Annotated in this window: 45 protein-coding genes; 11 read left to right on the top strand and 34 right to left on the bottom strand. The window is 41.3% G+C overall.

The window, feature by feature from the left end:
- Positions 1-809: 809 nt before the first annotated feature.
- From rplQ to H5162_RS18900, 18 genes are all read right to left on the bottom strand, one after another.
- Positions 810-1,211 carry a 50S ribosomal protein L17 gene (rplQ, locus tag H5162_RS18985; RefSeq protein WP_016710207.1) on the bottom strand — a complete coding sequence of 134 codons (402 nt, stop codon included), beginning with the start codon at positions 1,209-1,211 and terminating at the stop codon, positions 810-812.
- 39 nt (positions 1,212-1,250) lie between these two features.
- Positions 1,251-2,237, bottom strand: coding sequence for a DNA-directed RNA polymerase subunit alpha (locus tag H5162_RS18980; RefSeq protein WP_145241913.1), 987 nt, complete (start codon positions 2,235-2,237; stop codon positions 1,251-1,253).
- A 24-nt stretch (positions 2,238-2,261) separates the two neighbouring features.
- Positions 2,262-2,882 carry a 30S ribosomal protein S4 gene (rpsD, locus tag H5162_RS18975; RefSeq protein WP_016710205.1) on the bottom strand — a complete coding sequence of 207 codons (621 nt, stop codon included), beginning with the start codon at positions 2,880-2,882 and terminating at the stop codon, positions 2,262-2,264.
- A 21-nt stretch (positions 2,883-2,903) separates the two neighbouring features.
- A complete protein-coding gene (gene rpsK, locus H5162_RS18970) occupies positions 2,904-3,290 on the bottom strand; it encodes a 30S ribosomal protein S11 (RefSeq protein WP_002959471.1) in 387 nt (128 codons plus the stop codon).
- Between the two features lie 12 nt (positions 3,291-3,302).
- Positions 3,303-3,659 (bottom strand): 30S ribosomal protein S13, encoded by a 357-nt coding sequence (rpsM, locus tag H5162_RS18965; protein WP_145241916.1) that lies wholly within the window; start codon positions 3,657-3,659, stop codon positions 3,303-3,305.
- A 125-nt stretch (positions 3,660-3,784) separates the two neighbouring features.
- Positions 3,785-3,898, bottom strand: coding sequence for a 50S ribosomal protein L36 (rpmJ, locus tag H5162_RS18960; protein WP_002959476.1), 114 nt, complete (start codon positions 3,896-3,898; stop codon positions 3,785-3,787).
- A 22-nt stretch (positions 3,899-3,920) separates the two neighbouring features.
- Entirely contained in the window at positions 3,921-5,249 is a 1,329-nt protein-coding gene (gene secY / locus H5162_RS18955) for a preprotein translocase subunit SecY (RefSeq protein ID WP_145241918.1), read from the bottom strand.
- 10 nt (positions 5,250-5,259) lie between these two features.
- Positions 5,260-5,694 (bottom strand): 50S ribosomal protein L15, encoded by a 435-nt coding sequence (gene rplO, locus H5162_RS18950; RefSeq protein WP_064668467.1) that lies wholly within the window; start codon positions 5,692-5,694, stop codon positions 5,260-5,262.
- 5 nt (positions 5,695-5,699) lie between these two features.
- On the bottom strand, positions 5,700-5,882 hold the full coding sequence (gene rpmD / locus H5162_RS18945; RefSeq protein ID WP_016710201.1) for a 50S ribosomal protein L30: 183 nt from the start codon (positions 5,880-5,882) through the stop codon (positions 5,700-5,702).
- Between the two features lie 3 nt (positions 5,883-5,885).
- Entirely contained in the window at positions 5,886-6,392 is a 507-nt protein-coding gene (rpsE, locus tag H5162_RS18940) for a 30S ribosomal protein S5 (protein ID WP_002959485.1), read from the bottom strand.
- 9 nt (positions 6,393-6,401) lie between these two features.
- Positions 6,402-6,752 (bottom strand): 50S ribosomal protein L18, encoded by a 351-nt coding sequence (gene rplR, locus H5162_RS18935; RefSeq protein ID WP_008115388.1) that lies wholly within the window; start codon positions 6,750-6,752, stop codon positions 6,402-6,404.
- Between the two features lie 9 nt (positions 6,753-6,761).
- The gene (gene rplF, locus H5162_RS18930) at positions 6,762-7,295 is read right to left on the bottom strand and encodes a 50S ribosomal protein L6 (protein ID WP_145241920.1); all 534 of its coding nucleotides are present in this window, start codon (positions 7,293-7,295) and stop codon (positions 6,762-6,764) included.
- A gap of 13 nt (positions 7,296-7,308) precedes the next feature.
- Positions 7,309-7,701: a 30S ribosomal protein S8 gene (rpsH, locus tag H5162_RS18925; RefSeq protein ID WP_145241923.1), complete on the bottom strand. Its 393-nt coding sequence runs from the start codon at positions 7,699-7,701 to the stop codon at positions 7,309-7,311.
- Between the two features lie 21 nt (positions 7,702-7,722).
- Positions 7,723-8,028 carry a 30S ribosomal protein S14 gene (gene rpsN / locus H5162_RS18920; protein ID WP_058562128.1) on the bottom strand — a complete coding sequence of 102 codons (306 nt, stop codon included), beginning with the start codon at positions 8,026-8,028 and terminating at the stop codon, positions 7,723-7,725.
- 10 nt (positions 8,029-8,038) lie between these two features.
- Positions 8,039-8,578: a 50S ribosomal protein L5 gene (gene rplE / locus H5162_RS18915; protein ID WP_016710195.1), complete on the bottom strand. Its 540-nt coding sequence runs from the start codon at positions 8,576-8,578 to the stop codon at positions 8,039-8,041.
- A gap of 16 nt (positions 8,579-8,594) precedes the next feature.
- Positions 8,595-8,909, bottom strand: a complete 315-nt coding sequence (rplX, locus tag H5162_RS18910) for a 50S ribosomal protein L24 (protein ID WP_016710194.1) — start codon at positions 8,907-8,909, stop codon at positions 8,595-8,597.
- A 10-nt stretch (positions 8,910-8,919) separates the two neighbouring features.
- Positions 8,920-9,288 (bottom strand): 50S ribosomal protein L14, encoded by a 369-nt coding sequence (gene rplN / locus H5162_RS18905; protein ID WP_011329449.1) that lies wholly within the window; start codon positions 9,286-9,288, stop codon positions 8,920-8,922.
- A 277-nt stretch (positions 9,289-9,565) separates the two neighbouring features.
- Entirely contained in the window at positions 9,566-11,506 is a 1,941-nt protein-coding gene (locus H5162_RS18900) for an AsmA family protein (RefSeq protein WP_182758461.1), read from the bottom strand.
- Positions 11,507-11,744: 238 nt separating this feature from the next.
- On the opposite strand from H5162_RS18900, the gene H5162_RS18895 reads away from it, so the two are divergent.
- The 4 genes from H5162_RS18895 (at position 11,745) to H5162_RS18880 (ending at position 14,652) form a co-directional block, all read left to right on the top strand.
- Positions 11,745-12,164: a hypothetical protein gene (locus H5162_RS18895; protein WP_145241927.1), complete on the top strand. Its 420-nt coding sequence runs from the start codon at positions 11,745-11,747 to the stop codon at positions 12,162-12,164.
- An 8-nt stretch (positions 12,165-12,172) separates the two neighbouring features.
- Positions 12,173-12,373 (top strand): helix-turn-helix transcriptional regulator, encoded by a 201-nt coding sequence (locus tag H5162_RS18890; protein ID WP_145241929.1) that lies wholly within the window; start codon positions 12,173-12,175, stop codon positions 12,371-12,373.
- Positions 12,374-12,521: 148 nt separating this feature from the next.
- Positions 12,522-13,685 (top strand): hypothetical protein, encoded by a 1,164-nt coding sequence (locus H5162_RS18885; RefSeq protein WP_145241931.1) that lies wholly within the window; start codon positions 12,522-12,524, stop codon positions 13,683-13,685.
- 289 nt (positions 13,686-13,974) lie between these two features.
- The gene (locus H5162_RS18880; RefSeq protein ID WP_145241933.1) at positions 13,975-14,652 is read left to right on the top strand and encodes a TorF family putative porin; all 678 of its coding nucleotides are present in this window, start codon (positions 13,975-13,977) and stop codon (positions 14,650-14,652) included.
- A 133-nt stretch (positions 14,653-14,785) separates the two neighbouring features.
- On the opposite strand, the gene H5162_RS18875 is transcribed toward H5162_RS18880, so the two are convergent.
- From H5162_RS18875 to H5162_RS18865, 3 genes are all read right to left on the bottom strand, one after another.
- On the bottom strand, positions 14,786-15,679 hold the full coding sequence (locus H5162_RS18875) for an aldo/keto reductase family oxidoreductase (protein ID WP_182760409.1): 894 nt from the start codon (positions 15,677-15,679) through the stop codon (positions 14,786-14,788).
- Positions 15,680-15,908: 229 nt separating this feature from the next.
- On the bottom strand, positions 15,909-16,238 hold the full coding sequence (locus H5162_RS18870) for a Bor/Iss family lipoprotein (RefSeq protein ID WP_145241937.1): 330 nt from the start codon (positions 16,236-16,238) through the stop codon (positions 15,909-15,911).
- On the bottom strand, positions 16,235-16,549 hold the full coding sequence (locus H5162_RS18865) for a Bor family protein (RefSeq protein ID WP_145241939.1): 315 nt from the start codon (positions 16,547-16,549) through the stop codon (positions 16,235-16,237). Before H5162_RS18865 ends, H5162_RS18870 begins: the two co-directional genes overlap by 4 nt.
- A gap of 192 nt (positions 16,550-16,741) precedes the next feature.
- Here H5162_RS18865 and H5162_RS18860 point away from each other — a divergent pair, with 192 nt between their 5' ends.
- Positions 16,742-16,930 carry a hypothetical protein gene (locus H5162_RS18860; protein WP_182760410.1) on the top strand — a complete coding sequence of 63 codons (189 nt, stop codon included), beginning with the start codon at positions 16,742-16,744 and terminating at the stop codon, positions 16,928-16,930.
- A 212-nt stretch (positions 16,931-17,142) separates the two neighbouring features.
- Entirely contained in the window at positions 17,143-17,517 is a 375-nt protein-coding gene (locus H5162_RS18855; RefSeq protein WP_145241943.1) for a DUF5329 domain-containing protein, read from the top strand.
- A 55-nt stretch (positions 17,518-17,572) separates the two neighbouring features.
- Here H5162_RS18855 and H5162_RS18850 read toward each other — a convergent pair whose 3' ends face one another.
- Together H5162_RS18850 and H5162_RS18845 are read right to left on the bottom strand one after the other, a co-directional pair.
- Positions 17,573-21,151 carry a M1 family aminopeptidase gene (locus H5162_RS18850; protein ID WP_182760411.1) on the bottom strand — a complete coding sequence of 1,193 codons (3,579 nt, stop codon included), beginning with the start codon at positions 21,149-21,151 and terminating at the stop codon, positions 17,573-17,575.
- A gap of 10 nt (positions 21,152-21,161) precedes the next feature.
- Positions 21,162-22,043 (bottom strand): ABC transporter ATP-binding protein, encoded by an 882-nt coding sequence (locus H5162_RS18845; RefSeq protein ID WP_145241947.1) that lies wholly within the window; start codon positions 22,041-22,043, stop codon positions 21,162-21,164.
- Positions 22,044-22,600: 557 nt separating this feature from the next.
- Between H5162_RS18845 and H5162_RS18840 the strand changes: the two genes are divergently transcribed.
- Entirely contained in the window at positions 22,601-23,278 is a 678-nt protein-coding gene (locus tag H5162_RS18840; RefSeq protein ID WP_145241949.1) for a nitroreductase family protein, read from the top strand.
- Here H5162_RS18840 and H5162_RS18835 read toward each other — a convergent pair.
- The 3 genes from H5162_RS18835 to H5162_RS18825 are packed head-to-tail and all read right to left on the bottom strand — an operon-like array spanning position 23,271 to position 27,916.
- A complete protein-coding gene (locus tag H5162_RS18835) occupies positions 23,271-24,332 on the bottom strand; it encodes an efflux RND transporter periplasmic adaptor subunit (protein WP_182779300.1) in 1,062 nt (353 codons plus the stop codon). The two genes, H5162_RS18840 and H5162_RS18835, sit on opposite strands and share 8 nt — an antisense overlap.
- Positions 24,322-27,609, bottom strand: a complete 3,288-nt coding sequence (locus H5162_RS18830; RefSeq protein ID WP_182779299.1) for an efflux RND transporter permease subunit — start codon at positions 27,607-27,609, stop codon at positions 24,322-24,324. Before H5162_RS18830 ends, H5162_RS18835 begins: the two co-directional genes overlap by 11 nt.
- Before the next feature lie 4 nt (positions 27,610-27,613).
- Positions 27,614-27,916: a metalloregulator ArsR/SmtB family transcription factor gene (locus tag H5162_RS18825; protein ID WP_149983086.1), complete on the bottom strand. Its 303-nt coding sequence runs from the start codon at positions 27,914-27,916 to the stop codon at positions 27,614-27,616.
- A gap of 130 nt (positions 27,917-28,046) precedes the next feature.
- On the opposite strand from H5162_RS18825, the gene H5162_RS18820 reads away from it, so the two are divergent.
- The 3 genes from H5162_RS18820 to H5162_RS18810 all read left to right on the top strand — a co-directional run bounded on the left by H5162_RS18820 (position 28,047) and on the right by H5162_RS18810 (position 30,442).
- A complete protein-coding gene (locus H5162_RS18820; RefSeq protein ID WP_149983085.1) occupies positions 28,047-28,235 on the top strand; it encodes a DUF2892 domain-containing protein in 189 nt (62 codons plus the stop codon).
- A gap of 1 nt (position 28,236) precedes the next feature.
- Complete coding sequence (locus H5162_RS18815; protein ID WP_182732369.1) at positions 28,237-28,581, top strand: rhodanese-like domain-containing protein; 345 nt, start codon at positions 28,237-28,239, stop codon at positions 28,579-28,581.
- A 79-nt stretch (positions 28,582-28,660) separates the two neighbouring features.
- Positions 28,661-30,442, top strand: a complete 1,782-nt coding sequence (locus H5162_RS18810) for an alkaline phosphatase (protein ID WP_182779298.1) — start codon at positions 28,661-28,663, stop codon at positions 30,440-30,442.
- 87 nt (positions 30,443-30,529) lie between these two features.
- Here the strand turns inward: H5162_RS18810 and H5162_RS18805 are convergent, their stop codons facing one another.
- From H5162_RS18805 to H5162_RS18770, 8 genes are all read right to left on the bottom strand, one after another.
- Entirely contained in the window at positions 30,530-31,444 is a 915-nt protein-coding gene (locus H5162_RS18805) for a DMT family transporter (protein ID WP_182735712.1), read from the bottom strand.
- Positions 31,445-31,739: 295 nt separating this feature from the next.
- A complete protein-coding gene (locus tag H5162_RS18800) occupies positions 31,740-32,009 on the bottom strand; it encodes a hypothetical protein (RefSeq protein WP_182760413.1) in 270 nt (89 codons plus the stop codon).
- Between the two features lie 330 nt (positions 32,010-32,339).
- A complete protein-coding gene (locus tag H5162_RS18795; RefSeq protein ID WP_064668490.1) occupies positions 32,340-32,882 on the bottom strand; it encodes a PH domain-containing protein in 543 nt (180 codons plus the stop codon).
- A gap of 125 nt (positions 32,883-33,007) precedes the next feature.
- The gene (locus H5162_RS18790) at positions 33,008-37,318 is read right to left on the bottom strand and encodes an alpha-1,6-glucosidase domain-containing protein (RefSeq protein WP_182779297.1); all 4,311 of its coding nucleotides are present in this window, start codon (positions 37,316-37,318) and stop codon (positions 33,008-33,010) included.
- A 21-nt stretch (positions 37,319-37,339) separates the two neighbouring features.
- Positions 37,340-40,222 (bottom strand): TonB-dependent receptor, encoded by a 2,883-nt coding sequence (locus H5162_RS18785; RefSeq protein ID WP_182779296.1) that lies wholly within the window; start codon positions 40,220-40,222, stop codon positions 37,340-37,342.
- Between the two features lie 303 nt (positions 40,223-40,525).
- Positions 40,526-41,143, bottom strand: a complete 618-nt coding sequence (locus H5162_RS18780) for a LysE family translocator (RefSeq protein WP_145241971.1) — start codon at positions 41,141-41,143, stop codon at positions 40,526-40,528.
- A 9-nt stretch (positions 41,144-41,152) separates the two neighbouring features.
- Positions 41,153-41,341 carry a hypothetical protein gene (locus H5162_RS18775; protein ID WP_145241973.1) on the bottom strand — a complete coding sequence of 63 codons (189 nt, stop codon included), beginning with the start codon at positions 41,339-41,341 and terminating at the stop codon, positions 41,153-41,155.
- Positions 41,342-41,352: 11 nt separating this feature from the next.
- On the bottom strand, positions 41,353-41,751 hold the full coding sequence (locus H5162_RS18770; RefSeq protein ID WP_145241975.1) for a DUF3224 domain-containing protein: 399 nt from the start codon (positions 41,749-41,751) through the stop codon (positions 41,353-41,355).
- Between the two features lie 78 nt (positions 41,752-41,829).
- On the opposite strand from H5162_RS18770, the gene H5162_RS18765 reads away from it, so the two are divergent.
- Positions 41,830-43,611 carry an ABC transporter transmembrane domain-containing protein gene (locus H5162_RS18765; protein WP_182779295.1) on the top strand — a complete coding sequence of 594 codons (1,782 nt, stop codon included), beginning with the start codon at positions 41,830-41,832 and terminating at the stop codon, positions 43,609-43,611.
- Positions 43,612-43,651 lie beyond the last annotated feature (40 nt).

Below are 43,651 nucleotides of genomic sequence, written 5' to 3'. Positions count from 1 at the left end.
CCACACAGATGATTGCTTTATATTGTTAAAGAACGTTGCGGTTAAAGTTAAACTTTATCTCGCTAGGGCTGCGCATATTACGCTTTCCTATTTTTTTGTCAACACTTAATTTTAAACTTTCTTAAAAATCCAAACTCAAGTTTTACTCGACTAACTGATTAACTCTTGCCTCGCTAAGCGTTGCTGTCTGCCGTCTCAGTGGGGTCGCATTATAGGGAGATCCAAAAACAGATCAACCTTTTTTTGAAGAAAACTTAAAATAAAACACTGTTCGCTGAGTATTTAAGCTAAACGCTCAAAAACAACACTAAACTAGACTGTTTTTAACTATATAAGTGTAAGTTAAATGAAGAAACCCAGATTCAATCTTTAATCGAAAAAACGATCCACTACTGAAATGATCAATATTTTGATCAAATGACCTAAGTTTATAATCTTTACCTATGTATATTGTTAATAACTTATGAGGGTCAAACACTGACAGTCGCAGTTATCACGCATTTAAATCATAGATAAAAGTAGACTCTATAGATTTATACAGCTACATATTCAGTAGCAAGATAACTTTCAAAGCTATAAATGTTATTACCGACCATGAAATTTAAATTAACAAGCTAGTTGAATAACAAATGGTTATTAAGGGAAGTAGATTCTAGTGACGCTTAGTGGCTTACAAAGATGTTGGTTTGATAATGGTATAGTTGAGATCTTGCACTATATACAGGGATACTGATAGCGATATTATTTTTTGCCAAATTTTAGATATTAAAAAGCCGAGCTTATGCTCGGCTTTTTGGTGTCTTTAAGACTTACTCAGCAGACTGCGCGTCTTCTTGAACTTCTTCGTTCGCAGATGTGCGACCTACTAGTTCAATATAAGCCATTGGTGCATTGTCACCAGCACGGAAGCCACACTTAATAATACGAGTGTAACCACCTGGACGGTCTGTATTGCGAGGACCGATTTCACTGAACAACTTACCAACTACTTCTTTATCACGCGTGCGAGCAAACGCTAAACGGCGATTTGCTACACTGTCAGTCTTAGCCAGTGTGATTAAAGGTTCAATTACACGACGTAACTCTTTCGCTTTTGGCAAAGTAGTTTTGATGATTTCATGTTTCACCAAAGAACCTGCCATATTGCTGAACATCGCTTTACGATGGCTGCTGTTACGGTTTAATTGACGACCACTCTTACGATGGCGCATGACCCTATCCTTCTAACTAAACTAATATAGTGATTTAGATTATTCAGCTAGGCTTGCAGGTGGCCAATTTTCTAGGCGCATACCTAGAGATAGACCACGTGAAGCTAGCACGTCTTTAATTTCAGTCAGAGACTTCTTGCCTAAGTTAGGCGTTTTAAGAAGCTCGACTTCTGTGCGCTGAACTAAATCACCGATATATTGAATTTGCTCGGCTTTCAAACAGTTTGCTGAACGCACTGTTAGTTCAAGATCATCAACTGGACGAAGTAGAATAGGATCGAATTCTGGCTTCTCTTCTTTCTCTTCTGGCTCAGTAACATCACGTAAGTCTACGAATGCTTCTAGCTGCTCAGCTAAGATAGTCGACGCACGGCGGATCGCTTCTTCTGGATCTATAGTGCCGTTTGTTTCCATATCAATGATTAACTTGTCTAAGTCTGTACGTTGTTCAACACGTGCTGATTCAACCGAGTACGCAATACGTTCAACTGGGCTAAATGATGCATCAAGCAACAATCTACCAATTGGACGCTCATCGTCATCAGAGGATAAACGGCTAGATGCCGGCACATACCCACGACCACGTTCAACACGAATTCGCATGCTGATCGCACTATTATCTGCCGTTAAATGACAAATAATATGATCTGGGTTGGCAATGGTTACATCGCCGTCGTGCTGAATATCAGCCGCAGTCACAGGGCCTACACCAGACTTAGTCAGGGTAAGAAAAACTTCATCTTTACCTTCCAAAGTAACTGCTAGACCTTTAAGATTTAACAGAATTTCAATGATGTCTTCTTGTACGCCTTCTTTCGCGCTGTATTCGTGCAACACACCGTCGATTTCAACTTCGGTTACTGCACATCCTGGCATTGACGAAAGAAGTATACGGCGTAAGGCATTCCCAAGAGTATGACCGAAGCCACGCTCTAATGGCTCTAAAACTACTTTAGAACGAGTTGGGTTAATAGCGTCGATATCGACTAACCTTGGTTTTAGAAATTCTGTAACAGAACCCTGCATTTTATCCTCTCTTAACTCTTAACTTTACTTAGAGTAAAGTTCGACGATTAGTTGTTCATTGATGTCCGCAGACAGGTCTGAACGCTCTGGTAGGCGTTTGAAATTACCTTCCATTTTCTTACCGTCAACTTCAACCCAAGTCGGTTTTTCACGTTGCTCGGCTAGTTCTAGAGCAGCGATGATACGAGCTTGTGTCTTAGACTTTTCACGGATAACTACTACATCTTCTGGAGTAATTACGAATGAAGGAATGTTCACTACACGACCATTAACTAAAACCGCTTTGTGGCTTACTAACTGACGTGCTTCAGCACGTGTGCTTGCAAAACCCATGCGGTATACAACATTGTCTAAACGTTGCTCTAAAAGCTGTAACAAGTTTTCACCTGTGTTGCCCTTAAGGCGAGCAGCTTCTTTGTAGTAGTTACGGAATTGCTTTTCTAATACACCGTAGATACGACGTACTTTTTGCTTTTCACGTAATTGTAAACCGTAATCAGATAAGCGACCTTTACGAGCGCCGTGCTGACCAGGTGCAGTCTCAAGTTTACACTTAGAGTCGATAGCTCTTACGCCGCTCTTAAGGAACAGGTCAGTACCTTCACGACGACTCAGCTTGAGCTTAGGGCCCAAATATCTTGCCATGTTATTTCTCCTAACCTATTGTTAAACGCGACGTTTCTTCGGTGGACGACAACCATTGTGTGGTATTGGCGTCACGTCAGTAATGTTGGTGATACGGTAACCAGCAGCATTCAAAGCACGTACAGCAGATTCACGACCTGGACCTGGACCTTTGATGAAAACTTCTAGATTTTTTAAACCGTATTCTTGAGCAGCAGTACCTGCACGCTCTGCAGCAACCTGAGCAGCGAATGGTGTAGATTTACGTGAACCACGGAAACCTGAACCACCGGCAGTAGCCCATGATAGTGCATTACCTTGACGGTCGGTAATTGTAACAATAGTGTTGTTGAAAGAAGCATGAACATGAGCCATACCATCAGCAACTTGCTTTTTAACCTTTTTACGACGAATTGGTGTCTTAGCCATAATACTATCCCCTTATCGCTTAATAGGCTTACGAGGACCCTTACGGGTACGCGCGTTAGTCTTTGTTCTTTGACCACGTAGTGGTAAAGAGCGACGGTGACGTAGGCCACGGTAACAACCAAGGTCCATAAGGCGCTTGATATTCAAAGTAACTTCACGACGAAGATCACCTTCTACAGTGTACTTGCCAACTGCTTCACGCAATACGTCAAGTGTTTCGTCTGAAAGTTCACCGATTTTTGTGGTTTCGGCGATACCAGTCGCTACTAAGATAGCCTTAGAGCGAGTCTTACCTATGCCATAAATAGCTGTTAAACCAATAACTGCATGTTTATGATCAGGGACGTTAATGCCAGCGATACGGGCCACTAACACATCTCCTATATTTGAATTCGGTTATCATCTGTTTGAAGAGCCCGTAAGGATACTCAAACGAAGACCAAATCACAACTGAAAACACAGGCCGAGAAACCTCAGCCTGCACGACTTATAAATTAACCTTGCCTTTGCTTATGCTTAGGCTCACTGCAAATTACACGTACAACACCGGCACGTTTAATAACTTTACAGTTACGGCATATTTTCTTAACGGAAGCACGTACTTTCATTGCTCAACTCCGTAAACTGACCTTATCGACCGTAGCCTTTAAGGTTCGCTTTTTTCAGCACAGAATCATATTGATGAGACATCATATGAGTCTGTACTTGTGCCATAAAGTCCATGATCACAACAACGATAATCAAAATTGATGTACCGCCGAAGTAGAATGGCGTTTGCCATGCCATGGTCATGAATTCGGGCACCAGACAGATAAAGGTTATATACAAAGCACCTGCCAATGTCAGGCGTGTCATCACTTTATCAATGTATTTCGATGTCTGCTCGCCTGGACGAATACCTGGGATAAATGCGCCAGATTTTTTCAGGTTATCTGCTGTTTCACGTGGGTTAAAAACCAACGCTGTGTAGAAAAAGCAGAAGAAGATAATAGCCGCAGCTAAAACTATTGCATACAAAGGCTGACCTGGAGTCAACGTTGTAGCAATCGCTTGTAGCACATCAGCGACAGGACCTTCACCCTGGCCGAACCAGCTGGCAATAGTACCAGGGAACAGAATTATACTGCTAGCAAAGATTGGTGGAATAACACCCGCCATGTTTACTTTTAGTGGTAAATGCGTGCTTTGGGCAGCAAATACTTGACGACCTTGTTGGCGCTTTGCGTAGTTAACGACGATACGACGTTGTCCACGTTCAAAGAACACTACAAGATAAGTAACAGCGAATACGATTACCGCAATCAATAACAGTGCTAAAACATGTAAATCACCTTGGCGCGCCATTTCGGCTGTCGAACCAATAGCAGACGGCAGGTTAGCTACAATACCAACAAATATTAGAACTGAGATACCGTTACCGATACCACGTTCAGTTATTTGCTCGCCCAACCACATCAGGAACATAGTACCAGTTACTAAACTCACCACTGCGGTGAAGTAGAAACCGAGACCTGGGTTAACAACTAACCCGTCCATCATACCCGGTAAGCTTGTGGCAATACCGATCGATTGGATAGTAGCAAGCAAGAGCGTGCCGTAGCGTGTGTACTGGCTAATTTTCTTACGACCTTGTTCACCTTCTTTCTTAAGCTCTATAAACGGAGGATACATATGCGTTAATAGTTGCGTAATAATTGAAGCTGTGATGTAAGGCATTATACCCAGTGCTAACACCGAAGCGCGCTCAAGCGCACCACCGCTGAACATGTTGAACATTTCAACAATGGTGCCCTTTTGTTGCTCGAAGAAATCGGCAAGTACAGCGGCGTCAATCCCAGGGATTGGCACAAATGAACCTAGACGGTAAATAATGATAGCGCCCAATACGAATAGTAATCGACGTTTCAATTCCGAAAGCCCACTTTGTGCACTTTGTGTATCTTGACCTGGTTTAGCCATTAGTACTTCCTTAGTCTTCTACCTTGCCTCCGGCGGCTTCGATAGCTTCGCGAGCACCTTTAGAGGCTTTAAGGCCTTTAACGGTAACAGCGCGTGAAACTTCGCCAGATTTAACAACTTTAACGAACAGAACGTTCTTTTTAACTAGACCAGCTGCCTGTAGCGTACCTAGGTCTACCACATCGCCTTCAACTTTAGCGATCTCGTATAGGTTTATTTCTGCAGATACTAAAGATTTGCGAGAAGTGAAACCAAACTTAGGTAGACGACGTTGCATAGGCATTTGACCGCCTTCAAAACCAACGCGTACTTTACCGCCAGAACGTGACTTTTGACCTTTGTGACCACGGCCACCAGTCTTACCTAGACCAGAACCGATACCACGACCAACACGTTTACCAGCAGATTTAGAACCTGCAGCAGGAGAAAGTGTATTCAAATGCATTCGAATTACCCCTCAACCTTAACCATGTATGAAACTTGGTTGATCATACCACGTACACATGCTGTGTCTTCTAACTCAACAGTGTGATTGATACGACGTAAACCAAGACCGCGTAATGTAGCTTTATGTTTCGGTAAACGACCGATAGAGCTCTTTACTTGTGTTACTTTTACAGTTTTATTAGCCATGGTTTACCCCAGAATCTCGTCTACTCGAAGACCACGTTTTGCAGCGATCGACTGAGGAGAATTCATATTCTCAAGAGCTGAGATCGTTGCACGTACAACGTTGATCGGGTTAGTAGAACCGTAACATTTAGAAAGTACGTTCTGCACACCAGTAACTTCTAGTACTGCACGCATAGCACCACCTGCGATGATACCAGTACCTTCAGATGCTGGTTTCATAAACACAAGAGAGCCAGCATGACGTCCTTTAACAGGATGCTGTAATGTGTTGCCATTTAGGTCTACGTTGATCATGTTACGACGTGCTTTTTCCATTGCTTTTTGAATAGCAGCTGGAACTTCACGTGCTTTACCATAACCGAAACCTACTTTACCTGCGCCGTCACCAACTACAGTTAGTGCAGTGAAGCTAAAGATACGACCACCTTTAACTACTTTAGACACACGGTTCACCGCGATTAGCTTTTCAGCTAGATCAGGCTGTTGTTGCTTTGCTTCTACGTTAGCCATTGTCTACTCCTAGAATTGCAAACCGGCTTCACGCGCAGCATCTGCTAGCGCCTTCACACGGCCGTGATATTTAAAGCCACTGCGATCAAAAGCAATCTTTTCGATGCCTTTGTCAGCCGCACGTTCAGCAACCGCTTTACCAACTGCTTGCGCAGCTGCAACGTTGCCTGTGCCTTTAACTGTTTCGCTAATAGCTTTCTCAACAGTAGAAGCAGCAGCCAGTACATTACCCTCAGCGTTTACAACTTGAGCGTAAATGTGACGTGGCGTGCGGTGGATAACAAGACGCGTTGTGCCTTGTTCAATATAATTTCTACGAGTGCGTTTAGCACGACGTAGACGAGCTGTTTTTTTATCCATCGTCTTACCTTACTTCTTCTTAGCCTCTTTACGGCGTACATTCTCATCTGAATAACGAACACCTTTACCTTTATAAGGCTCAGGTTTACGGTATGCACGAATGTTAGCAGCTGTTTGACCAACTAACTGCTTATCTACGCCCTTAACTAGAACTTCTGTTTGGCTTGGAGTTTCAATCGTAATTCCTTCAGGAACTGCGAAATTAACTGGGTGTGAGAAACCAAGAGTTAAATCTAATGTTTTACCCTTAGCTGCAGCACGGTAACCAACGCCTACTAACTGAAGTTTCTTCTCGTAACCTTCATGCGTACCAACAATCATATTGTTGATTAGAGCGCGAGCAGTACCTGCTTGTGCCCATGCATTGGCTACGCCTTCACGAGGTAAAGTTGTAATAACGTTGTCGTTAAGTTGTACTTCAACTGCAGAGTTGATAGTACGCGTTAATTCGCCGTTTTTGCCTTTAACTGTGATGTCCTGGCCTTTTAATGTAACTTCTACACCGGCAGGAACATTAATTGGTGCCTTTGCTATGCGAGACATAGTTCCCCTCCGATTAAGCTACAAAACCAATGATTTCACCACCAACACCAGCACTACGTGCGGCGCGGTCTGTCATTAGGCCTTTAGAAGTTGATACGATAGCGATACCTAGACCACCCATTACCTTTGGTAATTCGTCACGTCTCTTATAGATACGTAAACCAGGGCGGCTAACACGCTGGATATTTTCAATAACAGCTTTGCCTTCGAAGTATTTCAACTCGATAGAAAGCTCAGGTTTAACATCACCGCTGATTGTGAAATCAACGATATAACCTTCATCTTTTAATACTTTAGCTAATGCTACTTTCAGCTTTGAATTAGGCATCGTTACAGATACTTTTTTCGCTGACTGACCGTTACGAATTCGTGTAAACAAATCCGCGATAGGATCTTGCAAGCTCATAGTCTTACTCCCGTGATTCTATTACCAGCTAGCCTTTTTAAGGCCAGGAATTTCACCGCGCATAGCTGCTTCGCGAACTTTAATACGGCTCATGCCGAATTTGCGAAGGTAACCATGTGGGCGGCCCGTAATGTTACAACGATTACGTTGACGTGCAGGGCTAGAATCACGTGGTAAAGCTTGTAGCTTAAGTACCGCGTCCCAACGATCATCGTCAGATGTTTTCACATCACTGATGATAGCTTTTAGTGCTGCGCGCTTTTCAGCGAACTGAGCAACTAATTTCGTGCGCTTTGCTTCGCGCGCTTTCATAGAATTCTTTGCCATAACCCTACCCTTATTTCTTGAATGGGAAGTTAAACGCTTCTAACAACGCACGGCCTTCCTCATCTGTTTTCGCAGATGTAGTGATTGTGATATCCATACCGCGTACGCGGTCTACTTTATCATAATCAATTTCTGGGAAGATGATTTGTTCACGTACGCCCATGCTGTAGTTACCACGTCCATCAAAAGACTTAGCACTTACACCACGGAAGTCACGGATACGTGGGATAGCGATTGAAACCAAACGCTCAAAAAAGTCCCACATACGCTCGCCGCGTAGGGTTACTTTACAACCAATTGGGTAGCCTTCACGTACTTTAAAGCCAGCAACAGATTTGCGTGCTTTAGTAATGAGTGGCTTCTGACCAGCGATTGCTTCTAGATCCGCAACAGCGTTGTCTAGAATTTTCTTGTCAGCTAGGGCTTCGCCCACGCCCATATTCAATGTGATCTTTTCGATCTGAGGGACTTGCATGACAGAGCTGAAACCAAACTTCTCTTGAAGTTCAGCAACTACTTTGTCTTTATATACTTCATGCAGTTTCGCCATCATTCTACTCCAACTATTAGATAGTTTTACCAGTAGATTTAAAGATACGTAATTTCTTACCATCTTCAATCTTGAAACCTACACGATCTGCTTTACTCGTTTCCGAGTTGAAGATCGCAACGTTTGATACGTCAATAGACGCTTCTTTCTCAACAATACCACCTGGCTGGTTCAATTGTGGAACCGGCTTTTGGTGCTTCTTGATTAAGTTAATGCCTTCGACAAATACTCGACCAGACTCGGTAACAACTGAAAGCACTTTGCCGCGCTTACCTTTGTCTTTACCTGCTAGAACGATTACTTCGTCATCACGACGGATTTTTGCTGCCATGATTGACTCCTTACAGTACTTCTGGGGCTAGTGAAACGATTTTCATGAACTTATCATTACGAAGTTCGCGAGTCACAGGGCCGAAAATACGTGTACCAATTGGCTGCAAGTTATCATTTAAGATAACAGCCGCATTGCTGTCAAAACGGATCAAAGAACCATCTGGACGACGAACGCCTTTCTTAGTACGCACAACTACCGCGTTTTTAACATCACCTTTCTTCACTTTACCGCGAGGAATCGCTTCTTTAACAGAAACTTTAATGATGTCACCAATCGCTGCATAACGACGGTGCGAACCGCCTAAGACTTTAATACACTGCACTTTGCGAGCGCCGCTGTTATCAGCAACTTCCAGCTGAGTTTGCATTTGGATCATGTTAATGACCTCCGGTGTAGTTATTACAACTGTCTTAAATTTGTTTAAAATCAAGACATTTAGGTTAAAAACCACTCAAAAAACAATCTAGTTGTCTCCCAAGGGCGGGCAATTGTATCAGCATTGCGGGGGTAGTGGTAGGTTATTTTTTAATTAATTTAGAATAACGAGGATGGTTGTTTTGTCGATGAAACATATTTTGCTATTTTAGCATTGATTATAAAACAATCAGGGCAATTTTATGCCCTGATTGTTTTATCACCGAATAAAATCGGCATTATTTGCCAAACAAACCTTTTAACTTATCTTTAATTTTATCTTTCGCTTTTTCTTTTACTTCATCTTCTGCCGCTTTGCTTACATCTAAGCTGATGCCAACATCATGAAATGGTCCTTTGATTCGCACTGGAATTTTAAAGCCGGTACTGTCATCTTGGGTACCCTGTCCTTCGAGAGAATCGACTATGCCTGTCACTAAGCGGTAGTTAACTGTCGTTGCTGGTAGATTAACATCCCCTTCACCACTAATACGTACTAATGGACTTAACAAACTCAGATCTGTGTTTTTACCTACGCCATTGGTAAAGTTAAAGCTACCCGTTAGCGCAGAGAAGTCGGTTTGCTGGGAATTATCAAAGCCAGTATCTAGTCCTTGTGATATTGCACCAAAGTTACCCTTAATTAGCTCTTTGCCTTTGCGAACCATTTCAGCAATGTTGGCGCCTTTTACTGCACCATCGGCAAATTCAAATGCTAGTTTACCCTGTAGGGCACTCATAAAGTCTTTTTGGCTCTGACCTGATGTTGCTAAGTCCCAATTGAGTGAGCCTTTGCCCATTAGCTTATCGAAGCCAGCGGCATCTGTTAGCAATGGTTGTGCATCTATTTTATCTAACGAGAAGTTGGTGCTGATTTTGTAAGGAGCTTGTTTCGCATTAACCGTTACTGTGCCTTTACCATTACCTTCGTAGGCGGCAAACTTATCTAGGCTGATCTTTGCTACGCCTTTGTTAAGGTTTACAGTGAATTGATTAGCACCAAGTTTGATTTCATTTGCTTTTAAGCCACTTGAACGGATCACCACATTCGCATCTAAGGCATTTAAGCCACTTAAATCCATTTTTGTGTCATCCCATACAATTGGTTTGGCTGGCTCGTCACTTTTAGGTTCTGGTTTATCTGCTGGCGCTACCACCTCAGGTAAGTAAGGATTTAAGTCCAGCATACCTAAATCGATGTCAGCATTAACGGCTAAACGCTTACCTAAATTAAGCTCGCTTTTTCCTTTGATCTCTAATGCATCAAGAGTGGCGACTAATTCAGCTAGGTTGAACTTATCACCTTGCATACGCATTTTGCCGCTAACACTAAATGCATTAAAGGCGCTTTCTTTAGCGTTCAGCTCGACTCCCTGCCATTTAGCAATGTCTTTTACTGAATCACCACTGAGCGCTAATTGACCTTGAATATCTTTACCTTGACCGGCTATTAAGCCTTTAAACTCAACATCAACCAACTTTGAAGTGACATCAGTTGTCACATTAAATGTATCACCTTCTATTGCTTTAGCTGGGTTATCAACTGTTACATCAAGCTCAAAGCGCTCTTGCATATAAGTGATCCCACCTTTGACTTCGAGTGATTTATGCAGTGAAGGCAGTAAAATAGCTAATTCTAAATCGCTAATTTGCTGTTTAGCTCCCGTTTGACCATCTAAATAAGTAAACGACCCACCATATATAGCTACTTCACCTAATTGAATATCAAAGTTTTCAGGTAGTTTGACTGCCTCACCTGCTTGAGTTTGCTGCTCAGGTTTCGTAGCTACTGCATCAAATAACTGCCAGTTAGCTTTACCATTTTTATCTGTTTCAAGCAGAATGTTTGGTTCATTGATCACAAACTTTTCTAGTTTAAGTTCACCACCAAATAGCGAAAACCAAGGAATATGAACTGCAAGTTGCTGCATGCTTGCCATATCTGCACGTGAGCCAGTTTTCATATTGGCAAAATGCACATCTTCAAGTTCAAGCTTCAAAGAAGGAAAAACGGATAATGTTTTATCGCCTTTAATAGTTAAAGTACGCCCTGTGGTTTGCTCAACCTGCTCAGAGACTTTATTAAAAATGGCATCGGTTGGAATTAAAAACGGTGCAGCAATAATTAAAGCAACAAGCAATAATAATATGACACCAATAACTTTAAATAAGGTCTTCATGATGGTCCTTTCAAATGTGCAAATAATGTTCTTATCATAGCGGGAGTTAGCATTAAAATCATTGTGCAACGAATAAAAATGCTATTCCCTGCATTCTACATTGAATATATGAATTGTGACTGAAATATTTTGATACCTTTAGGTTACAAAAAACAACTTGACCAAATGATACCCCAAGGTTACATTGATACCTGTAGGTTACAAAAATATAAATTAACACTTTCACAGGATGGACTTTATGAAACAACAAGATATTAAAACCGAAGAAAAATTTATGAACCAAAACGCATGGTTTTCGATCTTCATGGGTATAACCTTACTAATTATTAGCGTTTACCCCATGCTTAATCACACATCAGCACCGCTGCTGTTTTTAGGAAGTGCTGCTTTTCTTGGTTCATTTTTTATGTTTGTGATCAGAGGTGGCTTTACATGGAAATTAAGTTACCGCCTGACTTATAAAGATGAGTATTTAAATACTATAGACACGATAGCCTATAAACATGTTGTACTCGCTCTGCTGTTTAGCATGGGGGCGATATATTTAGCTTCAGATAACCTTGCTGTTGATGTAACACACAGTACCATGGCCACCTTTTACTTAGCTGTTATGAGTTTGGTATATGGCTTTTCAATTTTTTGGCAAAGCCGTGATTAGGAGATAATGTGCAAAACCATATAGCTGAATTTCGCAAAGCCGCTGGGCTTTCACAGCAAGAGCTAGCCGATGCTATCGCCGTTTCACGCAAAACAATCAGCACGGTCGAAACATCACGCTTTACACCTTCAGTGATCATTGCATTGAAGATAGCTCGGCAGTTTGAAACTACTGTGGAGCAGTTATTTTCACTTGAAGAAGCAGATTAACCCCTTTAAATGCAATCTTGTGCAGATTTAACTTATCAAGATTGCATCCCCTGTATTCTCCGGTATGATGCACAGCCCTGTTGTTTTAAGACGTTTTGCGCTAAAATTAAACAACTGAAAAATGTATTTAACCGGAGTACCATCAGGCATGAAAAAATTGCTCATTTCACCTTCACAAATGGCATTAGGCGAACAAGAAGGCCATATTTATCAAAATATTCTAAAGCAGGCTTCTGAAATCAGCTTAAACCTGATGGCGGTGAAAATAGAAAATCATCCTGAAGACTTCTTAGGTTGGTGCTATGAACTACTTAATGCTAGCCGTGACCGTATTAATCATGACTTACTCGAAACCAATCAATTACCAATTTTAAAAAAGCTTAATGACTTATTAGTTTCAGCAATTAGCTTCTTACAATTGAAAACATTACGCGTAGCGCCTTGGCCTGTAGTTAGTGTATTTATAGAGCAACATAAAGATGTGTTAGCCCTTGATGAACAGTTACGCCTTGCCAACTATATAGCTGGTATTCGCGAGCAATCACTGAAAGAGATGATCCCTGAAGATTTATTAGCATTTAGTGGCAAACATACTTCTGCACTGGATCCAAGTAGTTATAATTTTGATGTTGAATGGTTTAGCTCTACTAAAAGCGCCAAAGCTTTTCATCAAATGCTTGCCGACCTGCCTGCATTATTTGATGAAGCATTAGCACATATACCTTTAGAAGGTGAAGTAACTGAAGCTGATTACCAAGAATTTGTGGTCAAATATTTAAAAGCCTTTACTGATAGCAATGAAAAGCCAACGCTTGCACCGGCAACTCGTCTATTAGCAATGCGCCGCCCAGATGTTTTTACACCAATTAATAACACCCGTTTAGATGCACTTTGTTCAGCATTGGCTATTACTAAATTAAATAATCGTGACTTTGCGCGTTATTGGCAGGATATTGTCCAAGCAGTTCATGGTATGTCTTGGTTTAAAATGGCAAGTGGTGACAGCGAGCTGGATCAACAACTTGTTGCAATCAAAGCGTTAATTCCGTGCTTTTTCTATCACGCAGACAAAAACACGCCTGAAAACTCTAACTACATCAAGTTATTGAGTAAACCAAAGCGTACAACAACCACTGGCACTAGAAAAGTGCGTCGTGGTAAAGAGTCTGCTGAAATACTTGTTGATCGCGCACTTGCTGCTGACGATATGCCTGAGCATATTCGCGCAAAGCGTGATTCAATTATCAGCGAAGTACAAAAAGGCCGTGGCGTGAACGAAACAATCAGCCTAATGCGTACTATTTTTGGTTAAACCACAGTAAAAAATACAAAAACCCGCTGCAACTGAGTTGTGCATGCGGGTTTTTTTACGCACCAATAAAGTGCGCAAGCTTCGTAAAAAACAATCTCATCCTTTCACTATAAATATTTATACCTTTGTTTATAAAGTAATTTAAATATAAATTATTGCTTTTCATTTAACTTGGCACAAGCAGTGCAATTATCCTAGTAGACAACTAAAAATAGGATCCGCAATTATAGACTGCAATCTAATTAATAATTGCGAGCCAAAAAATCAGCATAACAACAGGATACCAAACATGTTAAAACTAAAATCAGCAATTGCGATCAGCACACTTGTACTCATGGGTGCAACATCTACAGCAGCATATGCAGAAGTAACAGCCAATGCCGCAGCAACTTCAAACTACTTATGGCGTGGTCAAGAACAAACCGGTGGTGATGCTGCAATTTCAGGTGGTATTGATTATGCCAACGAATCAGGTTTTTATGCTGGTACTTGGGCTTCAAATGCAAGCTGGGCCGATGAAATGACCTACGAGCTTGATCTCTATGCTGGTTTTGGTGGCGATATTAATGAAAATATGAGCTACGACGTTGGCTACATCTATTACGCTTACCCTGATGCAGCTTCTGGCGCAGACGCTGATTTTTCTGAAATTTACGGTAGCATCAGTATGGGTGGCTTTAGCTTTGGCGCATCAGTTCTTGCAACTTCAGCCGCAAGCGGTGATGGCACAGACTTTGGTGATTCGTTATACCTGACTGCAGATTACGGTTTCGCAGTTGGTACTAATGGCACTGAAATGGCTTTACACTTAGGTCACTACTCTGGTGATTTTATTGGTGATGACGATATCATCGACTACGGCGTATCTATCTCTAAAGATGGCTTCACTTTTGGTCTATCTGATACCGATATGGATGACAGTGATATTAAGGCTTACGTTGCTTTTTCAATGGACTTTAGCCTATAAAAAAGAATGTGTTACTTGCTGCAACACTAAGGGCCGTAAGGCCCTTTCTCGATCTTGGTAAGCGGTAAGCGGCTAAGTTCAGATTTTATGTCAAGACTTACCCTCAACTCAGACTGCTTAAAACTTACAACTCCTATGGCACACTGTGCCCTGTTGAACCCTGCCAAATACGATACCATTGTTCACGACTGAGTTTTAACTGCTTAGCGGCAACAGCCGATTTAACACGCTCAATGTTGCCAGTACCCAGTACCACTGATGGGAAACTTGGGTGCATTAATAACCACGCGTAAACCACTTGATCAATAGAACTTGCACCAATTTCGCTACCGACTTGCTCAAGTACTTGACGCAGGCGAATCGCTTTTTCATCATTTTCTGCAAAAATGCGACCGCCAGCCAAAGGTGACCAACACATAGGTTTAATATCAAGTAACTGACATTGGTCTAAACTACCATCATCAAGTGCTTGCATTTCATACGGTGAAAATTCAATTTGATTGGTCACCAATTCAAAATCAAGACGCGACTGCAATAAACTTAGTTGTGATGGCGTAAAGTTTGATACACCAAAATCGAGTACATCACCATTTTGCTTAAGAGTAGTGAATGCCTCAGCTACTTCGTCTGCATTCATCAAATAATCAGGGCGATGAATAAGTAATGCATCTAATCTATCGGTATTAAAATGCTTTAACGATTGCTGTGCTGAGCTAATAATATGTGCGGCACTCGAATCGTAATGATTAGCTTGGCCTGCTAATCCTAAGCTTGCAAAAGCAGGTTTAATACCACACTTGGTAATAATTCTAATCTCATCTCGAATACTTGGCTTTAAAGCCAAGGTTTTACCAAACTCTGCTTCACAGCCATATCCACCGTAAATGTCAGCGTGATCGGTGTGCCTTACGCCAGCTTCAATTGCTTGCTCGAGAAAAGCTAAACACTGTTGTGGAGTAATTTGCCAATCTAATAATCGCCAAAACCCTAGTACTAGTTCGTCAATTTTACGCTCTGCGTTGTTCATTATTATCTCTCAACTATTTGGTGCACGATGCTAAAAAATGCCAGCCTCTATACGAATGGACTATATTCTACTAACTTAATATACTTTTAATAGAGAGAAGAAGATAATATATCCAGTATAGAAAAAGCACCCATTAAAAAGTGAGTGCGATGCTAACTATATGATTGAGTTAAATAAGGTTAAGGTACTTAACTAGTACAACTTTAACATGATCTTTGATTATTAAAAATTACTGCACTTTATACGGTACCTGTGCACAACTCACCTCAACTGTTTTTGGGTACCAAATAGGCCCAACTTCGTTAACAACCAGTTCTGCTAAGCCATTAGTAAATGATTTATAAGTGTGCACACTTTGCCATTGCGGATCAGGGCAAATCTCAGATAAATCAACCGCATTCGAGCCCTCATAAAGAGCGGCGGCAAAGTTGTGATGCCATTGCTCACTTTTATGGTTTTCAGCTAAGTCATCATATTCACCGTTATCAAAATGAATATTAGTACACCCCGCTAACACGACAATAAATACAATAGTGAACAACCCTGTTAACTTTTTCATATTCCAACTCCTTCGCTACCTTGCTCCTGACACCAGACTTTAATTGTGTGTGGTGCATAAATACCTAACGTGACTAACCCTAGCGCACCATCGGTAAATGTTTGTTGTGATTGCATTTGCACCACAGTTTGATCGCCACATACCTTTTTTACATCAACACGCTGCTCACCAACCAGTCCCCACATAAAAAATGGACGGCTATCTTGATAAGTTGGTTTTGAGCTAAGTTTAGCCATTTTTTGTGGTTGGATTGTTACAGCTGAACACCCTCCAAGCACAATAAATAACAAACTTATTAAAAAAATTCGCATAACTTAATCCTGATTAATTTAGTGGTGCAGAGTGTAAAATGAATGCCTACTAAAAAAAGTAAGAAACTGTATTGAAAATGTAGAAACAAACTGTATTCATTAGCTTGGCAAGCTTTTTTAGGAACTTTATCTTATTTAGAGCACCTAAAATGCAGTAACATTCTTTTTAGTCAAATTACTTTAAGGTCATTGATGCAGATAAAATCATTTTCTTTTATTGCTATTGTAGCAATTGCCATTGCTTTGCTAAGCATCACAGCATTGGCCACAGCACCATTATCAGACGAATATAAAGGCTTTACTGAAACAGCTCATACACTCACGCAAGATGTAACAACATCAAGGACCGATTATTTTTGCAGGGGAACTCAATGCATGTAGTGATGCAAGGCAAAAGGTAGCTATTACCGCACTTTATAAGCTTGGTTTCTCAAAAACGCTTTATATTGATGATAAACGGACAAATGCTTTTGGTCTTGCGCTTTAACAAATATAGCCCCGCGGTGTGACCGTTAATACAACCCGTGTGCCACAACAACAAAGCTCAGATCACAATCCTATAATGGTAAATTTACACCTAAATGAGGCTATAGATGAAACACTTACCCCATAATATATACGTTTTTATAGCGTGCCTTTTACTGTGCGTTAGTCGGCTAAGTGTTGCAGCAAGCGCAGATCAGGAAGTCAGTCACTTAATTAGTTTTATTAAGCAAAGTAAAGCAACGTTTATTCGAAATGGCGATGAACATAACAGTGAAGAAGCGGCTGAGCATTTAGCCATGAAATACCGAAAAGCCAAACGCTATGCAAAAACCGCTGATGATTTTATTGACAACCTTGCCAGCAAAAGTTCATGGAGTGGTAAAGCCTATACGGTTATTTTACCTGATAGTAGCACATTAACCGCTAGCAAATGGTTAACTGATGAATTAGCCCGTTTTAGAGCAATAGAAAAGCCGCAATAAATGCGGCTTTTCACCTTGTGAAAGTGGATATAAACCAAGTCTCAGCTAACGAACTCTAAAACTTAGCCAAGTTATCAACACTATCTTTATCAATTAACTTAACAAAAGGATCAACCCCTGCGAAAAGCGGCTTTTCTTTCACTTTTAGTTCAATGGTGTTAGTGCCGGTTACTAACCGGTGCTTTTGTGAATAAATCACAAAATCTTCAGCTAGTAGGTTTTCAGGATCATCGTTAAATAATGCAATATCAATCATTTCATCAAGTGGTTGCTCTGCTTCTTCACCTTGACCATCGGCACGCTTTTTAGCGGCCTCGACAGTTAGAGTGACCGTGTACAAGCCATCACTATCAGCCTCATCAGATACTTTCGCTTCTTTCATTGTCAGCTCATATAAAGTGATATACATAAACTGATCATCAATGAACGCTTGCTCTGCGGGAGTCGCGTCACGTTTCAAATAACTAAGTAAATCTAACGTGGTCGGGTAAGGATTACTTTGATATTTAAAGTCACTAACAAACTCTTTTAAAATGCTGTTTAAACGCTCCTCACCAAACAAATCATGCATGGCCATCATCACCACTGAACCTTTTTGGTAATAAATATGCGCTTGGCTTTCTACTTTATACAGCGGCATTTCTTGATACGCTTCAACCGAGCGACCTTGCAAATACTTATCAAGTTCATACTTTAAGAATTTACGTAGCTTTTGCTCACCGTATTTTTTCTTAAGTACCATAATTGCGCTGTATTGCGATAAACTTTCTGACAATACTGCAGCACCTTGCACATTAGCTCCGGTAACCTGATGCCCCCACCACTGGTGAGCCACCTCATGAGCAGTAACATAGTAAGGCACATCAATCTTAGTACTGTCTCGGTTATCTGTAATAAAGCCTATTTGCTCTGAATAAGGTACAGTATTAGCAAAGCTTTGTGCAAATGACTCATAACCAGGGAACTCAATAATACGCATTTGCTTATGTTGATAAGGACCAAACTCCGCAGAAAAATAATCAATTGAATCAGTAACCGACTCAATCATACGATCCACGTTCCACGTATGGTCTTGATGGTAATAGACTTCAACATTTACTCCATTATGCGTTATTTTTTTAGACTCTAAACGAGCGGATAAAATGGCATAAAAGTTTATTATTGGTGAATCCATTTCATAACGGAACGTGCGTCGTCCGTCAGTCACTGTTTCACTTTTTAAATAACCTGGTGCAATTGCAAATTGCGACTCATCAGTAGTAATGGTTGCAGCAAAGTTGATAAAACCACCATTCGCGCCAAACATGCTTTGTTTGTAATACTGAGTGTCTTCAAGTTTATTAGCACGCTGTAGCTCAGGTAAGCCACGTTTACGACGCTCATGTTTATCCGTTAATTGATAACTGTCGTTATAACCAAAGCGCGGGAATAAGCGCCAATTATCAATAAAGGTGCCATTAGCAACAAGCTTAGTATCGGTGTTGCTATCGGCAAAACCTTGGTGGCTGCGCTCGACTGAAATCTCACCTTTGCGCACTTCACCAGGCATTAATGGCTGAGTAAATTCAAACCACGCTGAGTTATAGTCAGGCAATTGTTCAGTGATGTCCCCTCCGGCAATTTTAACACTCCACTGAGGGCTGTTATCCGGTTTACTCACCAAAAATCGCTTAATTGCTTGCTCACTAGTATTGGTAATAAGCACATTGGCAGTGGCGAGTATTTTGCGCTGCTGTGGATATATCGCAACATTAAGATCAACGTCAGTGATTATCGGCAGTGGGTCATCTTTATACTGCACAAACTGTTGCTCGTATTCAACTTGCAAGTTTTCAAGTTGATCTTTAGTATAAAAATCATTCAGCACTCTTGTATTATAATAAATTTGTGCGCCCGCAGCGATAAATACCACTAACCCAAGTACTGCCGCCGCTTGCCCTTTTCGACCTAAGTTATATTTTAACTGCGCAAAACGATTGCGTAAGCTTTGTGACGGGCCACGGTGCCACAATGCAAGCCCAATAACGGCTAGCACCACACTTAACCCTCCCCAATAAAGTGTGTACCATGCCACTCCAGTTAAGTAATGACCATAACCGTTAATATCTGAATAAGCAGCAGGACTTGATTGGGCAAAATGAAACATATTATGACTAAACCCATAATTACTTAGCACTATTGACACTAAATAATACAGTCCAAATAATCCCATGCCGATGTATTTATTAGCACTGATTATCTGCAGAAAAAAGGCCAGAATAGCGAGCATTACAAAAGGTAAAAAAGCAAAATAACCTAACCTAAATAGGTATTGTCCAAGCTCTAAATTAAACTGTCCTTTAATTAGCTGTACAGTAATTGTCAGTACCATACTAAAAATATAAAGCAGACCAATAACACTCACTAAAGCCAATAGCTTAGACACCCAAAACACACTATTATGCACCGGAAAGCTATCGACAATATCACCCATGCCGCTATTGCGTTCACGCCATACTAGCTCAGCGCTGTAGTACACAATAACAATAGTAATTAATAGTCTTATTGCATTTTGAATGATACCAACCATGTTTTGAGTAACAGGCCAATTAACTGTGCCATACCAACCAACTGGAGCTAGTAATGGCACCATAAGTACAGCTAAAGTAATAATACCTAAAATCAAAAATGGCGCACTGATAACAACTTGTTTAAACTCAAAAGCACAGCGCAATAATAGCTGTTGTTTGAAAGAACTTGCGCTCGCTTTGTGATTTACCGAAGAAGCAATGAGAGCCGCCTCTTTTTGTTTAGTTAAATTAGAGGCAGCGAGTTTCTTCTTTTCGCGCTTGATAACAATGCGAGATGACAGCTTGCCTGAGGCAAAAAATATAACAGCTGCCAATATAACCCATAATATACGATTAAATAGTAAAACCCCTGTTAGCTCTAACGTTTGAGTATTTTTATCACTCGCAGTCCAATAACGAGTAATATCAAGTAATGAGCCACTTGCAAAAGGATCGGCATAACCCACTATCCATCGAAACGCTAAATCATCAAAGTAAACAGATACGGTAGAGTAGGCGATTAAAAATGCAACCGCGGTAAGATATACTGCCATCATTGAGCGAAAATACGTTGCCACACCATTAAATATAGCCGCTAAAACAAACAAGCTAGGCACTGCCATATAAAAATAGGCCGTTAAGTAATAGCCTAACTTGTTATCTCCTACCAACTCAGGATCAAGCCAACCAACTAGCAAACCAAAACCAGATCCTAAATATATTCCCAGCGGTACAAACGCAAAAATAAGCGCAACAACACAGTACGAACCTAAAAAGCGCCCTAATTGATACATTAATGGCTTGAATGGCTTGCTAAAAACTAGCTCTGACATATTCGTTTCATCATTACGAATCGCAGAACCAGCAACAAAATTTACCACTAAAAAAATAGCAAACTGAAGCAAAATACTAACTAGCATCAAGATACTAAATGGTGAATTCACATTAACGTTGCTGCCACCAAGTAAGACGTTGTCACTGCTACTTGCAAAAAAAGCCACTAAAAAAAAGATTAAAGCGGTTACATAAAATGAAGGCTGACGTATAAAATAACGCAGCTCAAAGGTAAGCATATTTAAAAACATGATATCCCCCCTACGCTGCACTGATATTACGATGCTGATGCAAAGTAGAAAAATACACATCTTCTAAGTTAGCATGACTAGCAGTAAACCCTTCAGGAGCTTGCTCACCATACACATTTAAAATTGTCTGCCCAGCGAATAAACGCTTTGAAATCACTGGTAGATGCTGTTCAAGCTCTTGCGCTTCAGTTTGGCTAGTTGTTTTTTGCCAAATTTTACCTTGGAGTTTATCAGTAAGTGCTATTGGGTTACCTTCAAGTAAAATTTTGCCACTGGCTAATACCGCCATATTAGGGCAAAGCTCCGCGACATCTTCAACAATGTGAGTTGATAAAATGACCACTTTTTTCTCGCCAAGGCTTACTAATAAATTATGAAAACGATTACGCTCTTCAGGATCAAGACCTGCTGTTGGCTCATCAACAATCAGTAAATCAGGGTCACCAAGTAATGCTTGTGCGATACCAAAACGCTGGCGCATACCACCAGAAAAACCACTCACGGCTTTATTACGATGCTGATACAAATTTGTATGTGCCAACAAGCCTTCAACCGACTCTTTACGCAGTGCTTTATTATCGAGCCCTTTTAAAACAGCCATATGATCAAGTAAGTCATAAGCTGAAACTCGCGGATAAACACCAAAATCTTGTGGTAGGTAGCCTAAACGCTGACGAAGCGCTTGTGGGTCTTTAAATGCATCAATACCGTCAAAGATCACAGAACCTGCATCGGCTGACTGCAAAGTGGCAACAGTACGCATTAACGATGATTTACCGGCGCCATTTGGTCCAAGTAATCCAAACAGACCTTTTCCTATTGATAAATCAACCCCTTGTAGTGCGTGCACCCCGTTATCGTAAGTTTTTGATAACCCAGTTATTGATAGCATTTTTACTTCCTAGTATTTGATTATAATAATTATTTATACGAAGTAAGTTACATTACCAGTAAGTTAGTAACAATAGCAGGAGGTTGTAATTTTGTAACAGAATGAAAACAGAAAAGCCGCAATAAGTGCGGCTTGGTTTCACTCTTAGGAGAGGTGAACTTAAATTCTGAAGTAACACTAACTCAAAGCTGTATTTAATACTGCAGTAGTTATTTTCATCATCAGTTTGCACTAGCGATAACTTTATATAACTAAGTTATCGACAAAATCTGCCTGCACTAATGATTTTTGAATGTCTAAATAATGACTGCCGGTATGCTCGGCTGAGTATTCAAAGCATGTGCTTGTAATAATGTTGCTTTGTTTTTAGCTACCCATGCATTCTTAATTTCGAACTATACTGTATGAAAACATAGCTGAACAATCTGTGAACACAATGTGCAATTAACAATCATTATTTTAGGAAATAACATAACTGTAAAGTAGATATTACTTGCACCTAATCTCGCTACTGGGTATAAAAATAGTTATCAACATTTAATAAGAAGCGAAAAGCCATGCAGCAACATGACCACCAACCACTTACAGACTTTATTGAATATCCACATGAACAGATGCTTGAACGCGCTAATGAGTTTTTAACGACCAGCCAACGTCGTCATACAATTCGTAGTTTTAGCGACCGACCGGTGCCAAAAGATATTATTCAAACCTGCATTAAAGCCGCAGCTACAGCACCAAGTGGTGCAAACCACCAACCGTGGCATTTTGTAGCAATTAATAGTAGTGATGTGAAAAAGCAAATTCGTGAAGCAGCCGAGAAATTAGAACGCTCATTTTATGAAGGCCGCGCTGGTGAAGAGTGGTTAGATGCTCTAAAGCCATTAGGCACTGATGCCAGCAAACCTTATTTAGAGCATGCACCTTGGCTAATTGCCGTATTCAGCCAAAAGAAAGGCGGCTTAAATACTGATGATAAAAACACCAACTACTATGTGCATGAGTCAGTCGGTATTGCCACCGGCTTTTTAATTCAAGCATTACATCGCGCAGGGCTTGCAACACTGACTCACACACCTAAACCAATGAGCTTTTTAACCGACATTTGTGGCCGCGACAAAGACAACGAACGCCCCTATATGCTGCTCATTGCCGGTTACCCAAGTGATGATGCTACTGTTCCTAATCATGCCTTGGTGAAAAAATCACTCGATGAAGTTGCGACCTTCATTTAGGTTTAAAATCCACCGCTAATGTGTCGCCGGCGTTAAGCCCGGCGATAATATGCTGTTTAGCATTAATCACCTCCCCTAAACGAACAAAGCGGCGCTCAATCTTTTGCTCGTTAATAACATATACCATGGCTAATTGACCGTACTCATGCACCCAACTTGGCTCAATTAAAATTCCTTGCTCGGTATCCAGTGGCAAGTGAAGCTGTCCATATAAACCAGGCATCAAGTTTGATTGTGTTGGCAACTCTAAACGAATTAACATACTACGTGCAGCACTATCGGCAATCGGAACAATTTCACTCACCACCGCAACAGCGGTTATATTAAGTGAAGGCAAACTGACCGTTAAGCTTTGACCCAGTGTGAGGCTAATTGCCTGACGTTCTCGCACATTAAATTCAAGCTGTAATTGTTGTGGATTATAAAGTGCCAATAAAGGTGAACCAGGCACTGCGGTATCACCTGGTTCAACTAACCGCTCTACAACAACTCCAGAAATGGGCGCTTTTATACGGGTAAATTCAAGTGCGACTTGTGCTTGGGTTTGCTGTTGCTTGGCAACAGCTAAGCTTGCGGTTAAGTTATCAAATTTCGCTTTTGCCTCATCATTATCACTAACCGATACCAACCCTTGTGAATATAAGTCAGTTACGCGCTTAAGCTGTTTATCAGCTTGTGTAAGTGACGCTTGAATGGCTTTTATTTGCGCATCACTTTGTGCCAATTGCGCTTTAAAATCGTCTTGCTGCAAAGTAATGAGAACATCGCCTTGCACAACACTATCACCAGCACGTACATTTAAACGTTCCACTTGTGCCATCACTCGTGACGAAATTTGCGTGTTTTGTTTTGCAATCACAGTACCGGGAACATCTTCACTGCGCTTGATCGCCGTCAGCTCAACGGTAGCGACTTTTCCCTCATATGTCGTTGCTAATACGGGTTTATTTCCTGCGGCTTGTTTATTTGAAAAGCTGCCTGCCATATAAAGCACAGCAACAATAATCACTAACAACGCAATGATTGAGCCGAACAGTTTTGATTTACCTTGCATGAGCTTCATCCTCGGTTGTTTGTGTGTTCGCAAACACTAAATAATAAACTAGCGGCACCACAAACAACGAAAACAATGTTGATGCCACAATGCCAAAAATAATAGCGATAGCAAGACCACTAAATACGGGGTCTAACGTAATCACTAAGTTGCCTAATAAAGTTGTGCCAGCAGTCAGTAATACTGGCCGCATCCGCGTTGTGCCTGCGGCAATCAATGCCGCTTTTATTGCCATCCCTTGCCCGCGAGCTTGATTAATAAACTCAACTAAAATAAGCGAGTTACGCACCACAATACCAGCAAGTGCTATCATGCCGATCATCGCTGTTGCGGTGAATAGCACAGGCTCTGGAGCACCGGCTATGGAGCGCTCACCAAACTGATTTAATAACCAAAAACCCGGCATAATACCAATCACAGTAAGTGGAATAGCCGACATAATAATCAGTGATAAACTGGCAGATTGCGTTTGTATTCGTAAAATAATAAAAATGGCGGTTAACGCAAAAGCAAACGCAATTCCCATATCTCTAAACACATCAATTGTGATCCGCCATTCACCTTCACCACTAAACGTTACATGCGTGCCTTGTGGTAATTGCCAAGCCTGAGTTCCACCGTTATTAAAAAAGCTGCGGGCTAACCAATTTGTTTGCTCAAAATCATCGCTACTTACATTTAAATCAGCGTTTACGTCCGCAATGATTTCTGCAGGAGTACGACCATTAAGCTCTGCCATCACGTATACAACCTCGCGTTGGTCTTTACGCATAATCGGTTTTGCGACATTTAGGTTATGAAATTCACCCAGCTCAGATAAAGCCACCAACGGTCGTGGCGCACTAGTTAAACCAAACTCATTAGTTGATTTTGCCAGCTCTCTATCACCTCTGATTTGTATAGCAAGCAGTTGCGCTAATTGGTTTCGCTGCTGATATGGTAATTGCATTTTGATCTCAACGGGCTGCGTTTCACCACTGACATACATTACGCCCACATTTTTACCCGCAGATGCAATCGTTAATGTATTGGCAATATCTTGTGTTGATACCGCCGACAAAGCCGCCTTGGCTTTATCGGTAATAAAGCGCTGCATCGGTGCCATGGCTGCAATACTTGTATCAACTTCAACCACATGGGGCTCTTGCTTCAGTCGTTGTGCAACTTGTTGAGCCGCTTGATGGTGGGTTTGCGTATCAACAAACGGATCACGATACACTTCAGCCACTAAGGTGCTAAATACTGGCGGCCCGGGTGGAACTTCAACCACTTTTATCACAATGCCGTTAACGGCCAATGGCTCAAGCTGTTTACGTAAACGCATCACGACACCATGAGACTGTTGCTCGCGCTGCGCTTTGTCTAATAGTAATACTCTAAGCTCAGCTAAATTAGCGGCCTCACGGCGATAATAACCGCGCACCATACCATTAAAATCCATGCTTGATGGTTGCCCAACATACGCAGCTATTTCACTTACTTCACTAAGCTGCCATGTTATAGCTTGTACTTTACGAACGGTCAGTGTTGTTTGCTCCAGATTCGTCCCCTCGGGCATATCTATCAGTACTTGTAGTTCATTTTTATTATCAAACGGCAATAACTTCAGCGGCACCATTCGCATCACGGGCAGCAATGCACTGATAATAAATAATCCTAAGGTTGCCCATAAAATCAGTTTTGCGCGCCCTTTACTGGCCAGTAAAGGCGTTAATAAGCGTTCATAAATAGCTACTTTAGGGGAAGTTAAATCATTGTGCTCAACAACCGGTTCTTTTAATAACTTCATGGCAAGCCAAGGAGTTACAAAGAATGCCACAATGGTTGAGACCATCACGCTTACAGGCACATTAAATGCCATTGGTGCCATATATGGGCCCATCATGCCAGTGATATAAGCCAAAGGAATAAAAGCCACCATGATGGTCAGTGTCGACATTAATAATGCACCACGTATTTCGCTCATTGCAGCGACAATCTGTTGTTTTTTATTGCCTTTGTTTTGTAAAAAACGGCTAATATTATCAATGCCCGTTATCGGATCATCCACCAGCAAGCCCAGTGATAATATCAATGCAAATAACGTTACTCGGTTGATGGTGTAACCAAACGCAAAATCGAGGCTTAAGGTTATGCCATAACAAATTGGCACAGCTAAACCAACAACGATAGCGGGTCGCCAGCCTAAGAACACGCCAACAAAAATCACTACGGTAAATACCGCAAACACTAAGCTTGAGGTTAAATTATTCACTTTTTCGTTAGCGGTTTGCCCGTAATCTCTAAGTATTGTGTAATCTATTTGCGAAGGTAAAAAATTAGTTTTTAAATCAGCCATCATTGCGTGTACATCATTTGCGACCGCGACTGCATTTGTGCCCGCTTTTTTAGCAACACTTAAGGTAACTAAAGGATGCTCTTGTGTGGTATCAGATTGCGCTAGCCACTGATAATTTTCAGGCTCACTTGGTCCATCGAGTACTTTTGCAATATCTTTTAAATAAACACTTTTGCCGTTAATAACATTTACAACAAGCTGCTCAATCGCGGCTTTTGTTCGTAACACATCACCAGCTTGTAGCATGATTTGTTGCTCTGCATTAACAACACTGCCAACCTGAGATAATTGATTAGATACACTCAGTGCATAATAAACATCGCTGAGCGTAGTTTGATGAGCTGCTAGGGCCGTCGCATCTAAATTGACCGTTAAAGTGCGTTTGCGCCCAGCAATCACTTTAACTTCACTGGTGTTTTCTATGCGCTGTAAACTATTCGCAATTTCGTTAGCAAAACGGGTTAACTCATAGTCGTTATATAATTTAGGATCTTTACTAAATAAGCCTAGCATCACAATCGGCACGTCATTTACTTCGACCGGGCGCACCTGCCATGAGCTAATAACTGACGCCATGGTATGTTGATAACTATATAGTTTGGCGTAAGTATCGAGGATTGCTTGTTCACGATCATGACCCACAGTAAAGCGCAATGTCACCACAGTGCCATTACTTTGTGTGGTTGAATAAATATGCTCAACACCGCGTAATTGCGCCAATAACTTTTCGAGTGGTTGCGTGACCAGCCTTGCCACTTCGGGAGCTTCAATGTTAGGAGCTGAGACATAAATATCCAGCATCGGCACCACTATTTGCGGTTCTTCTTCACGGGGAGTTTGCTGTAAAGCCATAATGCCAAGCAACACAGCCATTACAAAAATAATGATAGGAATACGCCCGTTAAGACTATTTTTTACTGCACTGTCGAGCTTATCCATTTGGTTATTCCTTACAAAATAAACCATAGAGCGTGGCTAACATAGCCTGTGCGTTGTCGTTAATCACCCGATAATAGATGGTCTGGCTTTCGCGACGAGTACTAACAATATTTGCTTTTCGTAGTGCAGCCAAATGCTGCGATAAAGCAGACTGTGCCAATGGTACAGCCGCATTTAATTCAGAAACACTCATTTCACGCCCCTGCAAAGAGCACAAAATCATTAAACGGTTTTTATTTGCTAAAATTTTTAATAGCTGCTCAGCATGCTCTACGTTATTAGCCATAGCTGCAAAGTCGATAGTCATAGTTCCACTCTTATATTCAAAGTACAGCAGATTATAGTTAGCTATATTAGAAAAGTCTAATATTATAATTTACTAATGTAGCTTTATCTAATATATTAAATAGTAACAGTCACTATTACTAAGGTTAACCGTGAAACTAAACGATGCTCTTCGCTTGATAGCAGGTGTAATGATTTGCATATCATTGTTACTACAGCAATTTCATGATCCATTGTGGATTTGGTTTACAGTGTTTATTGCTCTAAACTTAATTCAATCAGCATTTAGTAAATGGTGCCCGATGATCACTCTTTTAAAAAAACTAGGTTTCGAGGAATAACATGCTTACTTCAATCCCAGATCTAATGAAAATAATTACGCCAAATCAACGCCGAATTGAGGCTACACAGGCCAAGCAAGAAATTGCTGACAACAAAGGGCTATTAATTGACGTACGTGAACCCGCCGAACATGCGGCAAAAGCAGCTATCGGCGCAATTAATATTCCCCGAGGTTTACTAGAAATGAAGTTAATGGAAATCGAAAAAGACCCAGCTCGGCCAATTTACTTACACTGCGCCAGTGGCGCACGCGCAACATTAAGCGCTGAAGCACTTACCCGCGTTGGTTATGAAAACGTCACCGTTATTACCTGTAATGCAGAACAGGTTTGCCAAGTATTTTAATGCAATTGGCATAACAGCTTCACATAAAAGTCATACTGGTCGGATAAGCTCTTACTTTTAAATTTAGCGGTACAGAGCAATGACGTTTACACGAAGAAATTTTTTAAAAGCCTCGGCGGCAGGATTTGGTGTCGCCGTTTTGTCATTAGGATTAACAGCTTGTCGGTTTGATGATGAAGATGACGACATTCTTGACGTAAGCTTTGCTCATGGTGTTGCCAGTGGTGATCCATTAGCTGACAGCCTAATTCTGTGGACTCGTTTAACCCCTCTAGATCCAACAACCACCAGCATTAAAGTACAATGGCAAGCAGCAACCGACCCTAACTTTGCTAATATCAGCCACAATGGTGAAACACATATAAGTGCAGCTACAGACTTCACCTTAAAAGTCGACTTACAAGGCTTAAACGCCAACACCACTTACTATTATCGCTTTAAATCGAATGGCAAAACCTCACCTATTGGTGCAGGTAAAACACTACCAACAGGCAGTATTGATAAAGTGAAATTTGCTGTTATATCGTGTGCCAACTACCCCGCAGGCTTTTTCCATGTGTATGGTGAAATAGCCAAGCAAACAGACATAGACGCTGTATTGCATTTAGGTGATTACATCTATGAATACGGCAATGATGGCTACGCTACTGAAGATGCTGGTATTTTAGGCCGTTTACTGCCAGAAGATAACAGTGACGAAATAATTAGCTTAGCTGATTACCGTAACCGCTATGCCCACTATCGTACTGATTCAAACTTACAAGCTGCGCATAGTAACTGTGCATTTATTACTGTGTGGGATGACCACGAAATTACCAATGACACATGGCGAAATGGCGCAGAAAACCATAATAAAGGCGAAGGTGAATTTAGCGAACGTAAGCTACATGCCCTACAGGCCTATTTTGAATGGATGCCAATTCGTAATGTAGCTGATAAAGAACGAATTTACCGTCGCTTTGAGTTTGGTAATTTAGTCTCTTTATACATGCTAGACACGCGTGTACTCGCCCGTGATGAACAGCTAAACTATGCTGATTTTGACCTAACCAGTGCACAAGGACAAAGTGATTTTGCAAACGCACTAAGCTCACCATCGCGCGCATTACTTGGCAATGAGCAGCTAACATGGCTCACTGATGGCATGACAACATCAAACTCAAAATGGCAGGTACTTGGCCAACAAGTACTGATGACCAAAATGCATTTGCCGTTTGAAGTACTGCAACTACTAGTGAGCTTACAAATAAGTCAAGCAAATGGCGGCGACACAAATGCATTATTAGCACAAGCATCGGCATTATTTGCTGAACTTGCACAAATCAAAGGCCGCGTGCTTGCAGGCGATCCAAGTGTTACTGATGCGGAACGCGCTCGAGTTGATACTACTGCACCATACAATTTAGATGCATGGGATGGTTACGCCTACGAACGTGAAGTGCTGCTTGGTACTGCCATTGCCGCACAAAAGAACTTAGTGGTTTTAGCGGGTGATACTCATAACGGTTGGGCTGGGCAATTAGTTACTGATGCTGCAAACCCAATTGCAGCGTCACAAAATGCCGGTGTAGAATTTGCTACCTCTTCGGTGTCTTCGCCTGGTCTTGAAGAATACCTAGCGCTGAATACACAAGGACCTGAAGTTACGGCACAAATGGAGCAAGTTATTGCACTATTAGTCAATGATCTTATCTATAACAACTTAGTCGATAGAGGTTACTTAACCGTGACCTTTACCCCTGAGCAAGCCACCGCTAAGTGGAATTACGTGAGCAGCATTAAAACCGCTTCATACGAAATGCAAACCGAGCGCAGTAAAGAACTACGTATGCTAGCAGGTCAGCCAGTAATACAAGGGTAAAGATTCTAGGTGCTAGGAAAAATGTTTAGATGAAAGATTAAAACAGCCCGGCGATCACTCGATCGCCGGAATTTTTGCGTTACGACTTTAATCATTGGTAATTCCTTTCATATTCTTAGTGTCGCTATTCCTCTCAAAGTGCATGAATAAAACATGAGCGATACTTGATAGCACGATCAATACAATGCCTGTGATACCCAATAAAGTTTGAGTTTGTTGAAGAAAAATGTAGCCCAAAATACTAGAAAATAGAATTTGCGCATATTCAAGCGGCATTAGCTTAGATAAGTCACTTTTATTAAAAGCGAAAAAACGTGCTGCAAGTTTAGTAATAAGGAGCCCACCATATAGCATAATTAGTAGAGCACTATTTGTATCTAAAGGTTTCCACACAAAAATAGCGACGGGTAATAAGATAATCGCCGAATAGAGGGGAGCAAAAACCATTTGAGGCACAACTTTCTCTGCATTGCCTATTTTCTTTAAATTAATATTATAAATGACTAAAATAGCTACCGCTGACAGTGCAAAGATCAATCCTAGATAGAGGTTTTGCTGCGTTACTTGGCTCGCCATTAGTTTTGGAGAAAGCAGCATCATCACTCCAGCTAAATTCAAAATAATAGCGATATAGACATAGGCTTTTGGTTTTTCTCTAAAGATAAACACCGACAAAATGGACGTTATAAGTGGCACAAAAAAGTTAATCGCGGTTACTTCCGCTAAACTTAAATATTGCAGAGCATAAAACAAACATATTGTTGAACTAACACCAAGCAGTCCTCTGAAAATATGTAGCTTCATTTTTTGGGGTTTGATATTTTCCCATTTGCCTTTCGAGAATAATATAATGGCCGCAAAAGCTGCAATTACATTAACCAAAAAGACAACTTGGAATGGGCTGATAGCTTTACCTAAAAAACCACCGATTAGTAACATCACACTTAAGATAAATGAATCTGACAACATCCAAATCACTGCGGTTGACTCTTTACTAGCCATTTAACTTCTCTCCATGTGTTTGTGTAGCACAAATATATGCTACAAAATTAGAGCCCTATTAGAAATCAACTACTTTGAACCCTAATAAAACTGCATCCTTTTCAGATAAAATCGCTTTAAATTACACCCATAAAAGGTACAAAACAAGGGGTTTAGAGATAATTTGAGCTAATAGCATAAGACACTTTGGGAGGGTTAAAACAACTGGAACCAATGATAGTTAATGTAATAGTCTTGGGTTATCGAATGTAAACTTAAGCTCCCTGTTTAGTGAATACATTGGCATAGCACTGTATTAATTTCGCGGATACTCGCACATTGCCATATACCAATTGCCAGTTACATGTTCGTGCTTACCATAATCTTTAGCGCCGTAACCGAGCACACATAAACCTATTTTCTCAGGGTTACCAAAAACAAAATAACCTTCTTGTTGCCTATCCTGGTATGAAAAGGTAAATGCTTTTCTAATCAACCAAACACCCTGAAAAGATTGAATCCAAAGAACATCTATATTTTTATTCAGTAAAAACTCAGTGAGCTCATCCAAACTTGGATCGGTCACCTTCACGAATTCTTTACTGCCTTTTTTCTTATTAACTTATGCGCGAAACGCTCACCACTTTTATCATCAACCCATTGTACAGCCTAAAGATCCCTTTGCTCTGCAAGTAAAATGGCGTGCTCCAAATCATTCTCGTGTTTTTTGAGAAAGTTTTTAGCTTTTGATTCAGGGCTATTAACCGTAAAAAATAAAAAGCTTGCTAGAAAAATAACTACAAGCACCGAGAATAAAACAATGAATCTTGGTATCAGAGTCTTCCTACGAAACAGCTTAATATAAGGTGTATTTTCCATATTTTCCTTAAAGCAAAATAGGATTACTCATATCTAACTATTTCCGCTCATCCAATAACGTCACTAACATTTGTTCAATATTTTTCACACTGTAAGTAAGTGCGCGTATTAGCTCAACTTGGCTTTGTGGCTCATCACTGTTCGCTTTTGTTGGTTGCTGTGCGGTTAGATTATCTTTTTGAGTTAAGATTGCCTCGCGAAACTCACTGGCATCAACTACCCCAAGTAACGATACTAATGCGCCATGACCAGACTGACCTGCGGTTTCAAAGCTTAGTCGATATAAACCAAATAAACGCATCAACGGGCCTTGGCTTAACCCGACGTCAGTTATTTTTTCAAGTGGGATGGACTTTTCTTCTTTGAAAAATACACCGCGCTTTACTACCAGTTTACGCTCAAGTAATTGAGCCGACATAGCGGCTAATATACTGCCACTTACAATCCAAACAATCAGTACTATTACCGGGATAAGCGGAATAGTCACAACTCCTAAGGTGCTTGCACATACTGCAAAAATTAACCAATAAGGCTTTATTTTAGGATCAAACGTAGCACTTTTTAACATAGCTTCTGACATCGTAGTTACCCATAATCGTATTATGATTATAAATTACGCTAACTTTGCCTAGGCTGCAATTTGATCATAAAAAAACCGAGCATCTAGGATACTCGGTTCTGATTGTTTATAAAGTGTATTAATGCTTAGTTCTTATTGATCAGTACCTGCACATTATTACGATTAGGGCCAATAACCGTAAAGGTATAGTTGCCTGCGTCAGCAATGGCTACATTAATATTTGCCCCTACAGCTTCAAGCAAACTTTGCTCGCCAACTATAACCTGTGGAGATTCACCTTTGCCGCCGTAGTCCACAGTGTTCCAATCTTCAGAGGCTATTTTGAACTCATAATCACCGGCATCTAAATCAAGTGATGTACTATAAATAGCATTCCCTTGATAGATTAGGGGGTTGTCGGTACCCCAGCCATTTAAGCTGCCACGTAAGTAAACTTGAGTGTCTGCAAACATTTGCGCATTAAATACACTCAGCGTGGGTGCATTCAAATCACTGGCATCAAAAATGAACTGATATTCGCCCTCGGTTGCAACATCCATCGTCATATTAGCGCCTTTAACAGCTAATAACTTATCTTCGGCAACGGTTACGATTGCATCCGCTTCACCGGAACCATAATCAACGGTATCCCAATCTTCAGAAGCAATTTTAAATTCATAACTACCTACACTGAGAATTTTAGTAAAGGTATAAACGCCTTTACCTTGATAGATTAACTCATCACTGGTGCCCCATTCATTTAAGCTGCCACGAACAAATACAGGCGTGCCAACGAATCGTTCTTCGTTATAAATTCTCAGCGTTGGATTGTCTTTATCGCTGGCATCAAACGAGAATACATAAGTTGCATCAATTGCGGCATTAAAGGTCATATTCGCGCCACTGCGCATTAAAGGCTCGGTTTGATTTTCCAACACTGCTTTATCAGCATCAGACAGCGCGCCAAAATCCACACTCGACCAATCTTCAGAGGCAATTTTAAATTCATAATCTCCCGCAGTTAAAGTAATAGCGATACGGTATTCACCATTGCCCATATACTCAAAGCTGTCAGCTGTGCCCCAATCATTTAAACTACCTCGCACATATACTGTGGTGCTGCCAAAAGGCACTACGTCTGGCGCGCCCACTGTTGCATTCGCACTTAAGCCTACACCTTGGTTCTCGCCTTGTGGTTTTACAAATACCGCGATTGTATAAGCTGGGACTGTAAATGTACCGTCGGTTTCACTGGCAGTAAAACTCACTCCAGACATACTGCTATCGGTGCTGTTTTTAAGTATTGGATGTAATTCAAACCCAGCAGCGGTTGGTACTGTATGTGAAAGCGCTTGCTCAGTTGCATTAATTACTACTACGAGCGCGTCAACTTGGTTATCTAAATCTGCAAAACCTTGACCGTCATCAATGCTCATTACAATCAAACCATGTTGCTGGTTTTTACCAACATTGTGAAAACCTACACGGTCAATAACATCTTGCTCTGTGGTTAATCTAAATAATGGGCTGCTACTACGAATAGCTAAAAACTCTTGGAACACATCCCCTGCGTAAGCTATATCTTGCGGCTGTGCAGCAGCTTGTGGATTACCTGAGACCTTAATGATTTCAGGCCATTTCTGTTGGTTTTTCTCAGCATTAGGTAAACCAATATTCCAATTATTATTTTCTTTCGTTAAATCTACCGCATTAAACCAATCCCCTGCATTGTAGCTGTCACGATCCATTGATTTTGAGCGTAGTAAATCAGCCCCAAGTTGCATAAACGGGATACCTTGGCTTACTAATGGTATTGCTAATGCCATATTATGCGCACGCACTCGTTGCTCAATACTCATACTTGTTGCATGTTTATATTGCAGTTGATCCCATAAGGTTTCGTTATCGTGCTTTGATACGTAGTTAATGCTGTCAGCAGGGTCTAAAGCATAAGCCGTCGGCTGAGTATTCCAGCTAAAGCTATTACCTTTTGCCGAATTACCTTTAAAGTCTTTCAGGATATAGTTTTGTAAATTACCCGCCAGTGATAAACGCAGAGTATCTTGGTCTGCTAAATTACCATCGGTCGGGTTATTGCTAAACATAGCCCCACCGCGCACAGCCTCACGGATGCGGTCATTGAATGTGCCAACTTCAGAGCCTGCCATATCAGCTTGCTTAGCTTGAGTGAACAATCGGTTATTAGCGACTTCACCAAAATCCCAGCCTTCGCCATAAAAGTAGTTGTCAGGGTCAACAGCTTGCACCGCTTCACGCGCTGCTAAAATTGATGATTTAGGCATGTGCCCCATAACATCAAAGCGAAAGCTGTCGTAACCAAAATCACGGGCAAGAATGACCAGTGAATCGCTAACAAACTTGTCCATCATCACATGTTCAGTCGCGGTGTTTTCACAACAGGTTGAACGCTCGATATCCCCCGTTATTTCACTGTATCTGTGGTAATAACCCGGCACGAGTTTATCAAACACTGATTTTTCCCAAATGCCTGATGACGTTGTATGGTTGTATACCACATCAAGAACCACGCGAAGGCCGATCTCTTGAAGTGACTGTACCATGGCGCGTGTCTCTTTAACCCGGGCAATCCCTTCACTGCTTGATGCATACGAACCTTCTGGGGCAATAAAGTGATGCGGGTCGTAACCCCAGTTAAAACCGTCTAAATCACGCATCGCGCTGGCAAGTGCTTGAGCATCATCAGAACCCGGAAAGTAGCTTTGCATTAAATCAGCAATGATGCTGTTTTTATTTTCGATTTTACAAGCATCGGCGGCATCGTCTATTCGCTCACATAACTTACCTAGGGTGTCAGTGATTTCAACGCGCTTATCCGCATCTTCTTCAATGGTGCCAATGTCTGTTACAGGGAGTAAGTGAAAATGCGTTAAACCTTTGTCAGCTAGTTGCTTAAGGTGCTGCATAGGGATGCTTTCAAGCTCAGTAAATGCTAAATATTTACCTTGGTTTGCTGCGCTTACTGACGTATCGCGAATACTAAAATCACGTACATGACCTTCATAGATAATGGCATCTTCCGGGTTGGTAATTGTTGGTACACTGCGCTCATCCCAGCCTTGTGGTTTGGTATCGTCATCATTTAAGTTGATCAACTGCGAATACAGGCCATTGCTTGATACATTCAGTGAGTAAGGATCGGTACTCCATAAACTTTCAATCGCTTGAGTAGTAGGGTGGTAAACATCAAACGCATAGCGGTAATAATGACGGTCGTATTTGCTGTCTAAACTCACTGACCAAATACCTGTATTGCTGTCTAACGTCATGGCAGTGCTATGTACTTGTGCTTTATCGGCGTCAAATACATTAAGCATCATATTGCTAGCGGTTGGTGCCCATACTGAAACATCAATTGCATTGTTATTATAATGCACGCCTAGCATGGCTTCATTTGCGTCGTTTTCACCTTGGGTGTAAAGTGCATCAAGGGCTTTGGCGGTTTGCACAAAACTTGCTTCAAGTAGCTTGCCTTCTGCATCGTAGCCCGCTACAACGAGCTGTTGTTTTATAAGTTGTTTTGCAGTAGCGGCATCCCAATTACCTTGATAGGCAGTCCAATCTGTTAAGTGCGGTACTTTCGCTGCTTGTGCATCGGTTAAACTCGTTGCCATTAATTCAACTGTTTCACCATTTAAGCCAGTATCAACATCAACAACCAAATCGGCAGCAGCTGATGAATGCAGCTTAATAATCTGCGTAAGCTCATTACTTGGCTTATACAGCACAGTATTTAAATCAATCCAGTGTGCTGATGCACCGTCAATTGCAACGGGGCGTTCGCCAAGCGCTTCTACTGGGTATTCAAATACTGTTGGCTCACCGTCAAAGGTAAAGTTCATACGTACAAAACGCTCGTCGTCCTGCATCAGTGGCATGGTTAAATCCACATCACCATGGGCTTTACCTGAACCTTCTGTGCCAATATGAATAATAAAATTAGCGCACTCGGTATAACCGTCTTTTAGCGCGACAATCCAATAAGCTCCATAGTTTGGATCGACACCATTATATTCATGGCCATTAGCCCAATCGGTGGCATCAAACGGCGGCGCGTAAGCATCACAGCCGTCGGTATTCCAAGAGTGTAAACGATAGCCTTCGTACCCTTCATTCTTATCACGTTTATAAAATAAAATAGCCTCACCTTCGCCTGCAAATACCACAGGGTCTGGTAAGTCGGGGTTATAGCCACTGGTACAGCTTTCATTATTTGCATCTGGAAACAGCGGTGCGTCACAAGAGATAGGCTCAGGATCAACACACTTAGTGCCTGCTGCATTAGGGACTTGCGGTACATCACAAGTCAATAAGGCTTGGCCTGCTTTTACATCGCTACTGCCTGAGCCTCCACAGCCAAACAGTAGTGTTAAGCTCACTGCTAATAGCAAATGAGTCAATTTAGTTATTTTATTCATTATTTATGCTCCAATTTGCTATTAGTGGCTATAGGTAAAACCTAAATAAACCTGACGACCAAAGTACTGGGTAGTACCGGTGATGTTTTCATTGCCAAAGTAACTTTGGGTTGGTTCATCAGTAAGATTATTAACCTGTAGCAACATGCCAAATGAGTCTGTAAATTGATAAGAGGTTTGAAAATCGACCACGGTCTCGGCATCAAAATTAACCACTTGCTCATTGATCGCCACTTGCTCTGAAACAAAGTCTGAGCGGTAACGCACATTAAGGCGGGTTTCAAAATTATCTAAGCTGTAAAATAAAGTGCCGTTTAACACGTTTTTAGACAAACCAGGTAAACCTTGTGTAACCGTTTCACCACCTAAGCTGGTGATAGATTCAACTTCGCTCTCGGTGTATGAATAGCTACCGTTAAACCCAAGGCCATCAAACGGCGCGGGTAAAAACGAAAATACTTGCGTGTAGGCAAGTTCAATACCGCGAATATAACCGCCATTGGCGTTATTTACCGCCGTTGTGTAAGTGCCGTTAGTTGTGGCAACTTGCTCACCACTGACTGGATTTTCTATATAGTCAGGGACGTTAAAGCCATTACCTTTAAAGTCAAACCCTTCAATGGCGATGGTATCGATAAACGAATCGATGTTTTTATAGAAACCTGCGATCACTAGCGCACCATCTGACTCATCAAAATAATGCTCGTAAGAGATATCGTATTGGTCGGCATAAAATGGTTTTAAGAATGGATTATTGGTACTTGAGCCGTTAATTTTGCCACTGGTTTTATCAGCTTGCGCACTGGCGTCCCCCGCTAGGCGATTAATCGGTGGGCGCGACATTACTTTAGCCGCCGCAAAGCGTAATTGCGTGTTATCCGTTAGCTGAAAGTTTAAATTAAGGGATGGCAGATAATCGGTATAAGTTGTGCCAAGTACATTAGGTAAATAATTTTTATTTATGATGCCGATACTGTCGGTAATGTTTTGTGCACCGAGTGATAAATCACCATTAACATTTTCTAAAATAGTGGCCGATTGGTCGGTATCAACACGGCGAATACCAATATTACCCAGTACCGGCATAGTACCAATTTCAGTATTAAGATTAAGCATGGCGTAGGCTGAAAGCACTTCTTCATACACTGAGCCACTTTGTAGCATGGTCCACGAATAGTTAGTGGTGTAACCTTGCGAGTCAACTACCCCATCTGCATTACCCCAAGTTTTAACTGGCTCTGGTGCGCCTTCAGGAAACCAAGCATTAAGCGCTTTGTCTAAATCAATCGCCAAATATGATGGGAAATAACTAAAGTCACCTTCCCAGTCAACAACATTTACCATGTCATTGGTTAAACGCAGTGGCGGCTCACTCACTGAAAAATCACCATCATTACCGTATTCAAACACTGAGCGGTTATTGCTGTATTCGCGATCTGAATAACGCGCGCCAAATTCAACAGAGCTAAACCAGCTGTTATTCAGCTCGTATTTAAAATCAAGGCGATAAGCGCTTACTTCATCTTCATTTTGATAAGGGTAAATACCGTATTTACTAACCATTACTCGGTCGATATCGCTAAATGCAGCCGCTTGATTAAAGCCTACATCAGGTAAATTTAAACCATTAAGTTGGTAGTTTATTGATACGTTTTTATCTAACACAGGTTCTTCGGCTGAGGCGTCTTCGGCAACCAACGCCCACAATAAGCCATTGCGAAAGTTACTTTTAGCCCGTGACAGCGACACATCAACATTAACGTTTAAACGTTCTGTCACTTGCCAATCGGCGTTAACACCGTAGCTATCTACTTCATCAAAGTCTTGATTATCATCATTCACAATTTCAACGCGAGTGTAGCCTTTTGAAGTACGATTAACAGAGGCACCAACTACTGAATTTCCCTCTAGCTGAGCGTTTGTATAAGTGGCCGTTGGGCCACCTAATTTCACTCGTAACCCACGGGCAAATGACTCAGTATCAAAGCGTGATAAAAACACGTCCCCTTTTAATTTAAAATTATCCACCGGTGCCCATTCAATCGCCGCCATATAACCGTTACGGGTTTCTTCTCCACCTAAATGCTGAAGCTCAAAACCTTCGCTGATATACTCATTTTCAGGTTTAAGTTCGGGGCCATTAGTATCATTTGCAACACCATCAACGTCTTTATTATCGTTATAGGCAAGGCCAATAAACTGTGTTGCTACGCTGGGTTGAAATAACCGTGCATAACCAAGTGCGACACCTAAAGTATCGTCAAGATATTTACCTTGATAGGAAAAACTAATGCGGTCGCCAAACTCAGTGGCATCGTTCACCTCTGACGCTCGGTCGTTGTACATACCTCTGGCGTTAACCACAAACTTATGTTGCTGATCATTATCAAGCGGGCTAGCTGTTTGCAGTTCTACCGTACCTGCAACACCACCTTCGATAAGCGATGCTTTTGGTGATTTATACACGGCTGCTGAGCTGATCAATTCAGACGGATATTGGTCAAACTCAATACTACGGCTGCCACTAGTTGATACCTGTTCACGGCCATTTAAAGTTGAAAATACAAATCCACCGGACATACCGCGAATGTTGATTTCTGCCGCCTGCCCGCCGGTTCGTACCGCTGAGATCCCCGGTAACCGAGTGAGCGCATCAGCCATAGATACATCAGGCAAAGCACCTAAGTCATCCGCCGATAACTGCTCAGATACCGTATCAGTAAAGCGTTTTTGATTAAGTGATTGGATTAAACTACGACTAAAGCCACGCACTTCAATGACTTCAAGATCTTCTTCTAGTTGTGGTTTTTTTACGGTACTTTGCGCGTCACTTTCAACCGCAGCTAATACACTGCTGGCTGCAAACATTGCGAGCATTAACGCACTTAGTTTGAATTTCCCCATGAGCTTTCTACCCTATTGATTTTATAATTGTGTGCTGTTTGTTTTGAAATTATGGATAAAATAAAACCAATAAAGTGTAACTAAAAAGTAAAATAAGTGTGATGAATACGTATGCAGCAGTAAGGGCAATAGCTAGCAAGGTGAGGAACTTAGTTTAGAAGTGCTGCGATCATGTAGATAACGTAAAATAAATCGACTGACTAACGGAATAAATCAGTCATAAGCCACTATTACACAGGTGAATTAGAAATTGCTAAAAACAGCTTTAAAGGGAAGTAGTAAGGATTAGTTAAGTTTAATAAACTACACCATTAGCACCACCCTTATTGCTAGACCAATAAAAATCACCGCTAATATTTTATCAAACCATGGGGATGATTTAGTAAAAGCAAAGCGCTTCTTTGAAAGCTCTGTCAATGCTGCAACAATCAGATACCAGCCAGTATCAATAGTAAAAACCGTTAAGCACATAATCAAACCGACCTTAAAACTGAGATTGGCAGGATCTATAAACTGTGAAAACAGGGCTAAAAAGAATACCGCTAATTTAGGATTTAGAAACGCAATAGCAAAGCCGTCTTGCAAGGCTTGTTTTGCACTGCCACTTTGCTGAGCCACTTTTAACTCACTATTACTTGGTTTGGCTAATAAGATTTTAACCCCTAAATATGCCAAGTACGCTGCACCTAAGTAAACTAACACTTGATACACAGTAGGAAATTGCAACATTAGTGCACCGAGGCCAAGTAACGATGCTGCAGCATAAAAACCGACGCCAACACCATGACTCAGCGCTGCCAACATGCCGTTCTTCATACTGCCATGAATGCTGTGTTTTAACACCACAGCCAAACTTGGCCCAGGAGACATTGCACCCATCATACAAATGGCGACTAAGCTTAACCACAGTGATAACGTCATTTATATTCCTTATAGTTCTTCATTTTCAATAAGTAAGATGTATGCATAAACTTGGCCGTATAATCCTGTAGAGGCGCTAACATTTATTACTTTCCAGCCATCTTGGTTTAATTGATAAATTCGCTCATTAAGTGCGTCAATATCAATACCGCCTCTAAAAAAGCCACGCTGCTTTTTAAACTCAATTATTTTCTGCATGGCTGTATCGCTTATAATTGATACTCAAAATCATAAATGTGTATACCTGCTTCGATGCGAATTGCCATTTTTCCGCTAAGGCCTGCAAGTTCATTACTGCCAGAATCTGGCACCACGTTTAAAATTAATGAATCTTGGCCTTTATCCATAGTGCCAAAATGTTGCAGCACAAAGCTGCCTTGAAGACCTGCAAGTGTGCCAACTACTTGTTCAATTGCCACATAACCGGCACTGCCTTGAGTTGCGGTCATGGCACTGAGCATTTCGCCAGTGCTGGTTGCATCAAGCTCACCTGTAAACGTTTTATCAATCGACATACGACCCAGGTTTACGCCATCAATGCCCTTTGCATAACCTTCAATAGGATTGAGTTTAACGTTAAATTCGCCCGTTACTTTTTCAGTTGTCATGGTTAGTCCCTTAGTTAGTTATTGAAATTATGATTTAAGTAACCATATCTATACCCTATTCATCTAAAAGAATCCACTATGAGCAATAGTAAAACCGAGCAAAAAGACAAAGCTGCTTTTAGTAGTTTAATTCCTATTTTTCAGTTTATTAAGCCGTATAAATGGGTGGTTTTTGCAGCTCTTGCAGCATTACTTGTTACTGCCGGGGTTAATTTATCATTGGGCCAAGGAGTTAAATTTGTTATTGATCACGGCTTTATTGCGGGCTCTCAAGAACAATTAAAACAAGCCATAATCGTGCTAATTGGCTTGATCAGCTTATTAGCCATAGGAACATTCAGCCGTTTTTATTTAATGTCATGGATTGGTGAGCGCGTCAGTAATGATATTCGTAAAGCGGTATTTGATCGCATAGTCACCCTGCACCCGAGTTACTTTGAAGAAAACCGCAGTGGCGAATTAATGTCGCGCTTAACAACCGACACCACTTTGTTGCAATCAATCATTGGCTCGTCATTTTCAATGGCACTGCGCAGCGCTCTGATGCTAGTCGGTGGTTTAGCCATGTTGTTATTTACTAACTTAAAACTCACTTTAGTTGTAGTTGCCTGTGTGCCGCTGGTGTTAGTACCCATGATGATTTTTGGTAAAAAAGTACGCAAACTTGCCAGCTCCAGCCAAGATGCGATTGCCGATATCAGCACTTATGCGGGAGAAATAATTCAAAATATTAAAGTAGTGCAAAGCTATAGCCACGAACAACGCGAACAACACGCTTTTGCACTAGAGACCGAAAAAGCCTTTAACGTTGCGAAAAGCCGCATTAAACAGCGCTCATTTTTAATTGCTGCAGTAATATTTTTGACCTTTAGCGCAATTAGCGTGATGCTGTGGATAGGTGGTAGTGATGTACTGGCAGGCACAATGACTGGCGGTGACTTAGGTGCATTTGTGTTTTACGCCATTATGGTAGCGATGTCGGTAGCAACCGTTGCTGAGGTATATGGCGAGCTACAACGTGCAGCGGGCGCTGCGGCGCGGTTACTTGAACTGCTCGCGGTTAAAAGTGAGATCACAAACCCTGCAGCACCACAAGATCAGTTATTACATAACAACTCTAACGCTCCAGCCATTAGTCTTGATAAAGTAACTTTTAATTATCCATCGCGTCCTGATGTGAGCGCCTTAAAAACTATTTCATTAACGATTGAACAAGGCCAAACAGTAGCAATCGTTGGTCCGTCAGGTGCTGGTAAAACCACGTTATTTGAATTACTACAACGCTTTTATGACCCTGCCGGTGGCGACATTAAGTTTCATGATATTAATATCAAAGATCTATCCCTTAATACACTCAGAAACAGCATGGGCATGGTGGCACAAAACCCGATTTTATTTAGCTCTGATGTGATGCATAACATTCGTTATGGCAACCCAGATGCAAGCGACGAACAAGTATATGCTGCCGCTAAGCATGCTCACGCGGATGAATTTATTGCACAATTACCTAACGGCTACGAGAGCTTTTTAGGCGAGCAAGGGGTGCGCTTATCAGGCGGCCAAAAACAACGAATTGTATTAGCAAGAGCAATATTAAAAGACCCAGAAATACTGTTACTCGATGAAGCAACCAGCGCTTTAGATGCGCAAAGTGAGCATCATGTACAAGCTGCGCTTGAACATTTAATGCAAAACCGTACTACGCTTATCATTGCCCACCGCCTCGCCACAGTAAAACATGCTGATATGATAGTGGTAATGGAGCACGGAGAGATAATCGCAACAGGTACTCATCAACAATTGCTAGCGAGTAATCCACTTTATCAAAAATTATATGAGCTTCAGTTTTATAGGGATTGACGCTGTAAGCGGTAAGCGGTAAGCGGTAAGCGGTAAGCGG

It is taken from the genome of Pseudoalteromonas sp. SR41-8 (assembly GCF_014163915.1).
Taxonomy (GTDB): domain Bacteria; phylum Pseudomonadota; class Gammaproteobacteria; order Enterobacterales; family Alteromonadaceae; genus Pseudoalteromonas; species Pseudoalteromonas rhizosphaerae.
This window is presented reverse-complemented; position numbering and strand designations above follow the sequence as displayed.

What these genes read in the sequence shown, in the direction of transcription:
- H5162_RS18840 (WP_145241949.1), top strand. Translation starts at nt 22,601, where the DNA reads ATGCAGCAACATGACCACCAACCACTTACAGACTTTATTGAATATCCA.
- H5162_RS18775 (WP_145241973.1), bottom strand. Translation starts at nt 41,341, where the DNA reads ATGCAGAAAATAATTGAGTTTAAAAAGCAGCGTGGCTTTTTTAGAGGC.
- H5162_RS18870 (WP_145241937.1), bottom strand. Translation starts at nt 16,238, where the DNA reads ATGAAAAAGTTAACAGGGTTGTTCACTATTGTATTTATTGTCGTGTTA.
- H5162_RS18790 (WP_182779297.1), bottom strand. Translation starts at nt 37,318, where the DNA reads ATGAATAAAATAACTAAATTGACTCATTTGCTATTAGCAGTGAGCTTA.
- H5162_RS18765 (WP_182779295.1), top strand. Translation starts at nt 41,830, where the DNA reads ATGAGCAATAGTAAAACCGAGCAAAAAGACAAAGCTGCTTTTAGTAGT.
- H5162_RS18805 (WP_182735712.1), bottom strand. Translation starts at nt 31,444, where the DNA reads ATGGCTAGTAAAGAGTCAACCGCAGTGATTTGGATGTTGTCAGATTCA.
- H5162_RS18850 (WP_182760411.1), bottom strand. Translation starts at nt 21,151, where the DNA reads ATGTTTTTAAATATGCTTACCTTTGAGCTGCGTTATTTTATACGTCAG.
- H5162_RS18855 (WP_145241943.1), top strand. Translation starts at nt 17,143, where the DNA reads ATGAAACACTTACCCCATAATATATACGTTTTTATAGCGTGCCTTTTA.
- H5162_RS18900 (WP_182758461.1), bottom strand. Translation starts at nt 11,506, where the DNA reads ATGAAGACCTTATTTAAAGTTATTGGTGTCATATTATTATTGCTTGTT.
- rpsN (WP_058562128.1), bottom strand. Translation starts at nt 8,028, where the DNA reads ATGGCAAAGAATTCTATGAAAGCGCGCGAAGCAAAGCGCACGAAATTA.
- H5162_RS18880 (WP_145241933.1), top strand. Translation starts at nt 13,975, where the DNA reads ATGTTAAAACTAAAATCAGCAATTGCGATCAGCACACTTGTACTCATG.
- H5162_RS18825 (WP_149983086.1), bottom strand. Translation starts at nt 27,916, where the DNA reads ATGACTATCGACTTTGCAGCTATGGCTAATAACGTAGAGCATGCTGAG.
- rpsE (WP_002959485.1), bottom strand. Translation starts at nt 6,392, where the DNA reads ATGGCTAACGTAGAAGCAAAGCAACAACAGCCTGATCTAGCTGAAAAG.
- H5162_RS18795 (WP_064668490.1), bottom strand. Translation starts at nt 32,882, where the DNA reads ATGTCAGAAGCTATGTTAAAAAGTGCTACGTTTGATCCTAAAATAAAG.
- rpsK (WP_002959471.1), bottom strand. Translation starts at nt 3,290, where the DNA reads ATGGCTAAGACACCAATTCGTCGTAAAAAGGTTAAAAAGCAAGTTGCT.
- rplQ (WP_016710207.1), bottom strand. Translation starts at nt 1,211, where the DNA reads ATGCGCCATCGTAAGAGTGGTCGTCAATTAAACCGTAACAGCAGCCAT.
- H5162_RS18810 (WP_182779298.1), top strand. Translation starts at nt 28,661, where the DNA reads ATGACGTTTACACGAAGAAATTTTTTAAAAGCCTCGGCGGCAGGATTT.
- H5162_RS18785 (WP_182779296.1), bottom strand. Translation starts at nt 40,222, where the DNA reads ATGGGGAAATTCAAACTAAGTGCGTTAATGCTCGCAATGTTTGCAGCC.
- H5162_RS18860 (WP_182760410.1), top strand. Translation starts at nt 16,742, where the DNA reads ATGCAGATAAAATCATTTTCTTTTATTGCTATTGTAGCAATTGCCATT.
- rpmJ (WP_002959476.1), bottom strand. Translation starts at nt 3,898, where the DNA reads ATGAAAGTACGTGCTTCCGTTAAGAAAATATGCCGTAACTGTAAAGTT.
- H5162_RS18845 (WP_145241947.1), bottom strand. Translation starts at nt 22,043, where the DNA reads ATGCTATCAATAACTGGGTTATCAAAAACTTACGATAACGGGGTGCAC.
- H5162_RS18865 (WP_145241939.1), bottom strand. Translation starts at nt 16,549, where the DNA reads ATGCGAATTTTTTTAATAAGTTTGTTATTTATTGTGCTTGGAGGGTGT.
- H5162_RS18885 (WP_145241931.1), top strand. Translation starts at nt 12,522, where the DNA reads ATGAAAAAATTGCTCATTTCACCTTCACAAATGGCATTAGGCGAACAA.
- H5162_RS18835 (WP_182779300.1), bottom strand. Translation starts at nt 24,332, where the DNA reads ATGCAAGGTAAATCAAAACTGTTCGGCTCAATCATTGCGTTGTTAGTG.
- H5162_RS18875 (WP_182760409.1), bottom strand. Translation starts at nt 15,679, where the DNA reads ATGAACAACGCAGAGCGTAAAATTGACGAACTAGTACTAGGGTTTTGG.
- rplN (WP_011329449.1), bottom strand. Translation starts at nt 9,288, where the DNA reads ATGATCCAAATGCAAACTCAGCTGGAAGTTGCTGATAACAGCGGCGCT.
- H5162_RS18980 (WP_145241913.1), bottom strand. Translation starts at nt 2,237, where the DNA reads ATGCAGGGTTCTGTTACAGAATTTCTAAAACCAAGGTTAGTCGATATC.
- H5162_RS18770 (WP_145241975.1), bottom strand. Translation starts at nt 41,751, where the DNA reads ATGACAACTGAAAAAGTAACGGGCGAATTTAACGTTAAACTCAATCCT.
- rplR (WP_008115388.1), bottom strand. Translation starts at nt 6,752, where the DNA reads ATGGATAAAAAAACAGCTCGTCTACGTCGTGCTAAACGCACTCGTAGA.
- rpsD (WP_016710205.1), bottom strand. Translation starts at nt 2,882, where the DNA reads ATGGCAAGATATTTGGGCCCTAAGCTCAAGCTGAGTCGTCGTGAAGGT.
- rpsH (WP_145241923.1), bottom strand. Translation starts at nt 7,701, where the DNA reads ATGAGCTTGCAAGATCCTATCGCGGATTTGTTTACACGAATTCGTAAC.
- H5162_RS18830 (WP_182779299.1), bottom strand. Translation starts at nt 27,609, where the DNA reads ATGGATAAGCTCGACAGTGCAGTAAAAAATAGTCTTAACGGGCGTATT.
- rpmD (WP_016710201.1), bottom strand. Translation starts at nt 5,882, where the DNA reads ATGGCTAATAAAACTGTAAAAGTAACACAAGTAAAGAGCTCTATCGGT.
- rplE (WP_016710195.1), bottom strand. Translation starts at nt 8,578, where the DNA reads ATGGCGAAACTGCATGAAGTATATAAAGACAAAGTAGTTGCTGAACTT.
- rplF (WP_145241920.1), bottom strand. Translation starts at nt 7,295, where the DNA reads ATGTCTCGCATAGCAAAGGCACCAATTAATGTTCCTGCCGGTGTAGAA.
- rplO (WP_064668467.1), bottom strand. Translation starts at nt 5,694, where the DNA reads ATGCATTTGAATACACTTTCTCCTGCTGCAGGTTCTAAATCTGCTGGT.
- secY (WP_145241918.1), bottom strand. Translation starts at nt 5,249, where the DNA reads ATGGCTAAACCAGGTCAAGATACACAAAGTGCACAAAGTGGGCTTTCG.
- H5162_RS18815 (WP_182732369.1), top strand. Translation starts at nt 28,237, where the DNA reads ATGCTTACTTCAATCCCAGATCTAATGAAAATAATTACGCCAAATCAA.
- H5162_RS18895 (WP_145241927.1), top strand. Translation starts at nt 11,745, where the DNA reads ATGAAACAACAAGATATTAAAACCGAAGAAAAATTTATGAACCAAAAC.
- rplX (WP_016710194.1), bottom strand. Translation starts at nt 8,909, where the DNA reads ATGGCAGCAAAAATCCGTCGTGATGACGAAGTAATCGTTCTAGCAGGT.
- H5162_RS18780 (WP_145241971.1), bottom strand. Translation starts at nt 41,143, where the DNA reads ATGACGTTATCACTGTGGTTAAGCTTAGTCGCCATTTGTATGATGGGT.